This window comes from Streptomyces lasalocidi, from assembly GCF_005280215.1.
In the GTDB taxonomy this organism is placed as follows: Bacteria; Actinomycetota; Actinomycetes; order Streptomycetales; family Streptomycetaceae; genus Streptomyces; species Streptomyces longwoodensis.
This window is the reverse complement of record NZ_SZNQ01000001.1, coordinates 2,494,214-2,551,884: the sequence shown is the minus strand read 5'-3', so window position 1 is coordinate 2,551,884 and position 57,671 is coordinate 2,494,214. Positions and strand designations below refer to the sequence as shown.

The following is a 57,671-nucleotide window of genomic DNA, read 5'->3' as shown; positions in this document are numbered from 1 at the left end:
ATCGAGATCGGCACGTCCCGGCTGGCGTGGGTGCCGCTGACCCGGGAGATCGGCTGGTGGTCGCCGAGGAAGACCAGCACGGTGTCGTCGGTGCCGTAGCGCTCCAGCCACTGGGTCAGCGCGGTCACCGAGTACTGGATCGACTTGCCGTACTCCTCGCGGGAGGCGGTGGTGTCGGCGATGACGTCCCCGGCCCGGCGGCCCGCCTTCTCGATCGGGCCGAACACCGAGCCGTCGCCCAGCTCGTCCCAGCCCACCATCTTCGGGATCGGTGCCCACGGCTGGTGGCTGGAGGTCAGGATGATCTCCGACATCAGCGGCTTGTCGCGCTGCTTGCCGTGCACCATCCGCTGGTACGCCTCCAGCGCGTACTGGTCCGGCATCGTCGACCAGCTGAACTTCGGTCCCTGGTAGCCCAGTTGGAAGGCGTTGTAGACCTTGTCCAGGCCGTAGTACTTCTGCTCCGGCCAGCCCTTCTGCACGCCCGGCATCACCCCGACGGTGTCCCAGGCGCCCGTCTTGCGGAACGCCTTGGTCAGGGACAGGTGGTCGCTGGCCATCACCGTGCGGTAGCGCTGCTGGTTGTCGATCCACAGCCCCGACAGGGTGGTGGAGTGGCCGAGCCAGCTGCTGCCGCCGTAGGTCGCCGAGGTCAGCCAGCCGCTCTTCGCCCGGTACCCGGCCTTCTCCAGCGCGGCGGTGCTCGACGCGAGCGTCCGGTCGACACCGGGCGCCATGACCGGGTCCTCGATCGCGCTGCGCCCGTAGCTCTCGATGAACGTGAACACCACGTCCTTGCCACGCAGGTCCGGCACCAGCTGGGCGGCGGGCGTGTTGCCGAACCGGTCGGCCCGGGCCTCCTTGCCGAACGCGGCCTCGTCGCGCAGCGTGTCGCGCACCCGGTCGGTCTGCGCGTTCAGCGCGCCCGCCGCCCGGTGCACGGTGAGCGGCTGCCCGGCCAGCTGGACCGTCAGGACGGAACAGGTGATCCACACCGTGCCGGCCACCAGGGTGACCCGGGTCGACGTCTGCGCGTCGCGCCCGAGGACGGTGCCGACGCGCACCATCGCCGCCGCCATGCCGGCGAACAGCGCCACCACCAGGACCAGCACCCCGGCCGTCAGCAGGGCCGTGGTCGTCCCGCCCAGCGAGTCGGCGAGGTAGGAGCGGGCGTCGTCCAGCAGCTCCCAGTCGAGGACCAGGTTGAACCCCCGCCCGAGGTACGAGCCGAACCCCATGTCCAGCAGGTTCACCACGGTCAGCGCTGCCAGGCCCGCCCCGCCCAGCGCCGCCACCACCCCGCGGGGCCGGCGCGGCAGCGCGGTGAGCACGGCCGCCACCACGACCGCCTCCCCGGGCAGCCGCAGCAGCATCCTCGGCTCGAACCCGGTGAGCGGCACCGGCAGCAGCAGTGCCAGGTAGAGGAGCACGACCGACAGCACGGTGGTGGCCCACCACACCACCCGCGCGGCCCGCGGGTACCTCTCCCGCCAGGCCCGCAGCCGGGCGAGGCGCGCGCCCGCCCCGCGCCCGCGCGGGGCCCCGGAGGTCTCCGCGGCGACGACCTCCCCGGCGGGATCCTGCGCGGCCGGGCTCGCGGCGGTGGTGCTGCGGGTGCCGCCCGCGTCGCCTGTGTCGTCCGCGTCGCCGACGTCAACCGTGTCGCCCACGTCAACCGTGGCGCCCGCGTCGTCGCTGTGCTCCGTGTCGCCCTGCGGGGCAGGGCTCTCGGTGGCGGGGCCCGCGGTCCCTCCCGCGTCGCCCTGGGCGGCCGGCTTCCCCGCGGTGGCGCTCCGGGTGTCGTCCGGCCCCGCACTCGCGGTCAGCGCGGAGTCCGTCGTCGCCTCCGCGTCCGGGTCGGCCGGGGACGTCGGGGCGGGCGGGGCGGGCGAGGGTGTGGAGGCGGGCACCCGGGGGTCCTTCCGTGCGGCGGCCGGTCGAGGGGCGGACCCGGGGTGGGCCGGATCCGCCACCGTTGCGTACGGCCCCCCGCGGGCCCGCGTTCAGCCCCGACGGCCCGTGCTCGGCAAACACCGCGCAAACACCCGCCCAAGGAGTCACCGGCGCTCCGGCCGGGGAAGCCGCCGGGTCACCTGCCGGGGCCGCCGTTCACGCCCCGCCGACCGCCGTGAGCAGCGCCAGCGGGGCCGCCGCCGACCGTGACTCCCGCACGCACGCGTACGGGTACGGCACCGGCTCCGGGTGCGTGTCGCGGCCGTAGCCCGCCAGGACCTCCGGCAGCCGGTGCCCGGTCGCCGCCGCCGCGTCGACCAGCGCGTGCGCGACCGTGCGGGCCTCGTCGTGCAGGCCGTAGCGGGCCAGGCCCAGCGCGATCAGCGCGTTGTCGTGCGGCCAGACCGAGCCGCGGTGGTACGACAGCGGGTGGTACGCCGGCTGCCCGGCGGCCAGCGTGCGCACGCCCCAGCCGGAGAAGAAGTCCTCCTCCAGCAGGCGCCTGCCCACCAGTTCGCCGTACTCCTTGTCCAGCAGCCCCGACCACAGCAGGTGCCCGGCGTCCGAGGCGAGCGCGTCGACCGGGCGGCCGGTGCCGTCCAGCGCCAGCGCCGGGAAGTTCCGCCGGGGCATCCAGAAGTCCCGCTGGAAGCGGTCGCGCAGGTCGGCCGCGGCCTGGGCGAGCAGCGCGCCGTACGTGCCGTCGTCCCACACCGTGCGCGCCAGCCACGCCGTGCGGCGCAGCGCGTCGTACGCGTAGCCCTGGGCGCCCGCCGCCATCACCGCCCCGCTCGGGCGGCTGCCGTCGGCCGAACAGATGGCGCCGGGGGAGTCCTTCCAGTTCTGGTTGGCCAGGCCGCCCCGGTCGGCGCGGTACACCAGGTAGCCGCGCGAGGTGAGCCCCCCGTGGTCCAGCATCCAGCCGACGGCGGCCCGGGCGTGCGGCTCGAGCCGGCGGGCCAGGGCGGTGTCCCCGGTCCGCTCGGTGTACGCCCCGAGCAGCACCAGGAACAGCGGGGTGGCGTCCACCGAGCCGTAGTACCGGCCGTACGGCACCTGACCGAAGTGGGCCAGCTCGCCGTGGCGCACCTCGTGCACGATCTTGCCGGGCTGCGCCACCGCCTCCCGGCCGCCCCCGGTGGCCTGCGCCGCCGCGAGCGCGAGCAGCGTGGCGGCCGCCGGCTGCGGCCGGTAGGGCAGCGCGAACAGCGAGGTGAGCAGCGCGTCGCGGCCCAGCAGCGTCAGGAACCAGGGCGCGCCCGCCGCCGGCACCCGCAGCTCCTCGCCGTCCGGGCCGGTGGCCGGGACCTGGAGCGCAGCCAGGTCCGCGAGCCCGCGCGCACAGGCCGCCGCCAGCTCCGGCCAGTCCGACGGGAACGCCACGCCCTCGACGAACCTCCCCTCGGCGGCGCGCTGTCGCCCGGCGAGCGCGGCGGGGGACCGCGGCACGCGCAGCGCCCGCTTCTCGCCGTGCGGCCGGGCCATCACCCTCAGCACCAGCTCCGTGGTGCCGTGCGGGTCCGGCTCCAGCGTCCACACGAGGCGGCGGGCGCCGGTGCCGGTCTCCTCCACGGCGTCCGGGGCGGGCTCGGCGGTCACCGTCGTCCGGGACAGCCACGCGCCGCGCCGGTAGGTGAACTCCACGCCGTCGTCGAGGACTTCGCGGGCGCGGACGGCGCCCCCCTTGGTGTAGGTGCGGTGGTCGGAGCGCAGCTCGAACTGGTCGGTGAAGTCGGCGTCGACGGTGACCGCGAGCCGTACCGTCGTCGGCACGGGGCGGTTGTTGGTCACCCGCAGCGACTCCACGAACGAGCCGTCGCCCACGGCCTGTTCGCGCGAGAGCGTGCAGGACGGCGGCTCGCCGCGGCCGCCGCGCGGCACGAGCACGCAGCGGGCGGTGTCCCCTTCGGCGACCGGGGCCAGCGGCTCCGGCACGGCGCCGTCCACGGTGAGCTGCCAGCGGCTGAGGTGCCGCGCGTCCCGCACGAACAGCCCCGGCGGGCAGGCTCCGGTGCCGCGCCCGCCGCCGATGTCCCCGCGGTCGTCGACGGCGGCGAACGTCCCGCCGTACACGAGCAGATGATGCCGGTCCGTCATCCCCGGTCCCCTCCCTGGGTCTGCCTGGGTCTCCCTGCGTCTGCCTGGTCTGCCTGCTGTGCCTGCCGTGCCTGGTCCGCCCGGTCGCGGTGGTGGCCGCGGTCGCCGTGACCGCCGTGGCCGGTGCCGTGTCAGCCGTGGAGCGCGGCGTCCTCGCCGGACGCGTCGTGCAGCAGGTCGAGCGTGAGGGCCGCGGTCCAGCCGAAGCCGGTCGCGCCGCAGGCCTCGCCGGTGTACGGGTCGACGTACTCCGCGAAGTCCGAGGCCGCCGCGAGCTCCGGCACCGCCGTGCGCAGCGCGTCGGCGTGCGCCCGCTCGCCGTGCAGCCGCAGGCCCCGCTCCAGCAGCCAGCCGGTGTTGAACCAGGCGGGCCCGCGCCAGTAGCGGTGCGGGTCGAACGTCTCGCCCAGCAGGTCGTGGCTCGGCACCAGCCGGGTGCTCGTGCCCAGCCCGAAGTGGGGCCCGGTGAGCGTGCCCACGAGCGCGCGGGCCACCTCGCGCGGCAGGCCGGGCAGCAGCAGCGGGACCAGCCCGGTGACCCCGCGCTCGGGGACCGCCTCACCGGTGAGCACGTCCCGGCACAGGAACAGGCCGTACGCCGGGTCCCACAGCCGCTCCACCAGGGCCGCCGTCAGCCGCTCCGCGCGCGCGTGGCGGGCCGTGCCCGTCGCCCCGAGCTCGCGCGCGATGCGGGCGAGCGCGTGCTCGGAGACGGCGAGCAGGGCGTTGAAGGAGGGGTCCTCGACCGCGAACGCGCCCCGCCCGTCGCGGTACTCCCCGTCCCGGTAGTCGGCCGCCAGCCGCACGTACCGCCCGTAGTCCAGGTCCGTCGGCCGGTCCTCGGGCGCGCCGTGGGCCAGGTCGGCGCGGCGGAAGGAGCGGGCCGGTGCGGGGGCGACCCGGGACAGCGGGGCGTCCCAGCAGGGGCTGTTGTCCATGCCCTGCTCCCAGGGGTGCACGACGGACACCAGCCCGCCCCCGCCCAGGTCGCGCCGGTGCAGCAGATAGCGGTGCCAGGCGGCCAGCCGGGGGTACACCCGGGCCAGGAAGCCGCGCGCCCGCGACAGCGCGGGGTCGGCGCGGTGCACCAGCCACGCGGCCAGGGCGTGCACCGGTGGCTGCACGATGCCGGAGGTCTGTACGGTGCGCGGTGCCCCGGCGGTGCGCCCGGCGGTCGTGGAGCGCCAGAAGTCGGGGCTCGGGAAGTAGGCGTCGAGCGGGACGGAGGGGTGGAAGACGATGTGCGGCACGCGTCCGTCACCCCACTGGGCGGCCAGCAGCGTCTCCAGCTCGGTCTGCGCCCGCAGCGGCGCCACGTGCCGCAGGCCGATCGCGATGAACGCCGAGTCCCAGGACCACTGGTGCGGGTACAGCCCGCGCGAGGGCACCGTGGAGGTGCCGGTCCAGTTGGCGTCGAGCACGGCCACCGCCCGCGCGTGCGGCGTGCCCGGCGCGGAGGATGGATCGTATGCGAAGGCGCGCACCGGGCGGGCGGTGAGCTGGGCGGTTCCGTCCACTCGGGGCTCCCCGGGGGTTCGGCGGTGGCTACCGTGAGGTTACGTCGGATTAACACGCAGAACTCACTATGTAATGCACGATGGATATACACAAGGGGGTGCGCATGACCGGACGCGGCCACGGGGGCCGGAGCCAGGCGAGCGCCGGGGACCTGCTCGACCTGGTGCGCACGGGCCGGGCCACGACCCGCGGCGCCCTCCAGCAGGTCACCGGCCTGTCCCGGGCCACCGTCGGCCAGCGCCTGGACCGGCTCTTCCGCGCGGGCTGGCTGCGCGAGGGCGCGGGCGGCCCGGTCGACTCGCCGCTCGGCGGACGTCCGTCCATCACCCTGGAGTTCGACGACGCGCACGCGGTCGTCCTCGCCGCCGACCTCGACACCCGGCACGCGCGCGCGGCGGTGCTCACCCTCACCGGCGAGATCCTGGCCGAGCACGCGGGCCCGCTCGCCGTCGAGGACGGGCCCGAGCGGGTGCTGGACGAGCTGGGCCGCTGGTTCGCCGAGGTGCTGGCCCGGGCCGGGCACGCCCCGGCGGAGGTGTGCGGCATCGGCCTCGCGGTGCCCGGGCCGGTGGACAGCGGGACCGGCCGCGTGGTCCAGCCGCCGATGATGCCCGGCTGGGACGGTTACGACATACGCGGCCGGCTCGCCAGGGCGTTCGGCGAGCACACGGGCGCCGGACCGGTGCCGGTGCTGGTCGACAACGACGCCAACCTGATGGCGTACGGCGAACAGCGCGCCTCCTACCCCGACTGCTCGGCGTTCGTGCTGGTCAAGGTCTCCACCGGCATCGGCGCCGGCGTCGTGGTGGACGGCTCCCCGTACCGGGGGATCGACGGCGGCGCGGGGGACCTCGGGCACATCCGGGTGCCGGACGGCGCCGGCGCGCTGTGCCGCTGCGGCTCCTACGGCTGCCTCGCCGCCCTGGCCAGCGGCGGTGCGGTGGCCCGGCGCCTGGCGGCGGCCGGGGTGCCGGCCGCGTCCGGCTCCGACGTGCGGGACCTGCTCGCGGCCGGACACCCGGAGGCGGCGGCGCTGGCCCGGGAGGCCGGCCGGCGGGTCGGCGAGGTCCTGGCCACGGTGGTGACGCTGCTCAACCCGGGTGTGCTGGTGCTCGCCGGGGACCTGGCGGGGACGCCGTTCGTGACGGGCGTGCGCGAGCTGCTGTACCAGCGGGCGCTGCCCCGCTCGACGGCCCGCCTGGAGGTGGTGACCTCCCGGCTCGGCGAGCAGGCGGGCCTGGTGGGCGCGGGGGCACTGGTGGTGGACCACCTGTACGCGCCGGAGCGGGTGGAGGAGCGGTTGCTGGCGCTGGGGGTGTGAGGGGGTGTGACCCCCGGCGGGTGACCCGGCGGCCCGGCGACTCGCCGCGCGCGTGACAGACGTGTTTCCGTCCGGGTACCCGTCCGCATGGTGACACCGGACGGCCTGTGGCAGCGTGATTCTCGCCACCTCTGATCGGGGTGATGCTCAGATGAGCGGATCATGGGCGTCTGCACTTCTCCAAAGGGTGGCACTCAGTGCCACCACTTGATCGTTCATCGAGCAAACTCAGACGTGGCAATTGCCGCTCATGTGAGCGCAGGAGGCCGTCGCTGACGGACGCTTGCGTTCAACAAGTGAAAACACCCGCTGCCGATTACTTGCCCTGCCTTGACTTTCGATCCCGTGGCAGACGACTGGTTACAGGCACATGACGCACGCGTGGACGTACCCAGACGCCTTCGATCTGGGTACATTCCCCGACGTCAGGGCAGCCACCGCGTCCTCGAGGGAGTCGAGACCGTGTCGGAAAACAGAGAACCCCACGTAGCGAAGTTCGTTTACGACTTCACCGAGGGCAACAAAGACCTCAAGGACCTCCTCGGTGGCAAGGGCGCCAACCTCGCCGAGATGACCAACCTGGGACTCCCCGTTCCTCCCGGCTTCACCATCACGACCGAGGCCTGCAAGGTCTACCTCGACAGCGGCGAGGAGCCGGCGGCACTGCGTGACGAGGTGAGTGCGCACCTCGACGCGCTGGAGCAGCGCATGGGCAAGAAGCTCGGCCAGGCCGACGACCCCCTGCTGGTCTCGGTCCGCTCCGGCGCCAAGTTCTCCATGCCCGGCATGATGGACACGGTCCTGAACATCGGCCTCTCCGACGCGTCCGTGCAGGGCCTCGCCCAGCAGGCCGGTGACGAGCGCTTCGCGTGGGACTCCTACCGGCGCCTCATCCAGATGTTCGGCAAGACCGTCCTCGGCGTCGACGGCGACCTCTTCGAGGAGGCGCTGGAGAAGGCCAAGGAGACCAAGGGCGTCACGGTCGACACCGAGCTCGCGGCCGCCGACCTGAAGAAGCTGGTCACCACCTTCAAGAAGATCGTGAAGAAGGAGGCCGGCCGGGAGTTCCCGCAGGACCCGCGCGAGCAGATGGACCTGGCCATCAAGGCGGTCTTCGACTCGTGGAACGGCGACCGGGCCAAGCTCTACCGTCGCCAGGAGCGCATCCCGCACGACCTGGGCACCGCGGTCAACGTCTGCTCCATGGTCTTCGGCAACCTCGGCCCCGACTCCGGCACCGGCGTCGCCTTCACCCGCGACCCCGCCTCCGGCCACCAGGGCGTCTACGGCGACTACCTGCAGAACGCCCAGGGCGAGGACGTCGTCGCGGGCATCCGCAACACCGTCCCGCTCGCCGAGCTGGAGCGGATCGACAAGAAGTCGTACGACCAGCTGATGCAGATCATGGAGACGCTGGAGAACCACTACAAGGACCTGTGCGACATCGAGTTCACGATCGAGCGCGGCCGGCTGTGGATGCTCCAGACCCGGGTCGGCAAGCGCACCGCGGGCGCCGCGTTCCGCATCGCCACCCAGCTGGTCGACCAGGGCCTGATCGACGAGACCGAGGCGCTCCAGCGCGTCACCGGCGCCCAGCTGGCCCAGCTGATGTTCCCCCGCTTCGACGAGGCGGCCAAGGTCGGGCAGGTCGCGCGCGGCATCGCCGCGTCCCCCGGCGCCGCGGTCGGCAAGGCGGTCTTCGACTCCTACACCGCCGTGAAGTGGTCCCGCTCCGGCGAGAAGGTCATCCTGGTCCGCCGCGAGACCAACCCCGACGACCTGGACGGCATGATCGCCGCCGAGGGCATCCTGACCTCCCGCGGCGGCAAGACCTCCCACGCGGCCGTCGTCGCCCGCGGCATGGGCAAGACCTGTGTCTGCGGCGCCGAGGAGCTGGAGGTCGACACCAAGCGCCGCCGGATGACCGTCCCCGGCGGGCACGTGGTCGAGGAGGGCGACGTCATCTCCATCGACGGCTCGTCCGGCAAGGTGTACCTCGGTGAGGTCCCGGTCGTCCCGTCCCCGGTGGTGGAGTACTTCGAGGGCCGGATGCACCCGGGCGCCGACGACGCCGACGAGCTGGTCGAGGCCGTGCACCGGATGATGGCCTTCGCCGACCGCAAGCGCCGGCTGCGGGTGCGCGCCAACGCCGACAACGCCGAGGACGCGTTGCGCGCCCGCCGCTTCGGCGCCCAGGGCATCGGCCTGTGCCGCACCGAGCACATGTTCCTCGGCGACCGGCGCGAGCTGGTCGAGCGGCTGATCCTGGCGGACACCGAGGCGGAGCGCGAGGCGTCCCTGAAGGCGCTGCTGCCGCTGCAGAAGAAGGACTTCGTCGAGCTGTTCGAGGCGATGGACGGCCTGCCCGTCACCATCCGCCTGCTCGACCCGCCGCTGCACGAGTTCCTGCCGGACATCACCGAGCTGTCCGTCCGCGTGGCGCTGGCCGAGTCCCGTCAGGAGCCGCACGAGAACGAGCTGCGGCTGCTCCAGGCCGTGCACCGGCTGCACGAGCAGAACCCGATGCTGGGCCTGCGCGGCGTGCGCCTCGGCCTGGTCATCCCCGGCCTGTTCACCATGCAGGTCCGCGCCATCGCCGAGGCGGCGGCCGAGCGCAAGGCCGCCAAGGGCGACCCGCGCGCCGAGATCATGATCCCGCTGGTCGGCACCGTCCAGGAGCTGGAGATCGTCCGCGACGAGGCCGACCAGGTCGTCGCGGAGGTCGAGGCGGCGACCGGCACGTCGCTGAAGCTGGCGATCGGCACGATGATCGAGCTGCCGCGCGCCGCGCTCACCGCGGGCCAGATCGCGGAGGCGGCGGAGTTCTTCAGCTTCGGCACGAACGACCTCACCCAGACCGTGTGGGGCTTCAGCCGCGACGACGTGGAGGCGAGCTTCTTCACGGCGTACCTGGAGAAGGGCATCTTCGGCGTCAGCCCGTTCGAGACCATCGACAAGGACGGCGTCGGCTCGCTGGTGAAGTCGGCCGCGGAGGCGGGCCGCCGCACCCGCCCCGACCTCAAGCTCGGCGTCTGCGGCGAGCACGGCGGCGACCCGGAGTCCGTCCACTTCTTCCACGAGGTGGGCCTGGACTACGTCTCCTGCTCCCCGTTCCGCATCCCGGTCGCGCGCCTGGAGGCGGGCCGCGCGGCGACCCAGTCGACGGGCAGCGACCACCGCTAGCCCGTACGGACCCCGGGTCCGCCGCCGGTCCCCGACCCTCACCGATCGGCGGCGGCCCCGGCGCACGAAGAGAGGGCGACACCTTGTGCGGGGTGTCGCCCTCTCGCGCGCCCGGCCGTCACCGGTTGATCACGAGGTGGATCCCCCTGGCCGTGTCGGGGTGCTGTGGCTCAGGGCGCGGCCCACCTGATCCTCGGACTCACCTGTTACGGACCTTCCAGACGATCGCGAAGATCACGAAGACGGCGATCGCGACGACACCGAACCACCAGCCGCGCAGCGCCCCGTCGTACATCACGGCTTGGAACGGAACTCCTTGGCTTCCCATGACAGTTCGTCTGCCTCCGCTTTCGCGTCCACACTGCGAGGCCCGCTACCACGTTCCTAGTTCACCCTTGCTGAGCAGGCCGGTCTGTTCACGGCAGATTGCCGCCCTCACCGGTTGCGGCGCCGGTTGATCGCGATCGGTACGACGACGCACAGGATCGCCACGACGAACAGGACGACGCCGAGCGTCCCTCCAGGAGTCACCCCGGTACGGGCGAGTTCCATGTGCTGTCCCTCCCTTACTTCGACGACCCGAGTCGGCGGTTACGGAACGTCAGGTAGACCAGCAGGCACACCGCGTCGACGATGACGGCCACCAGGAGCAGAGGGAACGCAGCGGCGAATCCACCCATGACCCACAGGACGACCGACAGTGCGTAGGCGGCCAGCGACGAAGCAACGACCGTCCAGGCGTTCCTGCGGATTGCCTGGTGGTTCCCGTGAGTGGCCTCGAAGATATTCATTCTCCAGCCCTCACTGCCTCCGTCGCCGCCAGTAGTCCCGTGCATTTTCCGACTGTGCCCACATGGCAAAACCAGCCGCTGCCGGGGCGGCGATGATGATGATCAAGAGAAACAGCGAATGCATGGTCACCCTTCCTTCAGGCGGCCGGCGGCGCGGGAGCGGCCGTGGGGTGCGGCCTGGTCGGGCCGCACCCCGATTCCCCGTGCCGATCCACGGGGGTCGCTATCGCCTCTTCTTCGTCCTGACGAGGTTGGCCACGACGAATATCGCAACGATCGCGAACACGATTACGAAGAGCACTTGACCCCAAGCGGGGAAATCAGGTCCGCCACCCGGGGCGGCGAGCCGTTCCATGGCTGACGTTCGCATTCTCACTCCTCGGCGAAATTCACCACGTGTATTTGATCTTGGCGGAGCACATGGGGTCGCTGGCGTATTCGGTACCGGCTCCGGCCGCCATGTCCCCCTCGCTGCTGACCGATGCCCGGTAGTAACCGGCGGAGCATTCGACTTCACCGGTCGCGCCGCTGTTGGCATCGCCCGCGCTCGCTTCGACCCCTCCGTTGACCCCCGGGGTCCCCGCTCCGACGGACAAGCTGGGGTGAATCGACCCGTCGTCGTTGAAGGACAGGCCACCGCCGATGCAGAGGTAGTAGCACGCCTCACCGGAGAAGCCGGTCGATGCGAGCCCGCTCGGGTCGATCCGGTTGACCGGGTCGCCTTCGGCGTAGAGGTAGGGGTTCTTCTCCTGGCCCGACGGGTCGGGCTGGGTGAAGCGGCCTATGTTGGCGTCGTAGTAGCGGGCCTTGAGGTGGTAGAGGCCGGTGGGGTCCTGGTAGTTGCCGGCGAAGCGGTACGGCTGGGCGACCGGTTCGGTCGACTGGGCCAGGAGGCGGACGCCGCGGGGGCTGTAGGTGTAGGTGTCGACCTTGTTGCCGTCCACGTCGACCAGGCCGATCACCGAGCCGATCGCGTCGGTGAGGTAGTAGTAGCTCTTGCCCCCGGTCGTCATGGAGTTGAGCGTGCCCCCGGGCTCGCGGTTGAAGCCCTTGTCCACACCGGCAGTTGACGTCGCGGACAGGCCGAGCGGGCCGTTGTGGAAGTAGGTGTCGCCGAGCTTGATGCGTTCGCTCTGGTCGGTGGAGCCGTACTGGCCCGCGTAGGTCTTTCCGCTCACCGTGATCGACGTCAGCTGGGAGTGGTCGGTGTACGACTCCGCCGTGCGGGCGTAGTCGTCGGTGGAGGAGCCGGCGGTCTCGTTGCCGACCGCGTCGTAGGACCAGGGGCCGGTCGTACCGGACTTGGAGGTCAGCTGCTGGGCGTCGTTGTAGGTGTAGGTGGTGCCGCGCGGGCAGCCGGGGTCGGTGCCCTGGGAGGTGAGGTTGCCGGCCAGGTCGTAGCAGTACTGCCAGGAGTCGACGATGCTGCCGGCCTTCTCCTCCTTGGCGTAGGAGAAGCGGCCCGCCCCGTCGTAGCTGTACGTGCGCTTGCGGCCGGTGACGTTGTCCGTCTGGGTGCGGATCTTGTCGCCGTCGGTGGCGTTGTTCGTGCCGTAGCCGTAGGTGTAGTCCAGGTTCACCAGGGTGCCCTGCGCGGAGGTGGCCTTGATGTTCCTGGGGCGGCCGGCGTTGTCGATGTCGACCTTCTGCACCGTGCCGCCGGGGTACGTGGTCGTGGTGCGTGCGTCGTTGTTGTTGTACGTGTACGTCGTGACCGCGCCGCGCGGGTCCTTCAGCTCGGTGAGCTTGTTGACCTCGTTCCAGGTGTAGTCGGTCTTCCCGGCGGGGTCCTGGTAGTAGTCGACGTTGCCGGCCGGGGTGTAGGCGAGCAGGGTCTGGGAGCCGTCCTGGAGGTGGCGGACCGTCTCGCGCTGCAGCGGGTCGAACTCGTACTTCGTCGTTCCCGTGCCGTCGGAGCGCTGGACGAGGTTGCCGTCGCCGTCGTACCAGTACTCCACCTTCACCGTGTTCGGTGAGGTGACGGTGCGGACGCGGTCGCGGTTGTCGTAGGTGTAGGCGACCTTCACGCCGCGGGCGTCGGTGACGCTCGTGGTGCGGCCGAGTTCGTCGTAGGTGTACGTCGTCCTCCCCAGCGGGGAGGGGGCCTTGGCCCACTCCAGGTTGCCGCGGGCGTCGTAGTGGAAGTCGGTCTGGACCGTCTTCGTCGACGTCATCTTCGTCTTCGCCGCGCAGCGCTGGCCCTCGAAACCGCCGCAGGTCGGGCTCGCGGGGTTGTAGTCGTAGGAGACGCTGCCGCCGCCGGTGCCCGTCTGGGCGACGGAGGTGGTGTTGCCGACGGTGTCGTACGTGAAGGAAGTCTTCTCGCCGTCGGCGTCGGTGGAGTCCTTCGGCACGTCCCCGCCGGCGATGGTCTGCCAGTTGCTGACCGACTTGGGCCCCGGCTGCGTCGCCGACTGCCCCGGCCGGGACACCGACTGCAGGTTGTTGCGCGAGTCGAAGCCGTAGTCGGTGACGTTGCCCGGGGTGGTGCCCGAACCCATCGCGTCGGTGGCCGTGTCGATGTTGTGGTTCGCGTCGAACTTCGACGACCGCTTATGACCGAGCGCGTCGGTCACGTCCGTGACCTGGCCGTCGCCGTCGTGGGCGTACTGGGTGGAGTGCAGCTCCGGGTCCTTGGCCGTGGTCGTCCCCGCGGCCGTCGCGGACTCGGCGCTGTAGGCGTAGGTCCACGTGGGGCCGGTGTGGCCGTCGCTGTTGAAGCCCGTGCCGCGCAGCATGGAGGTGACGCGGTTGGCCGCGTCGTAGGTGAAGACGGTGACGCGTCCCTCCGCCGTGGTGATCTTGTCAACGCGGCCGGAGGTGTCGTAGCGGAAGGTGACCGTCTTGCCCTCGGTGTCGGTGGTGGTGGCCAGGTTGCCGCTCGCATCGAGGTTGAACACGGCGGTGCGGCCGGTGTTGTCCTTGGCCTGCCACTGCGAGGGATAGGTCTTGTACAGGTCGATGAAGCGGCCCGAACGGGTCTCCAGGAGCTTGAAGCCCTTGTTCTCGCCGTTCTCGTCGTGCTGGGTGACGCTGATCGTGCCGTGGTTGCGGTCGGTGACCTTCGTCAGGGACCCGTACTGGTTGTAGGTCTCCTTCGACCCCGACTTCCACTTCGTCAGGGTGTAGGTGCCGTCCGCGTTCTTCTTCAGGTCCTCGGAGTAGCCCTTGGGCGTGGTGAAGGAGCCGTCGCTGTTCTTCTTGAAGCGGACCGTGGCGCCGGAGGCGTCGTAGAAGATGACCTCGGTGCTGGAGACGGACAGGTAGCGCTCGTACTCCTGCCACCAGCGCTGGGAGACCCTGCCCCAGGGCGCGTCCAGCGAGTTGTACGTCCGCGCCAGGCGCAGGTCCTGGCCGACCCCGGCGACGTCGAAGTCGGTCGCCGTCAGCATCAGGTTGCCGGTCGAGTAGTCGATCTTTGCCGTGAGCGCGTCGGTGATGGCGAAGCTCGTCGAGCGGTGCCAGGGGACATTGCCCTGGCCCTCGGGCACGAGGCTGAGCACCGAGGCGTCCGCCGTGGAACCCTTCGCCGAGGGCGACTTGGCTCCGCCCGCGCGGCCGGGGTCCTTGGCGTGCGCGCGCTGTTCGCGCAGCCACGGCACGTACACCTCGTCCGTCGGGACCTTCGACGTCCGTGACGGCACCGGGCGGTTGGCGCCGACCTTCACCGCCGGCATCGAGAAGTCCGGGCTGTTCCCGCCCCACACCGACACCGGCTCGTCGTCGGCGACGGCCGCGGTCGCGCCGGGCAGTACGGACGCGGCCAGCGCGGCGGAGGTGAGCGCCGCGATCGACAGAGCGGTGGCTGATCTTTTACGGGCACGCCGAAACGGCGTGCCGAAGGCACGCGAGTGCATGACTTCCCCCCGTGGAAGACGGACCCCAGCGGCCCCCGTGGCCGCTGGGCGCCCCCTACCTGATCACAGGATTCGCACAAAGATCCGCTCGGTGCCCGCGAAGTTCCGGCCCATTCGTGCGGGAATCAGCCCCTCCACTAGCGGTGGGCAAAAGGGGGTGAAGGGGATCTACCGGTACCAGTGGGCCTGCTTCGGCGGCCCTGGGGTGACGCGGGGCCTGATCTCAACGTCCGAAAAACAATGATCTTCCTCCAGCCATGCGACCCGATCCGTACGGGGCCGCACGGCAGGTGGCCGCCGCCCGGCTCGGCGACAATGGGGTGCGTGGCGGCGCGGGCCGTGCCGGAGGCCGGGGTGGGCGCCGGAGAGGAGCACGGGTGCGTCCACGGCGGCCGACCCCACGGGCGTCACCGTTCCCTTCGCCCGGTCCGGCGTACCGGCGGGCAGCCCGGCGGGGCGTGCGCGCGGCCGCCGCCGGCTTCTATCCGGCCCTGTACGCGTTCGACCGTCCGGTGGCCGCGATCTACGCCCTGTTCGCGGCGGTCGCGTTCGGCGTGCTGTCGCCGCTGCCGGGCTCGGGGCGGGAACGGGCGGGCGCCGTCCTGTACGCCCTCGCGCCCGCCGCGGCGCTGACCGCCCTCGGCACCGCGCTGGCCGTGGCCACCGCGCCGGCCGTCGCCGGGATGCTGGTCGTCGGCTTCGTGCTGACCTTCGCCTCGGCCTGCGGACCCAGGGTCGCGGGGGCGGCCCCCGGGCTCCAGCTCTTCTACATCCTGGCCTGCTTCCCGCCGTACGCCCCCGGGACCCTCCCGCAACGCCTGGCCGGCCTGGCCGCCGGGGCGCTGCTGCTGGCCGCGGCCGAACTCCGGCTCCTGCCCGAGCCCACCGCACCGCACTACGCCGACCACGTGACCCACGCGCTGCGCGAGGCGGCGGCGACGGCCAGGGCCCTGGCGCGGGGACACGGCGGGGCGGGCGCGCTTCCGGGGCGCCGCGGGGACGGTGCGGCGGGCCCGCCCTCGTCCCGCCCCACCGACCCGCCGGCCGCCTCCCCGGCGCGCGGGCACGGCGCCGCGAGTGCCACCCCGTCCCGCCCCTACGACCCGCCGGCCACCTCCCCGGCGCGCGGGCACGGCGCGGCGAGCGCGTCCTCGTCCCGCCCCTACGACCGCTCGGCCGCCTTCCCGGCGCGCGGACACAGTGCCGCGAGTGCCACCTCGTCCCGCCCCTACGACCCATCGGGCACCTTCCCGACCGGCGGGCACGGCGCCGCCAGCACCACCCCGTCCCACCCCTATGACCCACCGGCCGCCTCCCCCTCCCGCTCGCGCGCCCTGCACGCCGCCGCGCAGGGCCTCCGCTTCTCCCGGCAGCCGCCCGGCACGAGCCCGACCGGCGCCGGCCGCACCCACCGGGCCCTGGCCCAGACCGGCGGCGCGGCCCGGCGCCTGCTGGAACAACTGGCCGCCCTGGCCGCGCGGCCGGCCCCGCCGCCCGACGACGCGCCGACCCGCCGGCTCCTCGACGGCATCGCCGACTGCTGCACCGAGGCGGCCGAGGCGGTGCGGGGCGGCCGGCCGGCGCGGGGCCCGGGCCGACTGCTGGAGATGACGGGCGCTTTCCTGGAGGTGAGGGGCGAGGACGGGAGGGCGGCGGCCGGCGCGGACCCGTCCGGTGCGGCGTGGCACGCGCTGCTCAGGGCCCGTTCCGCGGTGCTGTCGACCGCCCTGTCGGCGCTGACCGTGGCGGCCGCCGTGGCCGTGGCGCGGGGCGGTGCGCGCCGGGCACCGGGGCTGCCGCCGGCCCAGTTCTGGTACGCGGAACTGTCGGGACCGCGCCTGTGGGCGGTCAGGCTGTCCGGCAACCTCACCGTGCGCTCCGTGGTCCTCCAGAACGCCGTCCGCACGGCCCTGGGCCTGGCGGTGGCGCGGCTGGTGGCCGGGTCGCTGGACCTTGCGCACGGGTTCTGGGTGCTGCTCGCGGTGCTGACGCTGGGCCGGACGACGGCGGTCGCCACCTGGTCGGCGGTGCGGGCCGCGGCGCTCGGCACGCTGGCGGGCGCGGTGGCGGCGGGGCTGCTGCTGACGGAGGCGGGCGGGTCCACGGACGTCTACGCGGCGCTGCTGGTGCCGGTGATGGCGCTGGCGTTCACGGTGGGTCCGCTGGGCGGTCCGGCCTGGGCGCAGGGGATGTTCACCCTGGTGGTGTCGACGGCGTTCGCGCAGCTCGCACCGGTGACGTGGCGACTGGCCGAGGTACGGGTGGTCGACGTGCTGACCGGCAGCGCGGTGGGCCTGCTGTGCGGGCTGCTCGCCTGGCCGGCGGGGGCGCGGGCGGAGATCCGCCGGGGCATGGCGGCCCTGCTGCGGTCGACCGCGCCGCTGGTGGGCCTGACGGTGGAGGCGGCGTGCGCCCCGGCCGACGCCCGCCTGCGCCGCCGGGCGGCGGACGAGGCCGTACGGCTGACCCGGCACCGGCTGCGGATCGCGGAGGCGGTGTACGCCCAGTACCGCACGGAGCCGTCGACCGCCCCGGCACCCGGCGACCCGGACTGGCTGGCGGTCCTCAACTGCGCGACCCGGGTCCTGGTGGGCGCGCACTGGCTGCCGCAGGAGCGGGCGCCGGGGGAGATGCCGCCCGCGGCGCGCCGCTGGGCCGCGGACGCGGCGGACCGGGTCTGCGCGACGATGTCCCGCACGGCGGCCTTCCCACCGCCCCCCGCCGACCCACCGGACCCACCGGACCTCCCGCCCCCGGCACCCCCCGTGCCCCCCGGCCTCCTGCCGTACCTGGTGGACGTCGAGGTCTGGCTGGACGACCTCACGACGGACCTGGCGAGGACCGGGCACCCCCCTTCGCCGGCCGCGCCCGGCGGACCCGGGGGAGCGGCCCGGCGGTAGCCGCCGCGTCGCTCACCACCCCTCCGCCCCTTCTCCCAGCCGCCCGTGCCACCACGCCCCGCCCTCCGCCGCCGCCCGTGGATCCGGCAGGGTCCTCGCCGCGTACCTGCCGTCCAGGGCGGCCAGCACCGAGGCCAGTTCGCCCGCCGGGCGCGGGGGCAGGCGGCGCAGCACCTCCGCCAGGGTGTCCCTCGCCTCCCGGACGTCGTCCAGGGCACAGCCGGGGCAGGACGGGCAGACCGACGTGCGCGGGTAGAGGGGGCGCCGTCCCGGAATCAGGAACGCCCGGTAGCGGAACAGCGCGGTGCTCGTCGCGCCCGGGAACAGGAGGACGTCCGGGTACGTCGCCTCCACCCGGTGGACCGCCAGGGTGGTCGTGGCGGAGAGGCCCAGGATGCGGGGCGGGGGCGGCGCCGCCCGCGTGCGGGGCGCCGGGTGCCGTGTCCGGTGGGCGCGCAGTGCGCCGGGCCGCCTACGCGGCATCGGCCTTTCGGTCGGGCGTCGTCGTCATGGGGTCATCATGCACCCGGTACCCGCGGAACCGACAGGCCCGCCCCGGTCCGTCGGGTGACCCTCCGTGTTCCGCGGGCATACGCCGTGCGAACGCGGTCGCTCCTACGCTGGGGCCACCACCGGAGGGAGCAACGGCCATGGGCGGCTGGACCACGCGGGACATCCCGGAGCAGGGCGGCCGGACCGCCGTCGTCACCGGCGCCAACGGCGGACTCGGCCTCGTCACCGCCCGCGAACTGGCCCGCGCGGGCGCCCCCGGGTCGTCGTCGCGTGCCGGGACGCGGGGCGCGGGGAACGGGCCGTGGAGCGGCTGCGCGACGAAGTGCCGGGCGCCGACGTCACGTTCCGCCGCCTGGACCTCGCGGACCTGCGGTCCGTGCGGGACTTCGCGGCCTCGTACCCCTACGACCGGCTCGACCTGCTCGTCAACAACGCGGGCGTGATGGCCGTGCCGTACGGGACGACCGCCGACGGGTTCGAGACGCAGTTCGGGGTCAACCACCTCGGGCACTTCGCGCTGACCGGGCTGCTGCTGCCCCGGCTGCTCGCGGCGCCCGCGGCCCGGGTCGTCACCGTGTCCAGCATGCTGCACGCCCTGGCCAAGGTGGACCTGCGCGACCCCAACAGCCTGCGCAGCTACGGCCGCTGGACCGCCTACGCCCGCTCCAAGAGCGCCAACCTGCACTTCACCCACGAGCTCGCGCGGCGGTTCGCGGCGAGCGGGGCGCCGGTCGTGGCGGCCGCCGCGCACCCGGGGTACGCGGCCACCGGGCTCACCGCCGGCGTGGGCGGCGCGGCCACCCGGCGGCTGCTGGTGGCGGGCGACCGGGTCCTCGCCCAGCCGGCCGAGGCCGGTGCCCTGCCCACGCTGTACGCGGCGACCGCCCCCGGCGTGCGGCCCGACTCGTTCACCGGGCCGGCCCTCGCGATGTGGCGCGGGGCGCCCGCCCGGTCCTGGCGGGCGCCCTGGACCCTCGACGACACCCTCGGGCAGCGCCTGTGGGACACCTCCGCACGGCTCACGGGGTCACCTACGACCTCGTGGACCGCGCCGCCTAGGCCTGTCGTTTGGATCAGTCCGGCCCGGCCCACGGCGCCTTGTCGCCGACCCGAGCGGTGTCTGGTGCGTGCAGCTGCAAGGCGGAGGAGAGCGGCGACGCGGAGCGATGGGGGCCCCTCCCGCTCGAGCGAAGCCGAGAGTGGGGGAAACCGACGACAACGCCGCAGATGCGCGTGCCGGACCCTGCGACGCCGGAATGATCCAAACGACAGGCCCTAGGCGGCCCGCACCTCGTAGGTCCGCACCCGTACCGTCTCGTCGTCCAGGCACCGGCCGTCCAGCAGGTCGAACCGCTGCTTGAGCAGCGGCGACGCGACGAACGGGCGGCCCCGGTGGGTGCCGAGCAGGCCGCGGGAGAGGACCGCCGCCCCGGCGAACGGGTCGCGGTTGTCGACCGCGTACAGCTCGCCCGCGCGGTCGCGGAACAGGGCCGCCTGCCGGCCGTCGGGGAGCAGGGCGGCCACGCCCCGGCCGGGCAGCAGCCGGCTCAGGTCGCAGAGCGTGAGCCAGTCCCCGTCCAGCCTGAGCTGGACCTTCAGGTCGGTCGTCTCGAGTGCCAGGGTCATCGCTGGGCGCTTCCTTCCAGGAGGCCTGCCGTGGGACGCAGCCCGATGGCCAGCAGCGGCAGGTCGGGCTTGATCTGGTCGCGCTCCGGGACGAAGGCGACCACCGGGTCGGGCGTGTCGGGCGCGTTGACGAAGGACACGAAGCGGGCGAGCTTCTCGGGGTCGTTGATGGTCTCGGCCCACTCGTCACGGTAGTGCGCGACGTGCGCCGCCATCAGCGACTCCAGCTCGGCGCAGATGCCGAGGGAGTCCTCGACGACCACCTCGCGGACGTGCTCCAGGCCGCCGGGGATGCGCTCCAGCCAGGCCGAGGTGCGCTCCAGGCGGTCGGCGGTGCGGATGTAGAACATCAGGAAGCGGTCGATCAGCCGGACCAGCTCGGTGTCGGACAGGTCCTGCGCGAGCAGGTCCGCGTGGCGCGGGGTGGCGCCGCCGTTGCCGCCGACGTAGAGGTTCCAGCCGCCGGCCGTGGCGATCACGCCGAAGTCCTTCGACTGGGCCTCCGCGCACTCGCGGGCGCAGCCCGAGACCGCCGACTTCAGCTTGTGCGGGGAGCGCAGGCCCCGGTAGCGCAGCTCCAGGTCGATCGCCATGCGCACCGAGTCCTGGACGCCGTAGCGGCACCAGGTGGAGCCCACGCAGGACTTCACGGTGCGCAGCGCCTTGCCGTAGGCGTGGCCCGACTCGAAGCCGGCGTCCACCAGCCGGGTCCAGATCAGCGGCAGCTGCTCGACGCGGGCGCCGAACAGGTCGATCCGCTGGCCGCCGGTGATCTTGGTGTAGAGGCCGAAGTCGCGGGCGATCTCGCCGATCACGATCAGCTTCTCCGGGGTGATCTCCCCGCCGGGGATGCGCGGGACGACGGAGTACGAGCCGTTCTTCTGGAGGTTGGCGAGGAAGTGGTCGTTGCTGTCCTGCAGCGCCGCCTGCTCACCGTCCAGGACGTAGCCGCTCGCGCCGATCACCGGGGCCAGGGAGGCGATGATCGAGCCCACCGCGGGCTTGCAGACCTCGCAGCCGTCGGTGCCGCGGGCCTCCTCGCGGCCGTAGCGGTCCAGCAGGTCCTGGTAGGCGGTGATCCGCAGGGCGAGGACGATCTCGTACAGCTCCTCGCGGGTCTGGGAGAAGCAGCCGCACAGGCCCTTGTCGACCTCGACGCCGGACGCCTCCAGCTCCGCGGCGACCAGCTGGCCGAGCACCTTGACGCAACTGCCGCACGTCGTCCCGGCCTTGGTGCACTTCTTCACCTCGGGCACGGTGGTGCAGCGGTGTTCGGTGACCGCCTCGCGGATCGTGCCCTTGCGGACGTTGTTGCAGGAGCAGATGATCGCGTCGTCCGGCAGCGCGGCCGGTCCGAGGCCCTCGGCGCCCGCGCCGGCCCCGGCGGGCAGCACCAGCGACTCCGGCGCGACGGGCGGCACCGAGCCGGTCAGCGCGCGCAGCGTGCCGTACGCCTCGGCGTCGCCGATCAGGATGCCGCCGAGCAGCGTGCCGTCGCGGCCGATGACGAGCTTCTTGTACAGGCCCGCGCGGGAGTCGGAGTAGACGACGTCCAGGCAGTCCCCGGTGGTGCCGTGCGCGTCGCCGAAGGACGCCACGTCCACGCCGAGCAGCTTCAGCTTGGTGGACAGGTCGGCCCCGGTGAACGACGCCTCGTCCGCGGCGATGGTCGCGGCGGCCGTCTCCGCCTGGTCGTAGCCCGGCGCTACCAGCCCGTACACCCGGCCGTCGGCGGCCAGCGCGCACTCGCCGATCGCGAACACGTGCGGGTCGGCCACCGTGCGGCACTGCTCGTCGACCGCGATGCCGCCGCGCTCCCCGACGGTCAGTCCGCAGTCCCGGGCGAGCTGGTCACGGGGCCGGACGCCCGCGCTGAACACCACCAGGTCGGTGGCCAGTTCGGAGCCGTCGGACAGCTTCATGCCGGTGACGGCGCCGGACGCGTCGACCACGATCTCCTGGGTGCCGACGCCGGTGTGGACGCTCAGGCCCATCTCCTCGATGGTGCGCAGCAGGGCCGCGCCGCCGCCCTCGTCGACCTGCACCGGCATCAGGCGCGGCGCGAACTCCACGATGTGGGACGTCAGTCCGAGGCCCTTCAGGGCGCCCGCGGCCTCCAGGCCGAGCAGTCCGCCGCCGACCACGGCGCCGGTGGTGGCCCGGGTCCGCGCGTACTCCTCGATGGCCAGCAGGTCCTCGATCGTGCGGTAGACGAAGCAGCCCTCGGCGTCCTTGTTCGGGACGGGCGGCACGAACGGGTAGGAGCCGGTGGCGAGGACGAGGGTGTCGTAGCCGAACACCCGTCCGGAGCGCGCGGTCACCTCGCGGGCCCCGCGGTCGACGGTGACGGCCGGGTCGCCGACGTACAGCTCGATGCCGTGCGCGGTGATGAACTCCGGGTCGGTCAGCGACAGTTCCTCGGGCGTGCGGCCCGAGAAGTACGACGTGAGGGCGACCCGGTCGTACGCCGGGCGCGGCTCCTCGCACAGCACGACCACGCGGTGCGTGGCGGTCAGGCCGCGCTCGGCGAGCGCTTCGAGGAAGCGCTGGCCGACCATGCCGTGGCCGACGAGCACGATCGTGGGGGTGGCCTCCGGGGTGGCGGTCATTCAGGAGCCTCCATCGTTGGTGAGCAGGTGGAGCAGGGGGCCGTCGCCGGGGAGCGGCTCTGCTCCCTCCCAGGCGCGGGCGAGCGCGCCGACGGTGCCGAGTTCGCCGACGAGGACCCCGCCGACCAGGCGGTCGTCGCGGACGACGACCTTGCGGTACGTGCCGCGGGTGGCGTCGGTGAGCCGCACGACGTCGTCACCGGGCCGTGCGACCGTGTCGCCGAACGCGGCGAGGTCGAGCACGCCGTCGCCGGTGAGGGTCAGCCGGGTCAGGGCGCGGGTGCCCGTGTAGCGGACGTCGTCGTGGCCGGCCAGCAGGGCGGCGAGCACGTCCGCCTGTTCCAGGGCGGGCGCGGCGAGGCCGTAGACCTGCCCGGCGTGCTGGGCGCAGTCCCCGACGGCCCGCACGTGCGGGTCGCTGGTGCGCAGTTCGTCGTCGACCAGTACGCCCTTGTCGACGGCGAGGCCGGCGTCCTGGGCGAGGCCGACCCGCGGGTGGACCCCGCAGGCCAGCACCACCAGGTCGGCGTCCAGCGCGTAGCCGTCGGCCATCTCCACCGAGCGGACCGCGCCGCCGACGCACCGCACGTCGCGCACCCGGCACTCGGGGTGCACCTCGACGCCCAGGTCCTCCAGGTGCCGCAGCACCAGCCGGGAGGCCTCCGGGTCGAGCTGACGCTCCATCAGGCGCTCGGCCTGCTGGGCGAGGACGACCTGGGCGCCGCGCACGGCGAGGGCGCGGGCCGCGGAGACCCCGAGGAGCCCGCCGCCGATCACCACCGCCCGCACGCCCGGCCGGACCGCCTTCGACAGGCCCAGGCAGTCGTCCATCGTGCGGAACGCGTGGACGCCCTCGGGCAGTTCGCGGTCCGGGGTGAACAGGCCGCGCAGCGGCGGCAGCACCGGGTTGGACCCGGTCGCCAGGACCAGCGTCCCGTAGGCGATCTCCGTGCCGTCCGCGCACGTCACCGTGCGCCGGTCGCGGTCGATGCCGGTGACCCGGGCCCGCACCAGGTCGGCGGGCGCGGGCAGCGCGATCACCTCGGGCGCGTAACGGCCGGCCAGCACCTCGGCGAGCAGCACCCGGTTGTACGGGCGGTGCTCCTCCTCGCCGACGACCAGCGCGGGCGTGCCGAGCTCAGCGAGCCGCCGGGCGAACCGTACGCCCGCGAGGCCGGCGCCGATCACCACCACACGCGTATTCGAGGTCATGTGGTCGAGCCTGCGGTGCCGACGTTACCCGGCCGCATCACCCCTGTTTCCCGTGCGGAACGCTGCCCTCAGCGGCGGCGGGGGAGAGGTGTGAGGTCGCACCGGCCCGCAGGGCGCCCGGGGCGAGCCGGGCAGGAAGGGGAGCCGGGCGGGAAGGGAAGCCGGGCGGGAAGGGGCGAGCCGGCTCAGCGGCTCCCGGTCAGGTGCGCGAAGACCACCACGTTGCCCTGGTAGCCGGTGTCCCGCGAGTAGCCGCCCCCGCAGGTGATCACCCGCAGCTCCGGCCGCGGCGCGGCCCCGTAGACCTTGGCGTCGGGGAAGGCGCCCGCCCGGTAGACCTCCACCGCGTCCACGGTGAACAGGGCCGTGCTGCCGTCCCGGCGGTCCACCTCGATGCGGGCGCCCTTGCGCAGCGCGCCGAGCGCGTAGAACACGGCCGGGCCGTCCGCGTTGTCGACGTGGCCCGCGACGATCGCGGTGCCCGTCTCCCCGGGGGTGGTGCCGGCCTCGTACCAGCCGGCCAGGTTCTTGCGCGCGGCGGGCGGCGCCTCCAGGCTGCCGCCGGAGGTGAGGCGCAGGCCGGTCAGGGGCGCGTCGACGCCGATCGCGGGGATGCGGACGCGGTCCGGCGGGGACGGCGGCAGCGCGGGCGCGGAGCGCGGGTCGGTGCCGCCGGGCCGGGCCTGGGCGGCGGACGGCTGCGGCGGGGCGTGCCGTTCGGCGGCGTCGTGCAGCAGCCACGCGCCGGAGCACAGCGCGGTGACGGTCACGGCGGCTATCGCGGCGTCGCCCAGCCTGTGCATACGAGCCTCCTGGTGAGCGGCCCGGTCCCCCTCCGGGCCGCGAGGGGCGTCGGACCCGGAGGGGGAGGGGACGTGCGGTACCGGCGGACGGACAGCGGAGGGTGTCCGTCAGAACACATCGCCTCTCGCCCGGCGATGCAGGAGCCAGGTACCGCCCGCGGCGGCGACGGCGAGAGCCGCCACGCCGGCCGCGGTCTGCACGGGGTCGGGGCCCAGAGCGCCGCCGACCCCCGTCTTCACGCTCCCCCGCGGGGGGACCCGCTGGTGCGCCGCGGTCAGGGACACCACGAGGTCCCCGCTGACCCGCCGGCCGTCCTCGGCGCACTCCGCGACGATCTCGTACGTCCCCGGCTGCGCGCTGGGCGGCACCCTGAACTCCCCGACGACGTCGCCGTCGTGGGTGGTCGGCGCCAGCGTGAACCGGCCCGCGCCGACCGCGCCGGCGTCGCCCGCGGCGGTGCCCTCGGGGCCGCACGCCGAGGTGCCGACGGTGACCCGGTCACCCGGCACGGCCGCCGAGGGGTACACCTCGAGGCCGCCGGACTGCGCGGCGTACGCGGTGGCGACGGGACCGCTCACGGCGGTGACGGCGAGCACGGTGCCGGTCAGCAGACGGGCGGTACGTCGCATCGGTGCTCCTTCGAGCTGTTCGGTGGGCCCTGCCCTTCCGAGGTAAGTGGCACCGGCGCGAGCCCGCTTCCTGAGGATGCGTCAGAAAGGGGATGAACGGGTGTCGTCCGCCGCCCCGAGCGGCCGGCGTTTCAGCAGGTCACGGCGGCCTCCGCGGAGCGCGCCACAAAGGCGCCGGACGAGCGGGTGAACGGGTGACGGCGAGTCAGCGCCGCCCCGCGCGCCAGTCGCCGCCCTCGATCGGCTCCCCGTGCGCCCGCAGCCGGGCCGCGACGACGGGCCCGGCGAGGTACACCCAGGCACGCACCGGCGGGCCCCCGGCCGCGCGCAGCACGGTGGCCCGCTCGACGCGCTCGTAGAGGGTGTGCGGGTCGCCGGGCCGGTACTCCTCGAGCCGGTCGAGCTCGGCGAGGAGGGCGTCGTAGGCCCACGGGTGCGCGGTGACCAGGTCGCCGGTGACGGTGCCGCCGGGCGCGTGCACGGCGTAGGGGTAGCCGGGGCCGGCGTAGAGCACCGCGTCGGGGAGCAGCGCGGGTTCCTCGGCGAGGGTGCGGCCGCGCAGGAGGAGGTCGTGGTTGACCTCGCCGGGACGCAGGGTGCCGTACACGAAGAAGGGGAGGGCTGCGGTCACAGAAACGATTCTCTCCTCCTCGGCATCCTCACACTTCCCTGTGAAGGCGCTATGGACATGACATGTCATGCCCTCTTAAATCTCAGACGACATCAGCGCCACCCCCACGCGCCCGACGGCGCCCCGACCGAGGAGTCGCATGAGTCGGATACGGCCGCACGTCCGAGGTTCCCGTCTCGCCACCGCCGGCATCGCCGCCACCGCGGCCACCCTGCTGGCCGCCGCGCTCTCGCCCGCCGCCGACGCGGCCGACGGGCCGAGCCGCGCCACCGCCCTCGCCAACGCCGCGTCCGCCGTCGCGGACCACGCCGCGGGCCTCGGCCTGACCGCCGCCCAGGACACGTCCGTCCGGGACGTCGTCGTCGACAAGGACGGCACCCAGCACGTCCGCTACGACCGCACCTTCCGCCGACTGCCCGTCCTCGGCGGCGACTTCGTGGTCCACCTGGCCTCCGACGGCTCCTACCGCGGCGCCGACCGGGCGACGACGAAGACGGTCTCGCTCGCCTCCGTCACCCCGCAGGTGTCCGCCCCCAAGGCCGCCGACGCCGCCGTGGCCGCCCTGCGCGCCGCCAGCCGCGGCACGACCCTCAAGCAGGTCAAGGCCAAGCCGCACCTGGTCGTCGACGCCCTGCACGGCACCCCGAGACTGGCCTGGCGGACCGACGCGGTCGGCCTGGACACGCTCGGCAACCCGGTCGCCCGCGCCGTCCTGACCGACGCCCGCACCGGCGCGCAGATCGACGCCTGGGACCTGATCGAGACGGCGACCGGCGACGGCGCGTCCCTCTACAGCGGCACGGTCCCGCTGGAGACCACGGCCTCCGGCTCGGCGTACCAGCTCAAGGACCCGACCCGCGGCAACACCTACACCGGCGACGCGGCCAACAAGACCGACCTGTGCATCTTCGGCATCTGCTTCAGCCGCGCCCCCGCGACCGTCTTCACCGACGCCGACAACCACTGGGGCACCGGCACCACCGCCGACCGCTCCTCCGCCGCGGTCGACGCCCAGTACGGCACCAACGAGACCTGGGACTACTACAAGAACGTCCACGGCCGCAACGGCATCGCCAATGACGGCAAGGGCTCCTACAACCGCGTCCACTACGGCAGCAACTACAACAACGCCTTCTGGGACGACAGCTGCTTCTGCATGACGTACGGCGACGGCGACGGCACCACGTTCGGACCGCTGGTGGCGCTGGACGTCGCGGGCCACGAGATGAGCCACGGCGTGACGTCGAAGACGGCCGGGCTGACCTACTCGGGCGAGTCCGGCGGCCTGAACGAGGCTACCTCGGACATCCTCGGCACGATGGTCGAGTGGTACGCCGGCAACGCCTCCGACGCCGGTGACTACCTGATCGGCGAGAAGATCGTCCGCCCCGGCTTCGGCAAGGCCGCCCTGCGCTTCATGGACAAGCCCTCCAAGGACGGCAACTCGGCTGACTACTGGAGCAGTTCGGTCGGCAACCTCGACGTCCACTACTCCTCGGGCGTCGCCAACCACTTCGCCTACCTCCTCGCCGAGGGCAGCGGCCCCAAGACCGTCAACGGCGTCAGCTACGACTCGCCCACCTACGACGGCTCCACGGTCACCGGCATCGGCCACGACAAGGTCGGCAAGATCTGGTACCGCGCCCTGACCGTCTACATGACGTCCTCCACCAACTACAAGGGAGCCCGCACGGCCACCCTGAACGCGGCGAAGGACCTCTACGGCGCGACCAGCGCGGAGTACGCGGCGGTGGCGGCGGCGTGGACGGCGGTCAACGTCACCTGACCCACGCCCCGTTCGAGCGGGGGACCGGCGCCCGACGCGCGGGTGCCGGCCCCCCGCCCTACCCCTCCACCGCCTCCACCCGCACCGCGCACACCTTGAACTCCGGCATCCGGGACGTCGGGTCCAGGGCCGGGTTGGTCAGGGTGTTCGCGCGGCCCTCGCCCGGCCAGTGGAACGGCATGAAGACCGTGTCCGGGCGGATGGCGGTGGTGATCCGGGCCGGTGCCACCGCACGGCCGCGCCGCGACACCACGGCCACCGGGTCGCCCTCGGCGGCCCCGAGCCGCGCCGCGAGCCGTGGGTGCAGTTCGACGAACGGGCCCGGCGCGGCGGCGTTGAGCTCGTCGACCCGCCGGGTCTGCGCGCCCGACTGGTACTGGGCCACCACCCGGCCCGTGGTGAGCAGCACCGGGAACTCCTCGTCCGGCTCCTCGGCCGCGGGCCGGTGCGCGACCGGCACGAACCGCGCCCGGCCGTCCGGGGTGGCGAACCGGTCGAGGAACAGGCGCGGGGTGCCGGGGTGTTCGGGCGCGCCCCCCTGCGCGCCGGACTCCGCCGCCATCGCCGTCCCCTCCGCCGGGCACGGCCAGAACACCCCGTTCTCCTCGGCCAGCCGGCGGTAGCTGATGCCCGAGTAGTCCGCCGGGCCGCCCGCGCTCGCCCGGCGCAGTTCCTCGAAGACCTCCTCGGGGTCCGTCGGGAAGCCCTTCTCCACACCCAGCCGGGCCGCGAGGTGGTGCAGGACCTCCAGGTCGCTGCGCACGCCCCCGGGCGGGGAGACCGCCCGGCGCCGCAGCAGCACGCGGCCCTCCAGGTTGGTCGTGGTGCCGGTCTCCTCCGCCCACTGCGTCACGGGCAGCACCACGTCGGCCAGCGCGGCCGTCTCCGACAGCACCACGTCGCACACGGCGAGGAAGTCCAGGGACCGGATGCGCTCCTCGACGTGCGCGGCGCGCGGCGCCGACACCACCGGGTTGGAGGCCATCAGCAGCAGCGCGCGGACGTCCGTGCCGAGGGCGTCGAGCAACTCGTAGGCGCTGCGCCCCGGTCCGGGCAGGGCGTCCGGGTCCACGCCCCACACCTCGGCCACGTGCCGCCGCGCCGCCGGGTCGTCCAGCTTGCGGTAGCCGGGCAACTGGTCGGCCTTCTGGCCGTGTTCGCGCCCGCCCTGCCCGTTGCCCTGCCCGGTCAGACAGCCGTACCCGGACAGCGGGCGGCCCGCCCGGCCGGTCGCCAGGCACAGGTTGATCCAGGCGCCGACGGTGTCCGTCCCCTTGGACTGCTGCTCGGGCCCGCGCGCGGTGAGCACCATCGCGGCCTCGGGCTCGCAGAACAGCCGTACTGCCTCCCGCAGTTCGGGAACGGACACCCCCGTGATCCGTTCCACGTACTCCGGCCAGTGCGCCATCGCCGCGGCCCGTGCCTCCTCCCAGCCGCTGGTCCGCTCCCGGACGTACTCCTCGTCCGTGCGGCCCTCCGCCACCACCAGGTGCAGCAGGCCGAGCGCGAGCGCCAGGTCGGTGCCGGGGCGGGGCGCCAGGTGCAGGTCGGCCTGCTCGGCGGTCTTCGTGCGGCGCGGGTCGACGACGATCAGCGTGCCGCCGTTCTCGCGCAGTTCGCGGAAGTAGCGCAGCGCGGGCGGCATGGTCTCGGCGGGGTTGGAGCCGACCAGGATCACGCAGCCGGTCCGCGGGATGTCCTCCAGCGGGAACGGCAGCCCCCGGTCCACCCCGAACGCCTTCGTGCCGGCGGCCGCCGCCGACGACATGCAGAACCGCCCGTTGTAGTCGATCTGCGAGGTGCCCAGCACCACGCGGGCGAACTTGCCGAGCGCGTACGCCTTCTCGTTGGTCAGCCCGCCCCCGCCGAACACGCCGACCGCGTCGGCCCCCGCCTCGGCGCGCACCCGGGCCAGTTCGCCCGCGATCCGGTCCAGCGCCTCCTCCCAGGTGGCCGGCTCCAGCGTGCCGGCGGGCGAGCGCACCCACGGCGAGGTCAGCCGCACCCGTTCGGAGAGCACCTCGGGCGCCGTACGGCCCTTGGCGCACAGCGCTCCCCGGTTCACCGGGAAGTCGGCGCGCTCGCTCACCTCGACGCCGCCCTGCGGCAGGGGCGTGAGGTTCATCCCGCACTGCAGGGCGCAGTACGGGCAGTGGGTGGGCGTCGGGGTGCTCTGCATGCGCCTCAGCGTGCGGCGGCCGTGTTACGTGCCGCGACGGCCCCTGTTACGCCCCCGGCACGACGACCTCCCCGCCCGCCCGCGCGCCCGGTGAGGTGCGTCCACGGCACCCGGGAACGGCGGGTCAGCGCGCTCCCGCCAGCGCCGACGCCACTCCCGTCTCCTTCGGCCCGAGGAACCGCGGGTCCGGCTCCAGGACCGCGTCCAGCGCGGCCTTGCCGGCGGCGAGCACCTCCCGCGCACCGCCGTAGTACCAGGTGACGTCGTGCTCGGCGTCCACCCCGACGCCGTACGAGGTGATCCCGGCCGCCTCGCACAGGGCGACCGCACGCCGGATGTGGAAGCCCTGGCTGATCAGCACGGCCCGGTGGACGCCGAAGATCCTCCGGGCCCGTACGCAGGAGTCCCAGGTGTCGAACCCGGCGTAGTCGCTGACGATCCGCCGGTCGGGCACGCCGTGCCGGGTGAGGTACGCGCGCATGGCGTCCGGCTCGTCGTAGTCCTCGCGGCTGTTGTCGCCGGTGACCAGGACGACCTTGACCGTGCCGTCCCGGTACAGCCGCGCCGCCGCGTCCAGCCGGTGCGCGAGGTACGGCGACGGCTCGCCGCCCGACAGGCCCGCGCCGAACACCACGGCGACGTCGGTGCGCGGCGCGGCGGCGGTGGTCACCAGCCGGTCCGCGGTGGACACGAACAGCCACGTCGACGGCAGCAGCGCCAGCACGCAGCCCGCCACCACGGCCTGCACCAGCCGCCGTCGCCCCTTGCGGGTACGCGGCAGCCGCGGCCCGCCCGGCCCGCGCCAGGGTCGGCGCACGGCGCCACCTCCTCGTCGCAGCAGTCGAAAGTCTCCCGGTCCCGGGCAGGAGGACGCGTCCCGCGATCATCCGGTTCACCCGGCCCCGCCCGCCGGACCTCACACCGTGGTTCCCTGGAAGGTGAACCACCGGAAAAGTCCCGTGACGGACGCGCAACAGCCGGGCAACCTCGCCCCGGCAGGATCGGTCCCCATGACTCCCTCCCCGACGGTCCGGCGCCCCTGATGCGCCCGGTCAGCACCCCGCTCGCCGGCCGGCCCGGCCCGGTCGGCCCCCACGGCCGCCGGCGCCCGGAGCCGCCCGCGCTGGTCCTCGTCGGCCACGGCAGCCGCGATCCGCGCGCCCTGGCCACCGTCCGTGAGCTCCTCGCGCGCGTGAGCGGCCTGCGGCCCGGCCTGCCCGTGCACCTCGGCCACATCGAGCTGAACGAGCCGCTGCTCGTCGACACTCTCGCCGCCCTCGACGCGCGCGGCACGACGGACGCCGTGCTGGTCCCGCTGCTGCTCGGCCGCGGCCACCACGTGAAGCACGACATCCCCGGCATGGCGGCCGGGGCGCGCCTGCACACGCGCGTGGCGGCCCCGCTCGGCCCGCACCCCCTGCTGGTGGACACCCTGCACACCCGGCTGGTGGAGGCGGGCTGGCCCACGGACCCGACGAGCGCCGAACGCCGCACCAGCGCGGTGGTGCTCGCCGCGGCGGGCTCCCGCGACCCCGACAACGCGTCCGACACGGACCGCACGGCCCGCCTCCTCGCCCGGCGCCTCGGCGTCCCGGTCGTCCCCGCCTACGCCTCCGCCGCGGCCCCCACCGTGGAGTCGGCCCTGCACGACCTCGCGGCCCGGGGCCGCCACCGGGTGGCGGTCGCGTCGTACTTCACGGCCCCCGGCCGCTTCGCGACCCAGTGCGCGGCCCACGCCCCCTGGCTGGCCTCGGCCCCCCTCGGCGCCCACCCGGCGATGGCCCACCTGATCCTGACCCGCTACGACGAGACCCTCGCCACCACGAACGACGCGTCCCACGCCGCGTAGAGAACGGCCCCGGCCCGACCCACGAGCCGGCCCCCGCACCGGCCTCGCATCGTCCGCACGCGAGCCTGCGTCGACCGGCCCGCCCGCGCGCGCGGCCTTCACCGGCTCCGCCCCGCCTGCGGACGCGGCCCCGCACGGGCCTGGCTCACCCACGCGGGCCGGACCTGCCGGCCGAAGCCGCCGCGCACCGGCCCTGTCCCGGCCGCCACGCCCGGGCTGCGGATGCGGCTCCCGCCCATGAGCGCGGCCCTGCCCCAGCTCCGGCCCGCCTGCCGGGCCGCGGTTTTGGCCGCCCGCCTGCCGGGGGCGGCCCCGCCCCAGCTCCGGCCCGCCTGCCGGACGCGGCCCTGTCCCCGGCGCCGCCCCAGCTCCGCCCCGCCTGCCGGGGGCGGCCCTGCCCCAGCTCCGGCCCGCCTGCCGGACGCGGCCCTGTCCCCGGCGCCGCCCCAGCTCCGCCCCGCCCGCCGGGCCGCGGTCCTGGCCGCCCGCCTGCCGGGGGCGGCCCCGCCCCAGCTCCGCCCGCCCGCCGGACGCGGCCCTGTCCCCGGCCCCGCCCCGTCCAAGAACCCCGCCCGCACCACCCCGGTCCCACCCGCGTACGCGCCCCGCCCCGCCCCGACCCCCTTCTGTCAGCGGTGACCCGTACTGTCGAGCCATGGCAGGCACCCCGTACGACGACACCGCGACCGAGCGCTGGGCGCCCGAGCCCGACAAGCGGCCGGGGCGTACCGCGTTCCAGCGCGACCGCGCCCGCATCCTGCACTCCGCCGCGCTCAGGAGACTCGCCGGCAAGACCCAGGTCGTGACGCCCGGCACCCGGGGCCCCGCCTGGGACGCCAGTCCGCGCACCCGGCTCACGCACTCCCTGGAGTGCGCCCAGGTCGGCCGGGAGCTGGGCGCGGCCCTCGGCTGCGACCCCGACCTGGTGGAGGCCGCCTGCCTCGCCCACGACCTGGGCCACCCCCCGTTCGGCCACAACGGCGAACGGGCGCTCAACGACTTCGCGCGGGACTGCGGCGGCTTCGAGGGCAACGCCCAGTCGCTGCGGCTGCTCACCCGCATCGAGCCCAAGCGCTTCACCCCGGAGGGCTCCGTCGGCCTGAATCTCACCCGGGCCACCCTCGACGCCGCGACCAAGTACCCCTGGCCGCGCGGCGCCCACCCCACCGACCCGGACTCGCGCAAGTTCGGCGTGTACGACGACGACCGGCCCGTGTTCGACTGGGTCCGCGCGGCCGCCCCGGGCACGCGCACGTGCTTCGAGGCCCAGGTCATGGACTGGTCGGACGACGTGGCGTACTCGGTGCACGACGTCGAGGACGGCCTGCACGCCGGCCACATCGACCCCGTCTGCCTGCACGCCGAGCCCGAGCGCCGGGAGGTCTTCGCGGTCGCCGCCCGCCGGTACGTCCCGGCGGACACCGACCCCGAGGAGCTGGCCGCCGCCCTGGACCGTCTCCAGGAGCAGGAGTGGTGGCCGCACGGCTACGACGGCACGGCGGTCGCCCAGGCCCGGCTGAAGGACGCCACCAGCCAGCTCATCGGCCGCTTCTGCCTGGCCGCCGAGGGCGCCACGCGCGAGGCGTACGGCACCGGCCCGCTGAGCCGCTACGCGGCCGAGCTCGTCGTCCCGCGGGGGACGCGCCTGGAGTGCGCGGTCCTCAAGGCGGTCGCCGACCTGTACGTCATGCAGCGCGCCGAGCAGGAGCGGCTGCGCGCCGACCAGCGCGTGGTGATCGCCGAGCTGGCCGAGGTGCTGACCGCGCGCGCCCCCGACGGACTGGACCCGCAGTTCCGCGCGCTGTTCGCGGGGGCGGCGGACGACCGGGCCCGCAAGCGGGTGATCGTCGACCAGATCGCCTCCCTCACGGACGCCTCGGCGCGATCCCTTCACGCCCGCCTGACGGCGCACCTGTGACCATCGTCGGCACCCGGACCGCGGCAGCGGTCCGTAGGTGACCCCGCGTGGCCTGATCGGGTCACTCCCCCTTCCCCCGCCCCCCGGCGTGCGGGACGCTCATGTGGCCGCACGTTTACGAGGAGGCTTCAAGTGGTCGACGCGGATCAGACATTCGTCATCGTCGGAGGTGGCCTGGCCGGCGCCAAGGCGGCCGAGACGCTCCGGGCGGAGGGCTTCACCGGCCGCGTCATACTGATCGGCGACGAGCGCGACCACCCCTACGAGCGGCCCCCGCTGTCCAAGGGCTACCTGCTCGGCAAGGACGCCCGCGAGAGCGTCTTCGTACACGAGCCCGCCTGGTACGCGCAGAACGACGTCGAGCTGCACCTGGGCCAGACCGTCGACGCGATCGACCGCACGGCGAAGACCGTCCGCTTCGGCGAGGACGGCACCGTCGTCCACTACGACAAGCTGCTGCTCACCACCGGTGCCGAGCCGCGCCGCCTGGACATCCCGGGCACGGACCTCGCGGGCGTCCACCACCTGCGCCGGCTCGCCCACGCCGAGCGCCTCAAGGGCGTGCTGACCGCCCTCGGCCGGGACAACGGCCACCTCGTGATCGCCGGCGCGGGCTGGATCGGCCTGGAGGTGGCGGCGGCGGCCCGCGAGTACGGCGCGGAGGTCACCGTCGTCGACCCCTCGCCGACCCCGCTGCACGGCGTCCTCGGCCCCGAGCTGGGCGAGCTGTTCGCCGAGCTGCACCGCGAGCGCGGGGTGCGCTTCCACTTCGGGGCCCGGCTGACCGAGATCGTCGGCCAGGACGGCATGGTCCTCGCCGCCCGCACGGACGACGGCGAGGAGCACCCGGCGCACGACGTGCTGGCCGCGATCGGCGCCGCGCCGCGGGTCGCGCTCGCCGAGGCGGCCGGGCTGGAGCTCGCCGACCGGGCGCACGGCGGCGGGGTCGTGGTGGACGCGGGCCTGCGCACCTCCGACCCGGACGTCTACGCGGCCGGCGACGTGGCCTCGGTGCCGCTCGGCCTGTTCGACACCCGGGTCCGGGTCGAGCACTGGGCCAACGCCCTGAACGGCGGCCCGGTCGCCGCCCGCTCGATGCTCGGCAAAGCGGGCGAGGGTGCCTCCTACGACCGCGTGCCCTACTTCTTCACCGACCAGTACGACCTGGGCATGGAGTACAGCGGGTGGGCGCCGCCGGGCTCGTACGACCAGGTGGTGATCCGCGGCGACGCCGGCAAGCGCGAGTTCATCGCGTTCTGGGTCGCGCAGGGCCGGGTGCTGGCCGGGATGAACGTCAACGTGTGGGACGTCACGGAGCCGATCCAGCGGCTGATCCGCGCGCAGGCACCGGTCGACACCGACGCCCTGGCCGACCCGCACGTTCCGCTGGAAAACCTCGCACCGTGAGTGTCGGTCCGTCCCCGTAGACTTCACGCGTGGCAGGACGGATCAACGACGAGGACGTGAAGGCGGTACGGGACGCGGTCCCGATCGACGCCGTGGTGTCCGAGTACCTCCAGCTGCGCAATGCGGGCGGCGGCAACCTCAAGGGGCTGTGCCCGTTCCACGACGAGAAGTCGCCCTCCTTCCAGGTCAGCCCGGGCAAGGGACTGTTCCACTGCTTCGGCTGCCAGGAGGGCGGCGACACCATCACGTTCGTGATGAAGATCGACCACCTCACCTTCTCCGAGGCGGTCGAGCGCCTGGCCGCCCAGGCCGGCATCACCCTGCGCTACGAGGAGGGCGGGTACAACCCCGCCCACCAGCGCGGCGAACGCATCCGCCTGGTCGAGGCCCACAAGATCGCCGCCGAGTGGTACGCGGAACAGCTCGCGCTCTCCCCGGAGGCCGAGGCCGGCCGGGTCTTCCTCGCCGAGCGCGGCTTCGACCAGGGCGCCGCCCAGCACTTCGGCGTCGGCTACAGCCCGCAGGGCTGGGACCACCTCACCCGGTTCCTGCGCGGCAAGGGCTTCACCGACAAGGAGCTGGTCCTCTCCGGGCTCTCCCAGGAGGGCCGCCGCGGCCCCATCGACCGCTTCCGGGGCCGCCTGATGTGGCCCATCCGCGACATCGGCGGCGACGTCGTCGGCTTCGGCGCGCGCAAGCTCTACGAGGCGGACAACGGCCCCAAGTACCTCAACACGCCCGACACGGCGCTCTACCGGAAGTCCCAGGTCCTCTACGGCATCGACCTGGCGAAGAAGGAGATCGCCAAGACGTCCCGCGCGGTCGTGGTCGAGGGCTACACCGACGTCATGGCCTGCCACCTGGCCGGGGTCACCACCGCCATCGCCACCTGCGGCACCGCCTTCGGCGGCGACCACATCAAGATCCTCCGCCGGCTGCTGATGGACAACGGCTCGGCGCGCGTCATCTTCACCTTCGACGGCGACGCGGCCGGCCAGAAGGCGGCCCTGCGCGCCTTCGAGGACGACCAGAAGTTCGCCGCCGAGACGTACATCGCGGTCGCCCCCGACGGCATGGACCCCTGCGACCTGCGCCTGGCCAAGGGCGACGAGGCGGTCGCCGACCTGGTCGAACCCCGCACCCCGCTCTTCGAGTTCGCGCTGCGCCAGATCGTCGGCCGCTACGACCTGGACACCCCGGCCGGCCGGGCCGCCGCCCTCGACGAGGCCGCGCCGGTCGTCGCCCGCATCAAGAACACCGGCGCGCAGCACGAGGTCGCCGTCCAGCTGGCCGGCCTGCTGGGCATCCTCGACACCCAGTTCGTCGTCAAGCGCGTGGCGCAGCTGGCCCGCTGGGCCCGCGAGCGCGGCGGCCGCGACCCGCGCCCCGCCGACCGGGGCGCCCCGCAGCAGCAGTGGGCGCAGGCCCCCCGCTCCGGCCCCTCCGGCCCGGCCCTCACCCTGCGCAACCCGGTCTTCGCCACCGAGCGCGAACTGCTCAAGCTCGCCCTGCAGCGCCCCGAGCTGGTCTCCCCGGCGTTCGACGCGTACGGCATCGACGAGTTCACCGCCCCGCCCTACGCGGCCGTGCGCCAGGCGGTCCAGGACGCGGGCGGCGCGGAGTACGGCGTGCAGGACCCGCAGGAGTACCTGGTGCGGGTCCGCGAGGCCGCCCCCGACGACACGGTCCGCGCCATGGTCACCGAACTCGCCGTCGAGCCGATCATGAAGCGCGCGGTGGACGAGGTGTACGCGGGCACGGTCCTGGTCCAGGTCCGCCGCCGCGCGGTGGAGCGCCGCATCCGGGACGTCCAGTCGCAGATGACCCGCCTGTCCACCGGCGGCGACCAGGCCCAGCTGGCCGCCGTGCAGAACGAGCTGTGGATCCTCCAGCAGTACGACCAGGCGCTGCGCGAGCACGGGGCCGCGGCGCTCTGACCCACGGGACCGTCCGGGGCGTCCCGCCGGCCCCCGCGGTCACCGCTCGGTCACGGACCGGACTCAAAAAGTCACCGCACGCCCCTCGTGGCGGAGATGTGTCGTACCCCACACTGGGGTGCGGTGCCTGAGTCCTCGGAGCGCGGCCGATCCGTTCCCCACGGGTCACAGACCCCCGCGGGCGCGCTCATCGCGTACGGGACGGACAGCGGCGAGGCAGCCGCCTCCGCCCCGAAGTACCGCTGCCGCCCCCCTCGGCAGCGACCATCCTGGAGGTCGCCCCCGTGCAGACCCGCACCCTCGTCCCGACCGACACCCGTACCGACGGCACGGAGTCCGGCACCGAGAGCGACCTCCTGGTCGCGGTGCCCCCGCAGGACCGTGCCGTGCACCACCCGGAAGCCGACCCGGACGCCGGGCCGGGCCCCGAGCCGTCCCTGGAGCCGTCCGTGGAGCCGCCCCCCGAGCCGGGTGAGCCGGGCGAACCGCCCGCCGAGGCGCTGGACGCCGTGGACGCGGGGGACGCCGCGCACGCCCTGGACGCCGTGGGCGCCGTGCTCCCCGGGGCCGCCGGGCGGGCCCCCACCCGCACCGAGTCCGGCGGCCCCTCCGCCGACCTGTTCCGCCAGTACCTGCGCGAGATCGGCCGGATCCCGCTGCTCACCGCGGCCGAGGAGGTCGAGCTCGCCCGGCACGTCGAGGCCGGCCTGTTCGCCGAGGAGAAGCTGGGCACCACCCCCGACCTGGACAGCGAACTGGCCCTCGACCTGGACCGGCTGGTGGTCATGGGCCGGATGGCCAAGCGCCGCCTCATCGAGGCCAACCTGCGGCTCGTGGTGTCGGTCGCCAAGCGCTACGTCGGCCGCGGCCTGACCATGCTCGACCTGGTCCAGGAGGGCAACCTCGGCCTGATCCGCGCCGTCGAGAAGTTCGACTACGCCCGCGGCTACAAGTTCTCCACCTACGCCACCTGGTGGATCCGCCAGGCGATGTCCCGCGCGCTCGCCGACCAGGCCCGCACCATCCGCGTCCCCGTGCACGTCGTCGAGCTCATCAACCGCGTCGTGCGCGTCCAGCGCCGCATCCTCCAGGAGCGCGGCTACGAGCCGACCCCCGAGGAGGTCGCCGCCCAGCTGGACCTCGCGCCCGAGCGGGTCGGCGAGGTGCTGCGCCTCGCGCAGGAACCGGTGTCGCTGCACGCGCCGGTGGGGGAGGAGGACGACGTCGCGCTCGGTGACCTCATCGAGGACGGCGACGCCGCGAGCCCCGTGGAGTCGGCGGCGTTCCTGCTGCTCAAGGAGCACCTGGAGGCCGTGCTGTCCACCCTCGGCGAGCGGGAGCGCAAGGTCGTCCAGCTCCGCTACGGCCTGGCCGACGGCCGCCCCCGCACGCTGGAGGAGATAGGGCGCATCTTCGGCGTGACCCGCGAGCGCATCCGCCAGATCGAGTCCAAGACCCTCAACAAGCTCAGGGACCACGCCTTCGCGGACCAGCTGCGGGGCTACCTCGACTGACCCGCACCGGGGCGCCGCCGCACCGCGACGGCACCCCGGGCCGGGCCGGCCGCTCAGTCCACCTCGGCCACGGCCTGGGCGAACTGCGCCTCGTACAGCCGGGAGTACGCCCCGCCGGCCTCCAGCAGGTCGTGGTGCGTGCCCTGTTCCACGATGGAGCCGTTCTCCATCACCAGGATGGTGTCCGCGTCCCGGATCGTCGACAGCCGGTGCGCGATCACGAACGACGTGCGCCCGTGGGCGAGTTTGGCCATCGCCTTCTGGATCAGCACCTCGGTGCGGGTGTCGACCGACGACGTCGCCTCGTCCAGCACCAGGATCACCGGGTCGGACAGGAACGCCCGCGCGATGGTGATGAGCTGCTTCTCACCGGCGCTGACCCCGGAGCCCTCGTCGTCGATCACGGTGTCGTACCCGTCGGGCAGCGTCCGCACGAACCGGTCCGCGTGGGCCGCCCGGGCCGCCTCCTCGATCTCCCCGCGAGTGACCTCGCGGGAGGCGCCGTAGGCGATGTTCTCCGCGATCGTGCCGCCGAACAGCCAGGTGTCCTGCAGCACCATGCCGATCCCGGCGCGCAGTTCGTCCCGGGACATCGACGCGATGTCCACGCCGTCGAGGGTGATCCGCCCGCCGGAGACGTCGTAGAACCGCATCAGCAGGTTGACCAGGGTGGTCTTGCCCGCGCCGGTCGGGCCGACGATCGCGACGGTCCGGCCGGGCTCCACGGTCAGCGACAGGTCCTCGATGAGCGGCTTGTCGGGCTCGTAGCGGAACGACACGTGCTCCAGCGCCACCCGCCCGCGCAGCGCCTCGGGCCGGGTGCCCGGCACCGGGTCCGCCTCCTGCTCCTCGGCGTCCAGCAGCTCGAAGACCCGCTCGGCCGAGGCCACGCCCGACTGCACCAGGTTCGCCATCGACGCGACCTGCGTCAGCGGCATCGAGAACTGCCGCGAGTACTGGATGAACGCCTGCACGTCCCCGATCGACAGCGCGCCCGAGGCGACCCGCAGCCCGCCGACGACCGCGACCAGCACGTAGTTGATGTTCGACACGAAGAACATCAGCGGCTGCATGACCCCGCTGTTGAACTGCGCCTTGAACCCCGCCTCGTACAGCGCGTCGTTCTGCTCGGCGAACTGCTGCGCCGACTCGTCCTGCCGGCCGAACACCTTCACCAGGGTGTGGCCGGTGTACATCTCCTCGATGTGCGCGTTCAGCTTGCCGGTGGTGCGCCACTGCTGCACGAAGTGCGGCTGCGACCGCTTGCCGACCCGGGTGGCCACCACGAACGACAGCGGCACGGTCACCAGCGCGACCAGCGCCAGGATCCAGGAGACGTAGAACATCATCGCCAGCACGCCGATGATCGTCAGCAGCGAGTTGATCAGCTGGCCCATCGACTGCTGGAGCGTCTGCCCGATGTTGTCGATGTCGTTGGTCGCCCGCGACAGCACCTCACCGCGCTGCCGCTGGTCGAAGTACGACAGCGGCAGCCGCGACAGCTTCGTCTGGACGTCCTCGCGCATCCGGAACATCGTGCGGTTCACGGCCCGGTTGACCAGCCGCGTCGCCACCGCCATCAGCAGGCCGGCGACCAGGAACACGCCCACCGCGAGCAGCAGCACGTGCCCGACGGCGGTGAAGTCGATGCCCTTGCCCGGCGTGAAGTCGGTGCTGCGCAGCATGTCGGCCACGTCGCCGTCGCCGCGCTGCCGCATCGACTCCAGCACCTGGTCCTTGGTGGCACCGGCCGGCATCTGCCGCCCGACGATGCCGGAGAACACCAGGTCGGTCGCCCGGCCGAGGATCTTCGGCCCGACGACGTTCAGCCCGACGCTGACCACCACGCACGCCAGCAGCGCGTAGATGGTCAGCCGTTCCGGCCCGAACCGGGCGACGAGCCGCCGGCCCGACACCTTGAAGTCCAGCGAGCGGGTGTCGGGGCCGCCCCCGGCCATCATCCGCCCCATCGGCCCCGCCATCACGCAGCCTCCGCTTCCGTCAGCTGGGAGAGCACGATCTCCCGGTAGGTCTCGTTGTCCGCCATCAGCTCGTGGTGGGTGCCGGTGCCGACCACGCGGCCCTCGTCGAGCACCACGATGCGGTCGGCGTCCCGGATGGTCGCCACGCGCTGCGCGACGATCACCACGGTCGCCTCCGCGGTCTCCTCGGCGAGCGCCGAGCGCAGGGCTGCGTCCGTGGCGTAGTCGAGCGCGGAGAAGGAGTCGTCGAAGAGGTAGATCTCCGGGCGCTGCACGAGCGTCCTGGCGATGGCCAGGCGCTGGCGCTGACCGCCGGAGACGTTGGTGCCGCCCTGCGCGATCGGCGCGTCCAGGCCGCCCTCCAGCTTCGTCACGAAGTCCTTGGCCTGCGCCACCTCCAGCGCGTGCCACAGCTCCTCGTCGGTGGCGTCCGGGTTGCCGTAGCGCAGGTTCGTCGCCACGGTCCCGGCGAACAGGTACGGCTTCTGCGGCACCAGGCCCACGGTCCGGGCCAGCAGCCGCGGGTCGAGCGCGGCCACCGGCACGCCGTCGACCAGCACCTCCCCGTCGGTGGCGTCGAACAGCCGCGGCACGAGGCCCAGCAGCGTCGACTTGCCGCTGCCGGTCGAGCCGATGACGGCGGTCGTCTCGCCCGGCCGGGCGACCAGGTCGACGGACCTCAGCACGGGCTCCTCGGCCCCCGGGTAGCGGAAGCCCGCCCCGCGGAGCTCCAGGTGCCCGTGCCGGCGCAGCTCCGTGACCGGTGCGAGCGGCGGCACCACGCTGGAGTCGGTGTCCAGGACCTCCTGGATGCGCTCGGCGCACACCTCGGCACGCGGCACCATCATGAACATGAAGGTCGCCATCATCACGGACATGACGATCTGCATCAGGTAGGCGAGGAACGCGGTCAGGTCGCCGATCTGCATCTCGCCGCTGTCGATGCGGTGCGCGCCGAACCACACCACCGCGATGGACGACAGGTTCACCACCGTCATCACCACGGGGAACATCAGTGCCAGCAGGTTGCCGGTGCCCAGCGCCATGGCGGTCAGGTCGGTGTTGGCCTTGCGGAAGCGCTGCTGCTCGTACTCGTCGCGGACGAAGGCGCGGATGACGCGGTTGCCGGTGATCTGCTCGCGCAGCACCCGGTTCACCGTGTCCAGCCGGACCTGCATGGCCCGGAACAGCGGCCGCAGCCGCCGTACGATCAGCGTCACGCAGATGCCCAGCACCGGGACGACGGCGACCAGCACCCCGGACAGCGGCACGTCCAGACCGAGGGCGAGCACGATGCCGCCCACGCACATGATGGGCGCCGACACCATCAGGGTGAACGACATCAGCACCAGCATCTGTACCTGCTGGACGTCATTGGTCGTACGGGTGATGAGGGACGGAGCGCCGAAGTGGCCGACCTCGCGGGCGGAGAACGACTGCACCCGGTCGAAGACGGCGGCCCGCACGTCACGGCCGAGCGCGGAGGCCGTGCGGGCGCCGTAGTACACGGCGCCGATGTTGCACACGACCTGGACCAGCGAGATGCCGATCATCAGGGCGCCGTAGGACAGGATGTAGCCGGTGTCGCCCTTCACGACGCCGTCGTCGATGATGTCCGCGTTCAGCGTGGGCAGGTAGAGGGTGGCGCAGGTCTGCAGGAACTGCAGCAGCACCAGCAGGGCGATGGGTTTCTTGTAGGGCCTGAGACAGGTCCGCAGGAGTCGTATGAGCACGCTGGTCTCTCGGAGTCGGCGAAAGGGGCGGTCGCTTGCCCCTGGCACCTATCGTCGGGCACCCCACCCGTGTTACCTCAACCGATTAACCCGTCGGCGCGGCCCGGCGCGTCCGCTACGAGCGGAACGCCCCCGGGTGTGTCTGTTCGCGCACCGACACGAACTGCTGCCGCACCGCCTGCCCGACCGCCAGCTCCTCGCCCGGCTCCAGCACCTGCGCCGCCGCGCCCTGCCAGGCCGGCGGCGTCCGCGGGTCGAGCGTGCCCTGGGTGACCCCCAGCGCCCAGGCCGCCTGCCGGGCGGCGCCGATCGCCGCGTAGTCCGCGGGCTGCGGTACGACGACCTGCGCCCCGAACAGCGCCGGCGCCGCGGCCTGCACCGCGGGCAGCTCGGCCGCCGCGCCCAGCAGGAAGACCCGCCGCACCTCCACGCCCCGCCCGCGCAGCACGTCCAGCGCGTCGGCGAGCCCGCACAGCATGCCCTCGAAGGCGGCCCGCGCCAGGTGCTCGGGCTTCATCGACTCGCGCCGCAGCCCGGCCAGCGTCCCGGCGGTGTGCGGCAGGTTCGGGGTGCGCTCGCCCTCCAGGTAGGGGAGCAGCACCAGCCCGTGCGAGCCGGGCGTCGACTTCATGGCCAGGTCCGACAGGGTCTCCAGGTCGGGCAGCCCCAGCAGCTCGGCCGCGCCGCGCAGGGTCCGCACGGCGTTCAGGGTGGTCACGACCGGCAGGTGCATGCCGGTCGCGTCGGCCAGCGCGGTGATCGTCCCGGAGCCGTCCATCAGGGCCTCGGGGTGGACGGCCATCACGGACCCGGAGGCGCCCAGGGACACCACGGCGTCGCCGGTCCCCAGCCCCAGGCCCAGCGCCGCGGCCATGGTCTCGCCGGTGCCGGCGGAGATCAGCAGCCCCTCCGGCGTCGTACCGGCCGCCTCCGAGGGCCCGATCACCTCGGGCAGCACCGCCTGGTGGCCGAGCGCCAGCTCGACCAGGTCGGGCCGGTAGCCGCCGGTCGCGGCCGACCAGTACCCGGTGCCCGAGGCGCCGCCCCGGTCGGTGGTCCGGCGCGCCGGCCGGCCCAGCAGCTGCCAGACCAGCCAGTCGTGGGCCTGCAGCAGCACGGCCGTGCGCTGCGCGGCGTCCGGCTCGCTCTTCGCCAGCCAGCGCAGCTTGGTCACCGGCTGCGCGGCCTGCGGTACGCACCCGACCGCCTGCGCCCACGCCTCCCGGCCCCCGAACGCGTCCACCAGGTCGGCGGCCGCGACCTGCGCCCGCTTGTCCCCGCCGACCATCGCCGGGCGCACGGTGTTGCCCTGCGCGTCCAGCGGCACGACGGCGTTCTGCTGCGCGGACACGCCGATGGCCTGCACGCCCTCCAGCAGTCCGCCGCCGGCGGCCTCACCGAGGGACAGCAGCCAGGCCTGCGGGTCGACGTCGCTCGGGCGGCCGCCGCCCGCCGGACCGTCGACCGGGTGCGGCGCGTAGCCCTGCCTGAGCACGGCACCCGTGTCGGTGTCGCAGACGACGATGCGAGTGAAATCGGGCGAACTGTCCAACCCGGCGACTATCCCCATGGCGAAAATTCTGCCGCATCGCGGCGCCGGCTCGGGCCGGGCACGGCACAGGGGCGCGGGAACCGTACGACCGCACGGTTCCCGCGCCCCTCAGGACTGCCGGACGACGAGCCCTAGGTGGTGCTGGTGCCCCAGTCGTCGGCGGGGGCGGAGCCGTTCCGCTCGCGCAGCGAGCGGACCCGCTGGGTGACCGAGTCGGGGACCCGGTCGCCGAGCTTGTCGCTCACCGCGTGGTAGGCCTTGCCGGCGTACTGGCGGCCCTGCTGGGCCGCCGTCTCGGCGGTGTTGCGGACGGCGGGGTTCTCGGAGAGCCGGCGCGCGGACTTCTTCAGCTGCTCGTAGCGTTCGCGTCCGGCCCTCGTGCCCAGCACGTAGCCCAGGGCGAGCCCGGAGAGGAACATCAGCCGGTAGCGCATGACGGCCACCCTTCCCTCGTGTCGGTCGGCGGTGCGGCATCGGTGCCGGGGGTACCGATTGGCTAAGCACCCCCCTGCTTGCGCTAATGTATGTGTCGCAGCGAGCGGGCGCCCCCTGGCGGATACCCAGGACGGCACGTTCGATGCAACGAGGCATTCCTCCGTAGCTCAATTGGCAGAGCAGCCGGCTGTTAACCGGCAGGTTACTGGTTCGAGTCCAGTCGGGGGAGCTCGGTCCTCCGTAGCTCAATTGGCAGAGCAGCCGGCTGTTAACCGGCAGGTTACTGGTTCGAGTCCAGTCGGGGGAGCATGCTGAACGAGGACCCCGTAGGGGTCCTTTTTCATGTCAGCACGGAAGCCGACCATCCGAAGCAGGAGATCGTATGAGCGGCTATGCTGCGGCAGACGACGCGCACACATGTACGCGACACGCCGCTATGGGGCGGTAGCTCAGCCGGTTAGAGCAGCGGACTCATAATCCGTCGGCCGTGGGTTCGAGTCCCACCCGCCCCACTGTGCACGCCCTCGGCCCGCGGGAACGTCTCGGCGGGCGGGCATTCGTCACCTGCGCCAGAACAAGTGGTGCGTCACCCCGCTCGGGCTCGGCACCACCTCCAGGTGGAAGCGGTCGCGCAGGTCGTCGGGGGAGTCCCACAGGCGCAGGCCCGAGCCGATCTCCACCGGGGCGACCGCGATGTGCAGCGTGTCGACGAGGTCGGCGTCGAGGAACTCGCGCACCGTGCTCACCCCGCCGCCCAGGCGCACGTCCTTGCCCCGCGCCGCCTCCCGAGCCTGCGCCAGCACCGTGGCGGGGTCGGCGTTCACGAAGTGGAACGTGGTGTCGGAGAGGGTGAACGAGGGGCGCTCGTGGTGGGTCAGGACGAACACCGGCGTGTGGAAAGGCGGCTCCTCGCCCCACCAGCCCTGCCACTCGTGGTCCTGCCACGGGCCGCGCTGGGGTCCGAACTTGTTGCGGCCCATGATCTCGGCGCCGATGCCGTGGCTGAAGTCCCGGGTGAAGTAGTCGTCCAGACCCCGGCTGCCGCCGGGCTCGGTGCGGTTGGGCCAGCTCGCCGTCGCGCCGGCCCAGGTGAAGAGCTCCCGCGGGTCGATACGGGTGCCGAAGGGCCGTTCCAGGCTCTGGTCCTCGCCCGCGGCGACGCCGTCGCGGGAGATGGTGAAGTTCTGCACGCGCAGCAGCTGTTCCATGTGATCCCTTGATCCCTCATCAGGTCCTGTCGCCCCCTCGTGCGGCGAGGCGTCCGTCACCAGGGTGTCGAACGGGAAGCCGCCGGATCGACAGCGCCACCGGAAATCTTTTCCGGTGGAGCGGCGGTCCGGCTGCCCCGGCCCACTTGCCCATGCCTTGACGATCCGTTCCGTGCGTGTTCAGGCGGGCGTCCCTGTGCGGGGCGTGTGACGCGCCTAAGTTCCTTCACTGGTGCGAAAGAAGGGGCTCATGGAAACACTCCTCGCCATTCGGGCACGCGGGATCGGCAAGTGTTTCGGTGACGTCGTCGCCCTCGACGGCGTCGACCTGGAGGTGGCACGGGGGCGGATCCACGGTCTCGTCGGACCCAACGGCGCGGGCAAGACCACCCTGCTGGGCCTGCTGCTCGGCCTGTCCGTCGCCGACAGCGGCAGCCTGGAGATCCTGGGCGTGCCCGTCGGCCGGGCGCTCGCCGCACCCGACGGGGTCGCCGGCTTCGTGGACGGGCCGGGGCTGTACCCCTCGCTGACCGCCCGCCAGAACCTCTCCGCGCTCGCGGCGTTGCACGGCGACGGCCCCCGCACGGCCGGCGTGGACGACGTGCTCGACCAGGTCGGGCTCACCGACGTCGCCGACGACCGCACCCGCGGCTTCTCCCTCGGCATGCGCCAACGGCTGGGCCTGGCCGCCGCCCTGCTCGCCCGGCCCCGGCTGCTGGTGCTCGACGAGCCGTCCAACGGGCTGGACCCGGCCGGCCAGCAGCACGTCCACGGCGTCCTCACCCGGCTCGCCGCCGACGGGACCGCCGTGGTCCTCTCCAGCCACCGCATGGACGACCTGGAGGCCCTGTGCTCCGAGGTCACCGTCCTCGCCGGGGGGCGGACCGTGTTCTGCGGACCGGTCGGCGAGCTGGCCGCCGCGCACGGCCCACTCGACTACCGGCTCGTCACCTCCGACCCGCCGGCCGCCCGCCGCCTCGCCGCCGGAATCCCCGGGGTGCGGGTGCTCGACGACGCGGGTGCGTCGTACGACACCGGCGCACGGCGCGAGACGGGTGCGCCCGACGACACCGGTGAGCCGTACGCCACCGGTGCACCCCGTGACACCGGCCGGCTCGTGGTGCGCGCGCCCGTGCCCGCCCTCGACGCCCTCGTCGCCGCCCTCGTCCGCTCCGGCGTCGCCGTCCGTGAACTCACCCCGGTCGTCTCGCCGCTGGAGGCGGCCTTCCTCGCCCTGACCGAGCAGCAGCGGCAGGAGGCCGGCCGATGACCGCGACCGCCGTCGACCGCCCGGACGGCCTCGCCGGGAGCACCGGCGGCGCCCCGGCCGCCACCCGCCGTGTGTCCGTGGCGCGCGCCTACCGCTTCGAGCTGGTCAAACTGGTCTCCCAGTGGCGGATCCGGCTGCTCGTCCTGGCCTGCTGGGTCGCGCCCGCGCTGTTCGTCGCCGGGGTGAGCGCGCAGAGCACGCTGCCCACCGACACCCTCTTCGGCCGCTGGATGCACGCCACGGGCTGGGCCGGGCCGCTGGTCATGCTCGGCTTCGCCGGCACCTGGGCACTGCCGCTGCTGACCTCGGTGGTCACCGGCGACGTGTTCGCCTGCGAGGACCGGCTCGGCACCTGGCGCCACCTGCTGGTCGCCGTGCGCTCCCCCCGGCGGATCTTCGTCGCCAAGGCGCTGGCCGGGCTCACCGTGGTGCTGCTGCTCGTGGCCGGGCTGGCCTGCTCCAGCACGGCCGGCGGGCTCCTCGCCGTCGGGAACCAGCCGCTGGTCGGCCTCGACGGCCACCTGCTGGCACCGGGCGACGCCGCCGTCCGCGTCCTGCTCGCCTGGACCTGTGTCCTCGCCCCGACCCTGGCGCTGGCCGCGGTCGGACTGCTCGGCTCGGTCGCGCTCGGGCGGTCCCCGATGGGTCTGCTGCTCCCCGCGCTGGTGGCACTCGCGATGCAGGTCGCCCAGATGCTGCCGCTGCCCGTCGCCGTACGGCTCGCCCTGCCCGGGTACGCCTTCCTGTCCTGGAACGGCCTGTTCACCGACCCCGCCCAGCTCCGCCCGCTCCTCGTCGGCGTCGCGGTCGGCCTGGTGTGGGCCGTGCTCGCCACCGCGCTCGCCCTGCGGCTCTTCCTGCGGCGGGACTTCACCAACCCGGCCTACGACGGCTCCGGCCGCCGCGCGGTCACCATCGGCCTGCTGCCCCTCGCCGGGCTGGTCGCCGTCACGGTCGCGGTGATCGCCGGCACGACCCCCTCCCTGGGGTCCGGGATCGGCCAGGAGAAGGTGCAGCGGTCGGTCGCCACCGCGTTCGCGCACCTGTACCGGATCCAGACCGCGCAACTGCACCGGCCCGCCGTCACCGAGGAGCAGCTGGCCGTCACGGCGGCCTGCACCAAGGGCGACGGGCGGCAGGCGCAGGAGGGGCCGGGCAACGACTGGCGGTGCGTCGTCTCCTGGCACCTGCCGGGCGTGGAGCTCACCGGACAGGCCGTCTACCAGCTCGACGTCGCCTCCGACGGGCGGTACGTCGCCGACGGCGACGGGCCCAAGGAGGTCAACGGCTACTTCCTGGTGCGCACTCCGCTCGGGGACGCCCCGAACCCCCTCTGGCAGTTCGACGGCACCGTCGCACTGCTCCCCACCCCTCCTCCGAAGGGATAGCCCCATGCAGGTAACCCGTCAGCGCCGCACCCGGCAGAGGGAGCGGACCAACCTGTTCGGCAGACCCGTCGGACGCCGGGGCGTGCTCGTGGCGGCGGGCATCGCGGTCGCCCTCGGCGTCACCGGCACCGCGGTCGCCTCGACGTACGGCTTCGGCACCCGGCAGGTCGGGCAGCAGACCGCGCGCGGCCAGGTCGTCTCCGACGACCAGTACCTCAAGCCCTACGGCACCCGCACGGTCGTCGACGACGGCAAGATCATGTCCTCCGCGGTGAGCCCCGACGGCACCCGCATCGCCGCCGCCCTCGCCGACGGCGACGCCGCCCTGGTCGTCCTGGACGCGGCCACCGGGCAGGTGAAGCAGAAGGTCGGCACCAAGGCGGCGGACGACCTGCGCATCAAGAGCGCCGCCGTCGGCCAGGAGGGCCCGACCTACTCGCCCGACGGCACCCGGCTGTGGCTCGGCCAGACCGACGGCTACACCCGGTTCACCGTGGCCGCTGACGGCACCCTGTCCGACCCGGTGAGCGTCCCGGTCCCGGCCGACGGCTCCCGCCACGCGCTGGTCGCGGGGGCGGTCTTCTCACCCGACGGCTCCACCGTCTACGCGGCGGTCAACGGCCAGAACCGGGTCGTCGCCCTCGACGCGGAGACCGGAGCCGTCCGGCACAGCTGGGCCGTCGGCAACGCCCCGCGCGGCATCGTCCTGGCCGGCGGCAGGCTGTACGTCAGCAACGAGGGCGGGCGCCCGGCGCGGGCCGGCGACACCACCCTCACCTCCTACGGCACCCAGGTGCCCGCCGATCCGGACACCGGCGCCACCACCACCGGCACCGTCAGCGTCATCGACCCGGCGGACCCGGCCGCCCCCGTCGGCACCCTCGACGTCGGCCTGCACCCCACCGCGGTGTACGCGGCGAAGGGCGCGGTGTTCGTCACCGACACGGCCGACAACAACGTCTCGGTCATCGACACCCGCCGCAACAAGGTCGTGCAGACCATCGCCACCCAGCCCTGGCCCGAGGCGTCCGTCGGCTACGAGCCGAACGCGGTCGCGCTCACCGCCGACGGCCGCCTGCTGGTGACCCTCGGCCGCGCGAACGCCGTCGCCGTCTACCGCTACACGTCCGCGCAGGAGCCCGCCCGCTACGTGGGCCTGCTGCCCACCGACTACTTCCCCGCGCAGATCGCCACCGTGGGCGGGCAGGTCGTCGTCTCGAACACCCGCGGCATCGACGCCCGCCGCCCCACCACCGCCGCCGGCCACGGCACCCACGACACGACGTCCAGCCTGACGCGGTTCACCCTGCCGGACGACCGGGCCGTACGGGCGCAGACCGCCAAGGTGTTCCAGCAGAACGGCTGGACGCCCGGCTCGGTGCGCACGGCCAAGGGCGCGGGCCACGCCAAGCCGGTGCCCGTCCCGGCGCGGCTCGGCGACCCCTCGACGATCAAGCACGTCTTCCTGCTCGTCAAGGAGAACCGCACCTACGACCAGGTCCTCGGCGACGACCCCCGGGGCGACGGCGACCCCGCGCTGACCACCTTCGGCGCGAACGTCACCCCCAACCAGCACGCCCTGGCCCGGCAGTTCGGGCTCTACGACAACTTCTACGACGTCGGCACCAACTCCGCCGAGGGCCACAACTGGCTGATGCAGTCGGACAACCCGGAGTACACCGAGTCCTCCGCCGGCGAGTACCAGCGCAGCTACGACACCGAGAACGACGCCCTCGGCCACCAGAAGACCGGGTTCCTGTGGACCGGCGCCCGGACAGTGGGCAGGTCGGTCAAGGACTTCGGCGAGTTCCAGTCGCTGGAGACCAAGCCGGCCGGCGCCACCTGGCAGAACCTGTACTGCGACGCCAGGACCATGCGGGCCACCGGCGCGGCCACCCAGTACCCCATCCGCACCGGCTCCGCGATCCCCTCGCTCAACGAGGTCTCCGTCCAGGGCTTCCCGATGTTCGACCTGGACGTCCCGGACGTCTACAAGGAGCAGGTCTGGGAGCAGGACTTCGCGAAGAACGGCCCGGCGAACCTCAACATGTTCTGGTTCTCCAACGACCACACCGGCGGCCCCGCGAACGCCGCCGCCGAGGTCGCCGACAACGACCTCGCGGTGGGCCGCATGGTCGACACCATCTCGCACAGCCCCTACTGGAAGGACTCGGCGATCTTCGTCGTCGAGGACGACTCCCAGAACGGCCTCGACCACGTCGACGGCCACCGCGCCCCCGTCCAGGTCATCAGCCCCTGGGCCGCGCACGGCGGCGTCGACCACCGCTACTACTCGCAGATCACGATGATCCGCACCGTCGAGCAGATCCTCGGCATCCACCCGATGAACCAGAAGGACAGCGCGGCCACCCCGATGTACGGCGCGTTCCGCCGCACCCCGGACGCCACGCCGTTCACCACCGTGCCCAACCGCACGTCCCTGACCCTCGGCGTGAGCCCCCAGCCCGCCTGCGGCCCGGACACCCCCGCGCCCCAGGACACCGCGGCCGCCGCCGCGCCGACGTCCGCCGCGGTCCCGCCGGCCCGCCGCGCGCTCGCCGCTCAGTGGCGGACCTGGGCCTCCCACCAGCGCCTGACCGGCCCGCACGCGGTGCCCGACTACGCCAACGCCGAGCAGATGAACCGCTACACCTGGTACCAGACCCACGACTGGAGCGAGCCCTACCCGGGCGACCACCGGGTCTACGCCCCCGCCGACGTCCCGGGCGCCTCCCTGCCGTCCCCGGAGAACGACGGCTGACCCGGACCGTCCCGGGACCGCCCGGCGGCCGGAGCGGGTCGCCGGGCAGGCGCAGGTCGCACTGCACCACCTTGTCCGTGCTCACTCGCGCCGCGTGCACCGCAGGAAGATCTGGATCTCGGGCGGCACCTCCGCGCTGGACGGCGCGTAGGTGTACGACGTCTCGTCGACGATGTCGAAACCGGCGCCGTCGACCACCTGGAGCAGGTCGTCGCGGAGGTAGCCGGACACGCGGATGGTGCTGCCGAGGAACGGGATCGCGAACCCGTCCACGTCGGCCTCCACCATCGACAGGGCGAGCCGTCCGCCCGGCACGAGCAGGTGGTGGATCGTGCGCAGTGCGAGGGGGATCTCCGCGCGGGGCAGCATGAGCAGGCAGAAGAAGGCCGTCACCGCGTCGAAGCGGCCGAGGTCGAGCGGGCCGCCGGGGCGCAGGTCGGCGAGGTCCGCCTGGTGGATGGACGCCTCGGGCACGTGCTCGCGGGCGAGCGCCACCATCCGGGCCGACAGGTCGACGCCGACCACGTCCAGGCCCCCTTCGGCGAGCCGGCGCGCGGTCGGCAGGCCGGTGCCGCAGCCGAGGTCCAGGACCCGGGCCCCGGCCGGGAGGGCGCCGACGAGCCAGTCGGTGGCCTCGACCTGCCCGTCCTTGTGGGGGAAGGCCTCGTCGTACCGGCCGCCGATGGCGTCGAACGCCTCGGCCTGCCCCGTGCGGTCGGGCCGCAGGGCCCCGTAGCCGGCGGAACCGGGGCGGTCGGGGCGGTCGTGCTCGAGCTCGTTGGTCACGGAGATCCCTCTTCGTCGAGTGCCGGACCGATCCTTCCACGGCTCCACCGCTCCCGAAGGGCACACGGGTCACTTGCTCCGGAGCGGGCGTCAGTCCGTGTGGCGGGCGATCGCCGTGCGCAGGGCGGCTCGGACGTCCACCGGCGGGGGCGTGCCGGTCGCGCTGGTGGCGACCGCCTCCGCGACCGTGCGCAGCTTGGTGTTGGACAGCTGGGAGGTCTCGCGCAGAATGCTCCACGCCTGGTCCGGGGTGCAGGAGTGGAGGGCCATCAGCACCCCGCGGGCCTGGTCGATCACCGGCCGGGAGGCCATCGCCCGGCGCAGCTGCTCGACCTCCTCGTACAGCCCCCGCAGCCGCTCGGCCCGCTCCAGCGCCACGGGCGAGGCGACCGGACCGGACTGCGGGCGCGGCACCCGCGGCCGGGACACCGGGCGCAGCGGGTCGGCGGGGTCCAGGCCGGCGAGCTCCAGGACGCGGCGCGGCTGGCCCCGCCAGTCCCGGGTCGTCACCGGCACCGCCGTACGGTGCCGGTACGCCTCCAGGACCTCCAGGAACTGCAGGCCCGCCGTGTCCATGAACGCCACCCCGGACAGGTCCAGCTCCACCCGGCGGGTGTCCGGCGGCAGGGCGTCCAGCTCCCGGGCCAGCACCGGCGCGCAGCCCCGGACGAGCTCCCCGCGCGCGGTGAGCAGCGCGTGGCCGGCGTCCACCCGGCCGTCGACGACCAGGGGCACCCCGTCCGTCTCCTGCCGCGCCCCGGCCACCGTCGTCATCCCACCGCCTCGTCCGTGTCCGGTCCTCCTGGGTTCCCGGCCCGGCCGTCCGGCGGGCCCGGTGGGCGTCCCGCGGCGGCCCGCCCGTGAGCGGACCACCCGTCTGGCCGTACCATCGGTGCGACCGCCCGTCCGCTCGTCGTGCGCCTGCCCGCCGCGCGGCCGGTCACACCCCTGGCGGGGCATGAGCCGCAGCGCCTCGGGTAGCCGGGCGGTGGACTTCGGTGCTCCCGGACGGAAGCGGGGTACCCGGGAGAACGCGGGCCGCCACGCCGCAAAGCGGGTGCGCCGGAAAGGGAGGTGTCGAGGACGTGAGTGCGGCCACCGACCCCTTCGTGCATCCGGCGCTGTTCTACCGCGACGAGCAGGAGTACCTGGCCGGGACGCTGCCCTTCCTGGAGGCGGGACTCGCCGCCGGGGAGCCCGTCGCCGTCGCCGTCCCCGGCGCGAACCTGCGGCTGATCCGCGAGGGCCTCGGCCCCGCCGCGGAGGCCGTGCTGCTGCTCGACATGCAGGAGGCGGGCCGCAACCCCGGCCGGATCATCCCCGGGGTGCTGCGGGCCTTCGCCGACGCCCAGCCCTCCGGCCGGCGCGTGCACATCATCGGCGAGCCGATCTGGGCCGGCCGCAGCGCCACCGAGTACCCGGCGTGCGCCCAGCACGAGGCGCTCATCAACGTCGCGTTCACCGGCCGCGAGGTCAGCATCCTGTGCCCCTACGACGAGAGCCGGCTCGACGACCGCACGCTCACCGACGCCCACGCCACCCACCCCGTGGTCATCCCGGCCGGCTCCACCGAGGAGCGCCCCAGCGGGGCCTACGACCCCGACGCCGTCATCGCCTCCTACAACCTGCCGCTGCCCGTCGCGCCGCAGGTGCCCGCCCGGCACTTCGACGCGGCGTGCCTGCCGACCGCCCGGGAGCACGCGGTGGCGGAGGCCGAGCGGCTGGGCCTGACCGGCACCCGGCTCGGCGACTTCGCGCTGACCGCCTCCGAGCTGAGCACCAACAGCGTGCTGCACGGCGGGGGCAGCGGGGAGCTGCGGGTGTGGACCGAGGACGAGCGCGTGGTGTGCGAGGTGCGCGACCGCGGCCACATCGCCGACCCGCTCGCCGGCCGCCGCCCCCCGCAGCGCGACCAGCTGGGCGGCCGGGGCCTGCTGCTGGTCAACCTGGTCGCCGACCTGGTCCGCCTGCACACGGACGACCGGGGGACGACCGTACGGGCCTACTTCGCCCGCTGACCGTCCCCGCCGGTGCGCGCCCCGGGCCGCTCAGGAGCCCGTCGGGTTCAGCGCGAGCGGCTGGATCCTCCCCTCCAGCATGGCGCCCAGGCCCTGCGCGGCGCACACGTCGGGCCGCTCGGCGATGTGCACCGGCATCCCCGTGGCCCGGCGCAGCATCTGGTCGAAGCCGGGCAGCAGCGCCGAGCCGCCGACCATGGTGATCCCGCGGTCGGCGAGGTCGGCCACCAGGTCCGGCGGGCAGGCCCGCAGCACCTTGCCGATGCCGTCCAGCACGGCGGTCAGCGGGGTCTGGATGGCGTCCCGCACGGCGGCGGTGTCGATCCGCACCGAGCGGGCCAGGCCGGTGGCGACGTCCCGCCCGTGGATCTCGGTGGACGCCGGTCCGTGCGGGGTCAGGCCGTTGCCCGACAGGGCGATCTGCAGCGGTCGCACGGACTGGCTGGGCAGCATCAGCTCGTGCTCGTGGCGCAGGTGCTGCACGATCGCGTGGTCCACGGCCTCGCCGCCCACCGGGACGCGCTCGGCGGTGACGATCGACCCCAGGGACAGCACGGCGACCTGGGTCGCGGCCGCCCCGCACACCATGATCATCGTGGCCTCGGCCCGCTCCACGGGCAGCCCGCAGCCCACGGCGGCGGCGATGAGGGTGTCGACCAGCTCCACGCGCCGGGCGCCGAGGCCGACCAGGGTCTCGATGGCCGCCCGCTGGGCCAGCGGGTCGGCGTCGTGCGGGGTGCAGGCGGCGGCCCGCAGCCGGGGCTTGCGGCGCAGCTGACGGCGCATCCGGTCGCCCAGCAGGTGGCGCAGCATCCGCTGGGCCATCTCGATGTCGACGACCGTGCCGCCGGACACGGGCCGCACCACCCGGATGTAGTGGGGCGTGCGGCCGGTCATCCTCTCGGCGAGTTCCCCGACCGCGATCAGCGCGCCGGTGCGGGTGTTGACGGCCGCGGCGGAGGGCTGGTCGACGACGAGCCCGGCGCCCTTGACGTACACCCGCGTCCGCGCCGCGCCCAGGTCGACGGCGAAGTGACAGCGGCGCAGCTGCTCCAGACTGGCGGTCATTGGCGGGGTCCTCCCGAGGCGCGGTGGCGTGGGCCGCCGGGCGGGCGGCCTCCTTCGCATCGTCGGGGGACCGGGCCCGGGCCGCCCCTTCAGATGGGCTGGGCGGGGCACCGCTGAACGGGCGGTTGTGCCGCCCGCCCCTTCCGACGGCCCGTCAGAGGGCCTGGGCCGCCTCCAGCAACGGCGTCAGGGACGGCACCGTGTGCGCGCAGCCGGCCGCGCGCAGCGACTGCTCGACCGTCTGGTTGCGGGCCAGTCCCACGAAGCGGATCCCGAGCCGCTGGGCGGCGCCCAGTTCGGCCGGCGTCGAGCCCACCAGCAGGGCCGGCGCGTCCTGGCCGGTGAGGGCGCGCGCCAGGGCGTCGGGGTGCGGCATCAGCCGGGTCAGGTCCTCGCCCCGGCCGTGCCACCCGGTGAGCGGCAGCCGGTGGCGTTCCTGGTGGGCGGCGACGGCGGCCGCGCAGACGTCCGTGACGACGCCCACCCGCAGGCCGGCCGCGTACAGGGTGCGGACCAGCACGACGGAGCGGTGCGTGGTGGGCGCGTCGGTGACCGCGCGCAGCTCCAGCTCGTCCAGCCGGCGGCGCAGCAGCGGGCCCACCGGGTCCCGGGCGAACACCCGCAGCACGTCCAGCGGGTGCACCAGCGACTCCCGCGCCGCGGTGACCGCCAGGGGACGGCCCGTCAGCGCGTCTTCCGGATCGCGGTGTTCCACGGCCAGCGCGAGCAGCTCCAGCGCCGCCTCCCGGGCCCGGGGCGCGGTGAACAGCCGCACCAGCGGCCCGTCGAAGCCGAACAGCACCGTCCGGACCCCGGCGAAGAGGTCACCGGGCGTGCGCGGCGCGGGGGCCGGCCCCGGCACCTCGGGCGGCGGGGCGTACTCCGGGGCCAGGGTCACCGCGCAGTTCACCGCCAGCCCCGGCACGGGCCAGTCGCCCAGCTCGGCGACGAGCGCGCGCTGGGCACCGACCGCCCGGCGCGGCGCATGCCGGCGGGTGATCCCCGGTGCCCGCTCCGCGAGGTGCGCGAACAGCCGCTCCGCCACGTCCGCCGTGTCGCCGCGGACGAACGCCACCGGGTCGGCGACCCGCCAGGACAGCTCCACGGCGGCCGTGAAGCCGCCCTTGCCGGAACTGGGCAGGGTCAGCCGGCGCGCGGCCCGCTGCGGGGTCAGGTCGACCTCGTAGTACGTCACCGGCAGCGGCGGGCCACCGCCGTAGGGGGCGGCCGGGTCCAGCAGGGCCGGCGGGCCGTCGGGACGGGTGTGGACGACGGCGGCGCGTCCCGGCGCGGGGACGCCCAGCCGGCCGAGGTCCGGGGTGACGTGCGGCCCGCTCACCAGGTCGCGCCGCTCGGCGCCCGGCCAGTACCAGGCGGCCGGTGAGGGCCCCTCGTACAGCGGGTGGAAGCGGTGCGGGCCCGCGGCGGCGGAGCTGGCGGTGAACTCGTCGTAGAGGGCGGGCGGTACGACGACCACGACGGGCCCGGCGCCGTCCACGGCGGGCCGGGGCCGCCCGAACGCCACCCGCAGGGGCGGTGCCTGGCGCAGCGTGGCCCAGTGGTCCGGGAGCCAGCGCAGCACCGCCATCAGCACGGGCAGCAGCGCGGTCCCGGGATCCGCGCGGACGGTGTAGCCGTCGGCCCGGACGTCCACCGCGTACTGCCCGGGGCCGAGACCGCCCCGGGCGAGGACCTGGTGGACGGCGTACTCCAGGGTGATGCGGGTCTCGGGCCGGCCGGTGAGGCCGGCGCCGGCCGTGAAGTGCAGGGTGCGGGCGCCGTGCAGGACGTCCAGCTGCCGGAGCACCCCCCGCAGCCGGGCCCGCGCGGCCGCGGCCGCGGGGCCGGGGACGCCGCGCAGGGGCTCCTCCGCGAAGAAGCCGGCCACCTCCTCCTCGGACAGCGGGTGCGCCGGCCGCGCGCTGTGGCCGTGCGCGGCCTGGTCGAGTTCCGCCTCGGCCGCGAACACGTCGACCGACGCGCCCGCCAGGTGCAGGGCGTACCCGTCGCGGGTGGCGGCCACCGTGCCCGGCCCGAGGACCCGGGCCAGCTCCCGGGCCGACGCGTCGACGCGCCGCTCGGGGCTGTCGGGGCTGTCGGAGCCGTCCGGGGCCGGCCCGTCCCAGAGGCCTTCCGCCAGCTGAGCGACCGTCAGGCGGTCGCCATGGGCGAGGACCAGCATGCACAGCAGGGCCTGCGCCTCGGGGCCGGGCAGCTCCAGGGGACGGTCGCCGCGGTCGAGCCGGGGCCGGCCGAACAGTCGCACGCGCAGGCCGGCGGAGTCCCGTACGGCGGCCAGCCGGTCCCGGGCGGCGGGCGGCACGCGGCCGCCGCCGATCTCGTCCAGCAGCGGACGCAGGCCGGGCGGCACGTCCGGCACCAGGGCCGCCAGCTCCCCGAGCCACCGCTCGAACGCCTCCCGGTCACCGTGGGCGTCCCGGCTCTCGGACTGCTCGCCCAGCGCGTACCGGCTCAGCAGCAGCGTGCCGTCGGGCCGCAGCAGCAGCCCGTCCCAGCCGGGCTGCCCGCGCACCAGGCCGTGCGCGTGCAGCGCCGCGAGCCCGGCCGTGCCGTCGCACACCAGCCGGGCGAACACCGGCAGGGACACCCCGGGGCCGCTGCCCGCGACCAGCTCCGCGACGGTCACGCCGTGCTCGAACCGGGCCACCAGGTAGGGGGTGGCCGGGCCCGGCGACCCGGGGTGCGGGTCGTGCAGGCCGTGGTCCAGGACCCGGATCAGGTGCGGGCTGTCGATGCCGGCGAGGATCCGCGCCTCGCGCAGGAACCGCTCCGCCCCGGTGGGCTGCGGCGGGTAGAGGTGGACGACCACCCGCTCGCCCGTCCGCGTGTCCACGGCCTCCCGCACGCGCCGCCCGTGCCCGCGGGGACCCTGGAGGCGGTAGCGGCCGGCGATGAGGGTGGTGGGGGCGTCGGGGGAGTCGGAGGCGTCGGCGGCTCCGGGACTGTTGGAGGTGTGGCCGGTCGGCTGGGGAGCGATGGTCGCGGGGTCGTCGAGGGGGGCGGTGCCCGTCTCGGCTCCGGTGCCGGTCTCGTGGCCCGTCCCGGTCTCGTGGCGGTCCGTCCCGGCTTCTGCTTCGGTGCCGGTTTCGCTCCCCGCCCCGTCCGTCCCGCCCAGGCGCCGTACCGTCTCCTCGGTCACGGTCGCGAACGGCTCGCCCGGCGGGGCGTCGGGGGTGTCGGCGGGGGCCGGGGTGTCCGTGGTGGACGTGCGGGTG

The 57,671-nt window shown here is 74.2% G+C and carries 36 protein-coding genes, 3 tRNA genes and 1 pseudogene (2 of these 40 running past the window's edge); 17 read left to right on the top strand and 23 right to left on the bottom strand.

From position 1 onward, the window contains the following. From E4U91_RS11380 to E4U91_RS11370, 3 genes are all read right to left on the bottom strand, one after another. On the bottom strand, nt 1-1,910 hold the 5' portion of the coding sequence (locus E4U91_RS11380; RefSeq protein WP_137306745.1) for an LTA synthase family protein. 157 nt of this gene lie to the left of the window's left edge; the window shows 1,910 of its 2,067 coding nt (coding positions 1-1,910); its start codon is at nt 1,908-1,910; its stop codon lies beyond the left edge, outside the window. Between the two features lie 199 nt (nt 1,911-2,109). After that, the gene (locus E4U91_RS11375) at nt 2,110-4,050 is read right to left on the bottom strand and encodes an amylo-alpha-1,6-glucosidase (protein ID WP_137306744.1); all 1,941 of its coding nucleotides are present in this window, start codon (nt 4,048-4,050) and stop codon (nt 2,110-2,112) included. 131 nt (nt 4,051-4,181) lie between these two features. Continuing rightward, a complete protein-coding gene (locus tag E4U91_RS11370; RefSeq protein WP_137306743.1) occupies nt 4,182-5,567 on the bottom strand; it encodes an MGH1-like glycoside hydrolase domain-containing protein in 1,386 nt (461 codons plus the stop codon). 104 nt (nt 5,568-5,671) lie between these two features. Between E4U91_RS11370 and E4U91_RS11365 the strand changes: the two genes are divergently transcribed. Both E4U91_RS11365 and ppdK read left to right on the top strand, forming a co-directional pair. Then, a complete protein-coding gene (locus E4U91_RS11365; protein WP_137306742.1) occupies nt 5,672-6,889 on the top strand; it encodes an ROK family transcriptional regulator in 1,218 nt (405 codons plus the stop codon). 462 nt (nt 6,890-7,351) lie between these two features. After that, nucleotides 7,352-10,072, top strand: a complete 2,721-nt coding sequence (gene ppdK / locus E4U91_RS11360; RefSeq protein WP_137306741.1) for a pyruvate, phosphate dikinase — start codon at nt 7,352-7,354, stop codon at nt 10,070-10,072. A gap of 566 nt (nt 10,073-10,638) precedes the next feature. On the opposite strand, the gene E4U91_RS11355 is transcribed toward ppdK, so the two are convergent. Then, the gene (locus E4U91_RS11355; RefSeq protein WP_137306740.1) at nt 10,639-10,863 is read right to left on the bottom strand and encodes a hypothetical protein; all 225 of its coding nucleotides are present in this window, start codon (nt 10,861-10,863) and stop codon (nt 10,639-10,641) included. A 389-nt stretch (nt 10,864-11,252) separates the two neighbouring features. After that, nucleotides 11,253-14,720, bottom strand: a complete 3,468-nt coding sequence (locus E4U91_RS11350; RefSeq protein ID WP_241678560.1) for an RHS repeat-associated core domain-containing protein — start codon at nt 14,718-14,720, stop codon at nt 11,253-11,255. A gap of 458 nt (nt 14,721-15,178) precedes the next feature. On the opposite strand from E4U91_RS11350, the gene E4U91_RS11340 reads away from it, so the two are divergent. Continuing rightward, on the top strand, nt 15,179-17,620 hold the full coding sequence (locus E4U91_RS11340; protein WP_241678559.1) for an FUSC family protein: 2,442 nt from the start codon (nt 15,179-15,181) through the stop codon (nt 17,618-17,620). Nucleotides 17,621-17,632: 12 nt separating this feature from the next. Here the strand turns inward: E4U91_RS11340 and E4U91_RS11335 are convergent, their stop codons facing one another. After that, the gene (locus E4U91_RS11335) at nt 17,633-18,103 is read right to left on the bottom strand and encodes a hypothetical protein (RefSeq protein ID WP_137306739.1); all 471 of its coding nucleotides are present in this window, start codon (nt 18,101-18,103) and stop codon (nt 17,633-17,635) included. A gap of 167 nt (nt 18,104-18,270) precedes the next feature. Between E4U91_RS11335 and E4U91_RS11330 the strand changes: the two are divergent. After that, nucleotides 18,271-19,160: pseudogene (locus E4U91_RS11330) on the top strand (oxidoreductase); the annotation flags it as partial. Nucleotides 19,161-19,408: 248 nt separating this feature from the next. Here E4U91_RS11330 and nirD read toward each other — a convergent pair. From nirD to E4U91_RS11300, 6 genes are all read right to left on the bottom strand, one after another. Next, complete coding sequence (nirD, locus tag E4U91_RS11325; protein WP_137306738.1) at nt 19,409-19,759, bottom strand: nitrite reductase small subunit NirD; 351 nt, start codon at nt 19,757-19,759, stop codon at nt 19,409-19,411. Next, a complete protein-coding gene (gene nirB / locus E4U91_RS11320; protein ID WP_137306737.1) occupies nt 19,756-22,368 on the bottom strand; it encodes a nitrite reductase large subunit NirB in 2,613 nt (870 codons plus the stop codon). The genes nirD and nirB overlap by 4 nt, the downstream gene beginning before the upstream one ends. Continuing rightward, a complete protein-coding gene (locus E4U91_RS11315; RefSeq protein WP_137306736.1) occupies nt 22,369-23,580 on the bottom strand; it encodes an NAD(P)/FAD-dependent oxidoreductase in 1,212 nt (403 codons plus the stop codon). Between the two features lie 185 nt (nt 23,581-23,765). Next, nucleotides 23,766-24,383: a class F sortase gene (locus tag E4U91_RS11310; protein WP_137306735.1), complete on the bottom strand. Its 618-nt coding sequence runs from the start codon at nt 24,381-24,383 to the stop codon at nt 23,766-23,768. Nucleotides 24,384-24,491: 108 nt separating this feature from the next. Beyond that, nucleotides 24,492-25,013: a hypothetical protein gene (locus tag E4U91_RS11305; RefSeq protein ID WP_137306734.1), complete on the bottom strand. Its 522-nt coding sequence runs from the start codon at nt 25,011-25,013 to the stop codon at nt 24,492-24,494. 205 nt (nt 25,014-25,218) lie between these two features. After that, nucleotides 25,219-25,644, bottom strand: coding sequence for a gamma-glutamylcyclotransferase family protein (locus tag E4U91_RS11300; protein WP_241678558.1), 426 nt, complete (start codon nt 25,642-25,644; stop codon nt 25,219-25,221). 139 nt (nt 25,645-25,783) lie between these two features. On the opposite strand from E4U91_RS11300, the gene E4U91_RS11295 reads away from it, so the two are divergent. After that, complete coding sequence (locus E4U91_RS11295; RefSeq protein WP_137306732.1) at nt 25,784-27,430, top strand: M4 family metallopeptidase; 1,647 nt, start codon at nt 25,784-25,786, stop codon at nt 27,428-27,430. Between the two features lie 58 nt (nt 27,431-27,488). On the opposite strand, the gene E4U91_RS11290 is transcribed toward E4U91_RS11295, so the two are convergent. Next, on the bottom strand, nt 27,489-29,609 hold the full coding sequence (locus tag E4U91_RS11290) for a molybdopterin oxidoreductase family protein (protein WP_137306731.1): 2,121 nt from the start codon (nt 29,607-29,609) through the stop codon (nt 27,489-27,491). A 124-nt stretch (nt 29,610-29,733) separates the two neighbouring features. After that, on the bottom strand, nt 29,734-30,426 hold the full coding sequence (locus tag E4U91_RS11285; RefSeq protein WP_137306730.1) for a SanA/YdcF family protein: 693 nt from the start codon (nt 30,424-30,426) through the stop codon (nt 29,734-29,736). A gap of 225 nt (nt 30,427-30,651) precedes the next feature. Here E4U91_RS11285 and E4U91_RS11280 point away from each other — a divergent pair, with 225 nt between their 5' ends. The 5 genes from E4U91_RS11280 to E4U91_RS11260 all read left to right on the top strand — a co-directional run bounded on the left by E4U91_RS11280 (nt 30,652) and on the right by E4U91_RS11260 (nt 38,234). Then, nucleotides 30,652-31,458, top strand: a complete 807-nt coding sequence (locus E4U91_RS11280; RefSeq protein ID WP_137306729.1) for a sirohydrochlorin chelatase — start codon at nt 30,652-30,654, stop codon at nt 31,456-31,458. Nucleotides 31,459-32,113: 655 nt separating this feature from the next. Further along, complete coding sequence (locus E4U91_RS11275) at nt 32,114-33,376, top strand: deoxyguanosinetriphosphate triphosphohydrolase (RefSeq protein ID WP_137306728.1); 1,263 nt, start codon at nt 32,114-32,116, stop codon at nt 33,374-33,376. 132 nt (nt 33,377-33,508) lie between these two features. Further along, nucleotides 33,509-34,783, top strand: a complete 1,275-nt coding sequence (locus E4U91_RS11270; RefSeq protein WP_137306727.1) for an NAD(P)/FAD-dependent oxidoreductase — start codon at nt 33,509-33,511, stop codon at nt 34,781-34,783. Nucleotides 34,784-34,812: 29 nt separating this feature from the next. Beyond that, a complete protein-coding gene (dnaG, locus tag E4U91_RS11265; RefSeq protein WP_137306726.1) occupies nt 34,813-36,720 on the top strand; it encodes a DNA primase in 1,908 nt (635 codons plus the stop codon). 284 nt (nt 36,721-37,004) lie between these two features. Beyond that, entirely contained in the window at nt 37,005-38,234 is a 1,230-nt protein-coding gene (locus E4U91_RS11260; protein WP_241678557.1) for an RNA polymerase sigma factor, read from the top strand. A gap of 53 nt (nt 38,235-38,287) precedes the next feature. Here the strand turns inward: E4U91_RS11260 and E4U91_RS11255 are convergent, their stop codons facing one another. From E4U91_RS11255 to E4U91_RS11240, 4 genes are all read right to left on the bottom strand, one after another. After that, nucleotides 38,288-40,216, bottom strand: a complete 1,929-nt coding sequence (locus E4U91_RS11255; protein WP_137306724.1) for an ABC transporter ATP-binding protein — start codon at nt 40,214-40,216, stop codon at nt 38,288-38,290. Then, nucleotides 40,216-41,949 carry an ABC transporter ATP-binding protein gene (locus tag E4U91_RS11250; RefSeq protein WP_137306723.1) on the bottom strand — a complete coding sequence of 578 codons (1,734 nt, stop codon included), beginning with the start codon at nt 41,947-41,949 and terminating at the stop codon, nt 40,216-40,218. Before E4U91_RS11250 ends, E4U91_RS11255 begins: the two co-directional genes overlap by 1 nt. Nucleotides 41,950-42,064: 115 nt before the next feature. After that, the gene (locus tag E4U91_RS11245; protein WP_137306722.1) at nt 42,065-43,519 is read right to left on the bottom strand and encodes a xylulokinase; all 1,455 of its coding nucleotides are present in this window, start codon (nt 43,517-43,519) and stop codon (nt 42,065-42,067) included. Between the two features lie 113 nt (nt 43,520-43,632). Next, nucleotides 43,633-43,935, bottom strand: a complete 303-nt coding sequence (locus E4U91_RS11240) for a hypothetical protein (RefSeq protein WP_067232565.1) — start codon at nt 43,933-43,935, stop codon at nt 43,633-43,635. A gap of 157 nt (nt 43,936-44,092) precedes the next feature. On the opposite strand from E4U91_RS11240, the gene E4U91_RS11235 reads away from it, so the two are divergent. The 3 genes from E4U91_RS11235 (at nt 44,093) to E4U91_RS11225 (ending at nt 44,448) form a co-directional block, all read left to right on the top strand. Then, nucleotides 44,093-44,165: transfer RNA gene (locus E4U91_RS11235), tRNA-Asn, on the top strand. A gap of 5 nt (nt 44,166-44,170) precedes the next feature. After that, nucleotides 44,171-44,243, top strand: a tRNA-Asn gene (locus E4U91_RS11230). 131 nt (nt 44,244-44,374) lie between these two features. Then, nucleotides 44,375-44,448 (top strand) — tRNA-Ile (locus E4U91_RS11225). Nucleotides 44,449-44,496: 48 nt separating this feature from the next. Here E4U91_RS11225 and E4U91_RS11220 read toward each other — a convergent pair. After that, nucleotides 44,497-45,144 (bottom strand): dihydrofolate reductase family protein, encoded by a 648-nt coding sequence (locus tag E4U91_RS11220; RefSeq protein WP_137306721.1) that lies wholly within the window; start codon nt 45,142-45,144, stop codon nt 44,497-44,499. Nucleotides 45,145-45,394: 250 nt separating this feature from the next. Between E4U91_RS11220 and E4U91_RS11215 the strand changes: the two genes are divergently transcribed. Genes E4U91_RS11215 through E4U91_RS11205 form a run of 3 tightly spaced genes read left to right on the top strand, consistent with a single transcriptional unit; the run spans nt 45,395 to nt 50,563 of the window. Then, nucleotides 45,395-46,414, top strand: coding sequence for an ABC transporter ATP-binding protein (locus E4U91_RS11215; RefSeq protein ID WP_137306720.1), 1,020 nt, complete (start codon nt 45,395-45,397; stop codon nt 46,412-46,414). Continuing rightward, on the top strand, nt 46,411-47,802 hold the full coding sequence (locus E4U91_RS11210; protein ID WP_241678556.1) for an ABC transporter permease: 1,392 nt from the start codon (nt 46,411-46,413) through the stop codon (nt 47,800-47,802). Before E4U91_RS11215 ends, E4U91_RS11210 begins: the two co-directional genes overlap by 4 nt. Nucleotides 47,803-47,806: 4 nt before the next feature. Then, nucleotides 47,807-50,563, top strand: a complete 2,757-nt coding sequence (locus E4U91_RS11205) for an alkaline phosphatase family protein (RefSeq protein WP_137306719.1) — start codon at nt 47,807-47,809, stop codon at nt 50,561-50,563. Between the two features lie 81 nt (nt 50,564-50,644). Here E4U91_RS11205 and E4U91_RS11200 read toward each other — a convergent pair whose 3' ends face one another. Together E4U91_RS11200 and E4U91_RS11195 are read right to left on the bottom strand one after the other, a co-directional pair. Next, nucleotides 50,645-51,349 carry a class I SAM-dependent methyltransferase gene (locus E4U91_RS11200; protein ID WP_137306718.1) on the bottom strand — a complete coding sequence of 235 codons (705 nt, stop codon included), beginning with the start codon at nt 51,347-51,349 and terminating at the stop codon, nt 50,645-50,647. Nucleotides 51,350-51,439: 90 nt separating this feature from the next. Continuing rightward, the gene (locus tag E4U91_RS11195; protein ID WP_137306717.1) at nt 51,440-52,123 is read right to left on the bottom strand and encodes an ANTAR domain-containing response regulator; all 684 of its coding nucleotides are present in this window, start codon (nt 52,121-52,123) and stop codon (nt 51,440-51,442) included. Nucleotides 52,124-52,434: 311 nt separating this feature from the next. On the opposite strand from E4U91_RS11195, the gene E4U91_RS11190 reads away from it, so the two are divergent. Next, entirely contained in the window at nt 52,435-53,367 is a 933-nt protein-coding gene (locus tag E4U91_RS11190; RefSeq protein ID WP_137306716.1) for an anti-sigma factor RsbA family regulatory protein, read from the top strand. Nucleotides 53,368-53,397: 30 nt separating this feature from the next. Here the strand turns inward: E4U91_RS11190 and E4U91_RS11185 are convergent, their stop codons facing one another. Both E4U91_RS11185 and E4U91_RS38430 read right to left on the bottom strand, forming a co-directional pair. Next, the gene (locus tag E4U91_RS11185; protein WP_137306715.1) at nt 53,398-54,435 is read right to left on the bottom strand and encodes a rod shape-determining protein; all 1,038 of its coding nucleotides are present in this window, start codon (nt 54,433-54,435) and stop codon (nt 53,398-53,400) included. Between the two features lie 154 nt (nt 54,436-54,589). Then, nucleotides 54,590-57,671, bottom strand: the 3' portion of a protein-coding gene (locus E4U91_RS38430) for an SAV_2336 N-terminal domain-related protein (RefSeq protein WP_174867786.1). Its footprint extends 1,514 nt past the window's final position; only the last 3,082 of its 4,596 coding nucleotides appear in the window; its start codon lies off the right edge, out of view; it ends in the stop codon at nt 54,590-54,592.

Coding starts and splice junctions, on each gene's coding strand:
- E4U91_RS11375 (WP_137306744.1), bottom strand. CDS start 4,050: ATGACGGACCGGCATCATCTGCTCGTGTACGGCGGGACGTTCGCCGCC.
- E4U91_RS11365 (WP_137306742.1), top strand. CDS start 5,672: ATGACCGGACGCGGCCACGGGGGCCGGAGCCAGGCGAGCGCCGGGGAC.
- E4U91_RS11355 (WP_137306740.1), bottom strand. CDS start 10,863: ATGAATATCTTCGAGGCCACTCACGGGAACCACCAGGCAATCCGCAGG.
- E4U91_RS11350 (WP_241678560.1), bottom strand. CDS start 14,720: ATGCACTCGCGTGCCTTCGGCACGCCGTTTCGGCGTGCCCGTAAAAGA.
- E4U91_RS11335 (WP_137306739.1), bottom strand. CDS start 18,103: ATGCCGCGTAGGCGGCCCGGCGCACTGCGCGCCCACCGGACACGGCAC.
- nirD (WP_137306738.1), bottom strand. CDS start 19,759: ATGACCCTGGCACTCGAGACGACCGACCTGAAGGTCCAGCTCAGGCTG.
- nirB (WP_137306737.1), bottom strand. CDS start 22,368: ATGACCGCCACCCCGGAGGCCACCCCCACGATCGTGCTCGTCGGCCAC.
- E4U91_RS11315 (WP_137306736.1), bottom strand. CDS start 23,580: ATGACCTCGAATACGCGTGTGGTGGTGATCGGCGCCGGCCTCGCGGGC.
- E4U91_RS11310 (WP_137306735.1), bottom strand. CDS start 24,383: ATGCACAGGCTGGGCGACGCCGCGATAGCCGCCGTGACCGTCACCGCG.
- E4U91_RS11305 (WP_137306734.1), bottom strand. CDS start 25,013: ATGCGACGTACCGCCCGTCTGCTGACCGGCACCGTGCTCGCCGTCACC.
- E4U91_RS11295 (WP_137306732.1), top strand. CDS start 25,784: ATGAGTCGGATACGGCCGCACGTCCGAGGTTCCCGTCTCGCCACCGCC.
- E4U91_RS11290 (WP_137306731.1), bottom strand. CDS start 29,609: ATGCAGAGCACCCCGACGCCCACCCACTGCCCGTACTGCGCCCTGCAG.
- E4U91_RS11280 (WP_137306729.1), top strand. CDS start 30,652: ATGCGCCCGGTCAGCACCCCGCTCGCCGGCCGGCCCGGCCCGGTCGGC.
- E4U91_RS11275 (WP_137306728.1), top strand. CDS start 32,114: ATGGCAGGCACCCCGTACGACGACACCGCGACCGAGCGCTGGGCGCCC.
- E4U91_RS11255 (WP_137306724.1), bottom strand. CDS start 40,216: ATGGCGGGGCCGATGGGGCGGATGATGGCCGGGGGCGGCCCCGACACC.
- E4U91_RS11245 (WP_137306722.1), bottom strand. CDS start 43,519: ATGGGGATAGTCGCCGGGTTGGACAGTTCGCCCGATTTCACTCGCATC.
- E4U91_RS11240 (WP_067232565.1), bottom strand. CDS start 43,935: ATGCGCTACCGGCTGATGTTCCTCTCCGGGCTCGCCCTGGGCTACGTG.
- E4U91_RS11220 (WP_137306721.1), bottom strand. CDS start 45,144: ATGGAACAGCTGCTGCGCGTGCAGAACTTCACCATCTCCCGCGACGGC.
- E4U91_RS11215 (WP_137306720.1), top strand. CDS start 45,395: ATGGAAACACTCCTCGCCATTCGGGCACGCGGGATCGGCAAGTGTTTC.
- E4U91_RS11210 (WP_241678556.1), top strand. CDS start 46,411: ATGACCGCGACCGCCGTCGACCGCCCGGACGGCCTCGCCGGGAGCACC.
- E4U91_RS11205 (WP_137306719.1), top strand. CDS start 47,807: ATGCAGGTAACCCGTCAGCGCCGCACCCGGCAGAGGGAGCGGACCAAC.
- E4U91_RS11195 (WP_137306717.1), bottom strand. CDS start 52,123: ATGACGACGGTGGCCGGGGCGCGGCAGGAGACGGACGGGGTGCCCCTG.
- E4U91_RS11185 (WP_137306715.1), bottom strand. CDS start 54,435: ATGACCGCCAGTCTGGAGCAGCTGCGCCGCTGTCACTTCGCCGTCGAC.